At 61.4% G+C, this 55850-nt stretch carries 56 protein-coding genes, 1 tRNA gene and 3 pseudogenes (2 of these 60 running past the window's edge); 38 read left to right on the plus strand and 22 right to left on the minus strand.

Annotation, left to right across the window (positions count from 1 at the left end):
- Positions 1-340: the 5' portion of a molybdenum cofactor biosynthesis protein MoaE gene (locus Thiosp_RS15235; protein WP_201063048.1), read on the minus strand. It extends 152 nt beyond the left edge of the window; only the first 340 of its 492 coding nucleotides appear in the window; its start codon is at positions 338-340; its stop codon lies beyond the left edge, outside the window.
- 373 nt (positions 341-713) lie between these two features.
- Here Thiosp_RS15235 and Thiosp_RS15240 point away from each other — a divergent pair, with 373 nt between their 5' ends.
- The 4 genes from Thiosp_RS15240 to Thiosp_RS15255 all read left to right on the plus strand — a co-directional run bounded on the left by Thiosp_RS15240 (position 714) and on the right by Thiosp_RS15255 (position 7412).
- On the plus strand, positions 714-2636 hold the full coding sequence (locus Thiosp_RS15240) for a PrkA family serine protein kinase (RefSeq protein ID WP_201063049.1): 1923 nt from the start codon (positions 714-716) through the stop codon (positions 2634-2636).
- 66 nt (positions 2637-2702) lie between these two features.
- Complete coding sequence (locus tag Thiosp_RS15245) at positions 2703-3971, plus strand: YeaH/YhbH family protein (RefSeq protein ID WP_201063050.1); 1269 nt, start codon at positions 2703-2705, stop codon at positions 3969-3971.
- A 3-nt stretch (positions 3972-3974) separates the two neighbouring features.
- Positions 3975-5558, plus strand: a complete 1584-nt coding sequence (locus Thiosp_RS15250; protein WP_242518165.1) for a SpoVR family protein — start codon at positions 3975-3977, stop codon at positions 5556-5558.
- 114 nt (positions 5559-5672) lie between these two features.
- Positions 5673-7412 (plus strand): putative bifunctional diguanylate cyclase/phosphodiesterase, encoded by a 1740-nt coding sequence (locus tag Thiosp_RS15255; RefSeq protein WP_201063051.1) that lies wholly within the window; start codon positions 5673-5675, stop codon positions 7410-7412.
- Between the two features lie 27 nt (positions 7413-7439).
- On the opposite strand, the gene Thiosp_RS15260 is transcribed toward Thiosp_RS15255, so the two are convergent.
- Positions 7440-7721, minus strand: coding sequence for a cupin domain-containing protein (locus Thiosp_RS15260; RefSeq protein WP_201063052.1), 282 nt, complete (start codon positions 7719-7721; stop codon positions 7440-7442).
- Positions 7722-7838: 117 nt separating this feature from the next.
- On the opposite strand from Thiosp_RS15260, the gene Thiosp_RS15265 reads away from it, so the two are divergent.
- From Thiosp_RS15265 to Thiosp_RS15295, 7 genes are all read left to right on the plus strand, one after another.
- A complete protein-coding gene (locus Thiosp_RS15265; RefSeq protein ID WP_201063053.1) occupies positions 7839-8375 on the plus strand; it encodes a CinA family protein in 537 nt (178 codons plus the stop codon).
- A gap of 194 nt (positions 8376-8569) precedes the next feature.
- A complete protein-coding gene (recA, locus tag Thiosp_RS15270; protein WP_201063054.1) occupies positions 8570-9667 on the plus strand; it encodes a recombinase RecA in 1098 nt (365 codons plus the stop codon).
- 42 nt (positions 9668-9709) lie between these two features.
- Positions 9710-10303 (plus strand): regulatory protein RecX, encoded by a 594-nt coding sequence (locus Thiosp_RS15275; protein WP_323696514.1) that lies wholly within the window; start codon positions 9710-9712, stop codon positions 10301-10303.
- Between the two features lie 67 nt (positions 10304-10370).
- Positions 10371-12974, plus strand: a complete 2604-nt coding sequence (alaS, locus tag Thiosp_RS15280; RefSeq protein WP_201063056.1) for an alanine--tRNA ligase — start codon at positions 10371-10373, stop codon at positions 12972-12974.
- Between the two features lie 47 nt (positions 12975-13021).
- Positions 13022-14260 carry an aspartate kinase gene (locus tag Thiosp_RS15285; RefSeq protein ID WP_201063057.1) on the plus strand — a complete coding sequence of 413 codons (1239 nt, stop codon included), beginning with the start codon at positions 13022-13024 and terminating at the stop codon, positions 14258-14260.
- A 285-nt stretch (positions 14261-14545) separates the two neighbouring features.
- A complete protein-coding gene (csrA, locus tag Thiosp_RS15290) occupies positions 14546-14788 on the plus strand; it encodes a carbon storage regulator CsrA (protein ID WP_201063058.1) in 243 nt (80 codons plus the stop codon).
- A gap of 90 nt (positions 14789-14878) precedes the next feature.
- Positions 14879-14969: transfer RNA gene (locus Thiosp_RS15295), tRNA-Ser, on the plus strand.
- Positions 14970-15215: 246 nt separating this feature from the next.
- Here the strand turns inward: Thiosp_RS15295 and Thiosp_RS15300 are convergent.
- The 8 genes from Thiosp_RS15300 to Thiosp_RS15335 form a co-directional block, all read right to left on the minus strand.
- Positions 15216-15701, minus strand: a complete 486-nt coding sequence (locus tag Thiosp_RS15300; protein ID WP_323696516.1) for a helix-turn-helix domain-containing protein — start codon at positions 15699-15701, stop codon at positions 15216-15218.
- A gap of 124 nt (positions 15702-15825) precedes the next feature.
- Positions 15826-17721 (minus strand): TraC family protein, encoded by a 1896-nt coding sequence (locus tag Thiosp_RS15305; RefSeq protein ID WP_323696518.1) that lies wholly within the window; start codon positions 17719-17721, stop codon positions 15826-15828.
- Complete coding sequence (locus Thiosp_RS15310; RefSeq protein ID WP_201065454.1) at positions 17718-17909, minus strand: RRXRR domain-containing protein; 192 nt, start codon at positions 17907-17909, stop codon at positions 17718-17720. Before Thiosp_RS15310 ends, Thiosp_RS15305 begins: the two co-directional genes overlap by 4 nt.
- Positions 17910-18046: 137 nt before the next feature.
- Positions 18047-18385 (minus strand): TraA family conjugative transfer protein, encoded by a 339-nt coding sequence (gene traA / locus Thiosp_RS15315; protein WP_201065452.1) that lies wholly within the window; start codon positions 18383-18385, stop codon positions 18047-18049.
- Between the two features lie 43 nt (positions 18386-18428).
- A complete protein-coding gene (locus tag Thiosp_RS15320; protein ID WP_201065450.1) occupies positions 18429-18893 on the minus strand; it encodes a TraV family lipoprotein in 465 nt (154 codons plus the stop codon).
- Complete coding sequence (locus Thiosp_RS15325) at positions 18890-19099, minus strand: conjugal transfer protein TraV (RefSeq protein ID WP_201065448.1); 210 nt, start codon at positions 19097-19099, stop codon at positions 18890-18892. Before Thiosp_RS15325 ends, Thiosp_RS15320 begins: the two co-directional genes overlap by 4 nt.
- A complete protein-coding gene (locus tag Thiosp_RS15330) occupies positions 19096-19818 on the minus strand; it encodes a thioredoxin domain-containing protein (RefSeq protein ID WP_201065445.1) in 723 nt (240 codons plus the stop codon). The genes Thiosp_RS15325 and Thiosp_RS15330 overlap by 4 nt, the downstream gene beginning before the upstream one ends.
- A 173-nt stretch (positions 19819-19991) precedes the next feature.
- The gene (locus Thiosp_RS15335; RefSeq protein ID WP_323696519.1) at positions 19992-20414 is read right to left on the minus strand and encodes a TusE/DsrC/DsvC family sulfur relay protein; all 423 of its coding nucleotides are present in this window, start codon (positions 20412-20414) and stop codon (positions 19992-19994) included.
- Between the two features lie 399 nt (positions 20415-20813).
- On the opposite strand from Thiosp_RS15335, the gene Thiosp_RS15340 reads away from it, so the two are divergent.
- From Thiosp_RS15340 to Thiosp_RS15375, 8 genes are all read left to right on the plus strand, one after another.
- Positions 20814-22376 (plus strand): BCCT family transporter, encoded by a 1563-nt coding sequence (locus tag Thiosp_RS15340; protein WP_201065428.1) that lies wholly within the window; start codon positions 20814-20816, stop codon positions 22374-22376.
- 4 nt (positions 22377-22380) lie between these two features.
- Positions 22381-22845, plus strand: a complete 465-nt coding sequence (locus Thiosp_RS15345; protein ID WP_201065425.1) for a hypothetical protein — start codon at positions 22381-22383, stop codon at positions 22843-22845.
- Positions 22846-23347: 502 nt separating this feature from the next.
- Positions 23348-23914, plus strand: a complete 567-nt coding sequence (locus Thiosp_RS15350; RefSeq protein ID WP_323696520.1) for a hypothetical protein — start codon at positions 23348-23350, stop codon at positions 23912-23914.
- Positions 23915-24007: 93 nt separating this feature from the next.
- The gene (locus tag Thiosp_RS15355; RefSeq protein ID WP_323696521.1) at positions 24008-25465 is read left to right on the plus strand and encodes a DDE-type integrase/transposase/recombinase; all 1458 of its coding nucleotides are present in this window, start codon (positions 24008-24010) and stop codon (positions 25463-25465) included.
- Entirely contained in the window at positions 25462-26313 is an 852-nt protein-coding gene (locus Thiosp_RS15360; protein WP_323696522.1) for an ExeA family protein, read from the plus strand. The genes Thiosp_RS15355 and Thiosp_RS15360 overlap by 4 nt, the downstream gene beginning before the upstream one ends.
- Positions 26313-27122 carry a DNA-primase RepB domain-containing protein gene (locus tag Thiosp_RS15365; protein ID WP_323696523.1) on the plus strand — a complete coding sequence of 270 codons (810 nt, stop codon included), beginning with the start codon at positions 26313-26315 and terminating at the stop codon, positions 27120-27122. Before Thiosp_RS15360 ends, Thiosp_RS15365 begins: the two co-directional genes overlap by 1 nt.
- 179 nt (positions 27123-27301) lie before the next feature.
- The gene (locus Thiosp_RS15370; protein ID WP_201069339.1) at positions 27302-27853 is read left to right on the plus strand and encodes a helix-turn-helix domain-containing protein; all 552 of its coding nucleotides are present in this window, start codon (positions 27302-27304) and stop codon (positions 27851-27853) included.
- Positions 27793-29478, plus strand: a complete 1686-nt coding sequence (locus tag Thiosp_RS15375; protein WP_201069340.1) for a putative transposase — start codon at positions 27793-27795, stop codon at positions 29476-29478. Before Thiosp_RS15370 ends, Thiosp_RS15375 begins: the two co-directional genes overlap by 61 nt.
- Positions 29479-29509: 31 nt before the next feature.
- Here the strand turns inward: Thiosp_RS15375 and katG are convergent.
- Positions 29510-31129: pseudogene (gene katG, locus Thiosp_RS15380) on the minus strand (catalase/peroxidase HPI); the annotation flags it as partial.
- Positions 31130-31615: 486 nt separating this feature from the next.
- Between katG and Thiosp_RS15385 the strand changes: the two are divergent.
- The 4 genes and pseudogenes from Thiosp_RS15385 (at position 31616) to Thiosp_RS15400 (ending at position 33087) form a co-directional block, all read left to right on the plus strand.
- Positions 31616-31810: a CsbD family protein gene (locus Thiosp_RS15385; RefSeq protein WP_201067184.1), complete on the plus strand. Its 195-nt coding sequence runs from the start codon at positions 31616-31618 to the stop codon at positions 31808-31810.
- Between the two features lie 65 nt (positions 31811-31875).
- A pseudogene (locus Thiosp_RS15390) lies at positions 31876-31977 on the plus strand (hypothetical protein); the annotation flags it as partial.
- 79 nt (positions 31978-32056) lie between these two features.
- Positions 32057-32839, plus strand: coding sequence for a TrkA C-terminal domain-containing protein (locus Thiosp_RS15395; RefSeq protein WP_201067182.1), 783 nt, complete (start codon positions 32057-32059; stop codon positions 32837-32839).
- A gap of 86 nt (positions 32840-32925) precedes the next feature.
- On the plus strand, positions 32926-33087 hold the full coding sequence (locus Thiosp_RS15400; protein ID WP_201067180.1) for a hypothetical protein: 162 nt from the start codon (positions 32926-32928) through the stop codon (positions 33085-33087).
- Positions 33088-33158: 71 nt separating this feature from the next.
- On the opposite strand, the gene Thiosp_RS15405 is transcribed toward Thiosp_RS15400, so the two are convergent.
- The 7 genes and pseudogenes from Thiosp_RS15405 to Thiosp_RS15435 form a co-directional block, all read right to left on the minus strand.
- Positions 33159-34442 carry a phospholipase D-like domain-containing protein gene (locus Thiosp_RS15405; protein WP_201067179.1) on the minus strand — a complete coding sequence of 428 codons (1284 nt, stop codon included), beginning with the start codon at positions 34440-34442 and terminating at the stop codon, positions 33159-33161.
- 40 nt (positions 34443-34482) lie between these two features.
- On the minus strand, positions 34483-34890 hold the full coding sequence (locus Thiosp_RS15410; protein WP_323696524.1) for a TM2 domain-containing protein: 408 nt from the start codon (positions 34888-34890) through the stop codon (positions 34483-34485).
- 181 nt (positions 34891-35071) lie between these two features.
- Positions 35072-35287, minus strand: a pseudogene (locus Thiosp_RS15415) (lyase family protein); the annotation flags it as partial.
- A 95-nt stretch (positions 35288-35382) separates the two neighbouring features.
- A complete protein-coding gene (locus Thiosp_RS15420; protein WP_201067177.1) occupies positions 35383-35676 on the minus strand; it encodes a sll1863 family stress response protein in 294 nt (97 codons plus the stop codon).
- Between the two features lie 297 nt (positions 35677-35973).
- Positions 35974-36168, minus strand: coding sequence for a hypothetical protein (locus tag Thiosp_RS15425; RefSeq protein WP_201067176.1), 195 nt, complete (start codon positions 36166-36168; stop codon positions 35974-35976).
- Between the two features lie 90 nt (positions 36169-36258).
- On the minus strand, positions 36259-36852 hold the full coding sequence (locus Thiosp_RS15430; protein ID WP_323696525.1) for a cation diffusion facilitator family transporter: 594 nt from the start codon (positions 36850-36852) through the stop codon (positions 36259-36261).
- Positions 36849-37226, minus strand: coding sequence for a cation diffusion facilitator family transporter (locus tag Thiosp_RS15435; RefSeq protein ID WP_274607936.1), 378 nt, complete (start codon positions 37224-37226; stop codon positions 36849-36851). The genes Thiosp_RS15430 and Thiosp_RS15435 overlap by 4 nt, the downstream gene beginning before the upstream one ends.
- A 478-nt stretch (positions 37227-37704) precedes the next feature.
- Between Thiosp_RS15435 and Thiosp_RS15440 the strand changes: the two genes are divergently transcribed.
- The 6 genes from Thiosp_RS15440 to Thiosp_RS15465 all read left to right on the plus strand — a co-directional run bounded on the left by Thiosp_RS15440 (position 37705) and on the right by Thiosp_RS15465 (position 42341).
- Positions 37705-39096, plus strand: coding sequence for an MBL fold metallo-hydrolase (locus tag Thiosp_RS15440; RefSeq protein WP_201067175.1), 1392 nt, complete (start codon positions 37705-37707; stop codon positions 39094-39096).
- Between the two features lie 74 nt (positions 39097-39170).
- Positions 39171-39602 (plus strand): CBS domain-containing protein, encoded by a 432-nt coding sequence (locus Thiosp_RS15445; RefSeq protein WP_323696526.1) that lies wholly within the window; start codon positions 39171-39173, stop codon positions 39600-39602.
- Positions 39603-39857, plus strand: a complete 255-nt coding sequence (locus Thiosp_RS15450) for a hypothetical protein (RefSeq protein ID WP_201067172.1) — start codon at positions 39603-39605, stop codon at positions 39855-39857.
- Complete coding sequence (locus Thiosp_RS15455; protein ID WP_201067170.1) at positions 39854-41569, plus strand: thiamine pyrophosphate-dependent enzyme; 1716 nt, start codon at positions 39854-39856, stop codon at positions 41567-41569. The genes Thiosp_RS15450 and Thiosp_RS15455 overlap by 4 nt, the downstream gene beginning before the upstream one ends.
- 170 nt (positions 41570-41739) lie before the next feature.
- A complete protein-coding gene (locus Thiosp_RS15460; protein WP_201067168.1) occupies positions 41740-41889 on the plus strand; it encodes a DUF1328 family protein in 150 nt (49 codons plus the stop codon).
- A 209-nt stretch (positions 41890-42098) separates the two neighbouring features.
- Entirely contained in the window at positions 42099-42341 is a 243-nt protein-coding gene (locus Thiosp_RS15465) for a hypothetical protein (protein ID WP_201067166.1), read from the plus strand.
- Between the two features lie 137 nt (positions 42342-42478).
- Here Thiosp_RS15465 and Thiosp_RS15470 read toward each other — a convergent pair whose 3' ends face one another.
- Complete coding sequence (locus Thiosp_RS15470; RefSeq protein ID WP_242518624.1) at positions 42479-42748, minus strand: nitroreductase family protein; 270 nt, start codon at positions 42746-42748, stop codon at positions 42479-42481.
- An 830-nt stretch (positions 42749-43578) separates the two neighbouring features.
- Between Thiosp_RS15470 and Thiosp_RS15475 the strand changes: the two genes are divergently transcribed.
- From Thiosp_RS15475 to Thiosp_RS15495, 5 genes are all read left to right on the plus strand, one after another.
- The gene (locus Thiosp_RS15475) at positions 43579-44745 is read left to right on the plus strand and encodes an IS4 family transposase (RefSeq protein ID WP_201067164.1); all 1167 of its coding nucleotides are present in this window, start codon (positions 43579-43581) and stop codon (positions 44743-44745) included.
- Positions 44746-44884: 139 nt separating this feature from the next.
- A complete protein-coding gene (locus tag Thiosp_RS15480; RefSeq protein ID WP_201067161.1) occupies positions 44885-45253 on the plus strand; it encodes a hypothetical protein in 369 nt (122 codons plus the stop codon).
- A 225-nt stretch (positions 45254-45478) separates the two neighbouring features.
- Positions 45479-46156 (plus strand): DUF429 domain-containing protein, encoded by a 678-nt coding sequence (locus tag Thiosp_RS15485; protein WP_201067159.1) that lies wholly within the window; start codon positions 45479-45481, stop codon positions 46154-46156.
- Between the two features lie 42 nt (positions 46157-46198).
- Positions 46199-46591 (plus strand): MoaF-related domain-containing protein, encoded by a 393-nt coding sequence (locus Thiosp_RS15490; protein ID WP_201067157.1) that lies wholly within the window; start codon positions 46199-46201, stop codon positions 46589-46591.
- Between the two features lie 727 nt (positions 46592-47318).
- Complete coding sequence (locus Thiosp_RS15495; protein ID WP_201067155.1) at positions 47319-48044, plus strand: P-loop NTPase family protein; 726 nt, start codon at positions 47319-47321, stop codon at positions 48042-48044.
- Here the strand turns inward: Thiosp_RS15495 and Thiosp_RS15500 are convergent.
- The 3 genes from Thiosp_RS15500 to Thiosp_RS15510 form a co-directional block, all read right to left on the minus strand.
- The gene (locus Thiosp_RS15500) at positions 48016-48147 is read right to left on the minus strand and encodes a diguanylate cyclase (protein WP_201067186.1); all 132 of its coding nucleotides are present in this window, start codon (positions 48145-48147) and stop codon (positions 48016-48018) included. The genes Thiosp_RS15495 and Thiosp_RS15500 overlap by 29 nt on opposite strands.
- A 699-nt stretch (positions 48148-48846) precedes the next feature.
- Positions 48847-49509 (minus strand): potassium channel family protein, encoded by a 663-nt coding sequence (locus Thiosp_RS15505; RefSeq protein WP_201067152.1) that lies wholly within the window; start codon positions 49507-49509, stop codon positions 48847-48849.
- Positions 49506-50966, minus strand: coding sequence for a TrkH family potassium uptake protein (locus Thiosp_RS15510; RefSeq protein WP_201067151.1), 1461 nt, complete (start codon positions 50964-50966; stop codon positions 49506-49508). The genes Thiosp_RS15505 and Thiosp_RS15510 overlap by 4 nt, the downstream gene beginning before the upstream one ends.
- A 395-nt stretch (positions 50967-51361) precedes the next feature.
- Here Thiosp_RS15510 and Thiosp_RS15515 point away from each other — a divergent pair, with 395 nt between their 5' ends.
- The 4 genes in view from Thiosp_RS15515 to Thiosp_RS15530 are tightly spaced (each overlapping or abutting the next) and all read left to right on the plus strand, a layout consistent with a single transcriptional unit that may run on beyond the window.
- The gene (locus Thiosp_RS15515) at positions 51362-51979 is read left to right on the plus strand and encodes a DUF502 domain-containing protein (RefSeq protein WP_201067150.1); all 618 of its coding nucleotides are present in this window, start codon (positions 51362-51364) and stop codon (positions 51977-51979) included.
- Entirely contained in the window at positions 51976-54834 is a 2859-nt protein-coding gene (locus tag Thiosp_RS15520) for a monovalent cation/H+ antiporter subunit A (RefSeq protein WP_201067149.1), read from the plus strand. The genes Thiosp_RS15515 and Thiosp_RS15520 overlap by 4 nt, the downstream gene beginning before the upstream one ends.
- The gene (locus Thiosp_RS15525; protein WP_201067148.1) at positions 54834-55169 is read left to right on the plus strand and encodes a Na+/H+ antiporter subunit C; all 336 of its coding nucleotides are present in this window, start codon (positions 54834-54836) and stop codon (positions 55167-55169) included. The genes Thiosp_RS15520 and Thiosp_RS15525 overlap by 1 nt, the downstream gene beginning before the upstream one ends.
- Positions 55166-55850 carry the 5' end (the start) of a monovalent cation/H+ antiporter subunit D gene (locus tag Thiosp_RS15530; RefSeq protein WP_201067147.1) on the plus strand. Its footprint extends 902 nt past the window's final position, so only the first 685 of its 1587 coding nucleotides appear in the window; it begins with the start codon at positions 55166-55168; the stop codon falls past the right edge of the window. The genes Thiosp_RS15525 and Thiosp_RS15530 overlap by 4 nt, the downstream gene beginning before the upstream one ends.

Genomic DNA, 55850 nt, shown 5'->3' on the forward strand with positions numbered 1-55850 from the left:
TCAGGAATTCGCAGGCGCGGAAGGCTTCGGTGCGGTGCATGCTGCCCGTAGCGACGAGGACGATGGGGTCTTCGGGGTGCAGTCGGCCGACGCGATGGACGATGAGGCCGGTGCGCAACGGCCAGCGGGTGCGGGCCTGGTCCATGAGTTGGCGCAGGACGCTGTCGGTCATGCCGGGGTAGTGCTCGAGCAGCATTTCGCTGACCGGGTTGCCGTCGGAGAAGTCGCGCATGATGCCGGTGAAGCTGACCAGTGCGCCGAGCCCTGGCTGCTGGCGGCGCAGTTGGCGCTGCTCGGTCTCGGGGACCAGGGGTTGTTGCTGAACGCGCACCTCAAACATGGGCATCTCCGTCTTGGCGGGGCGGCAGTGATAGCGGCGGTGGTATAAATTCAATCGGTCGCTTGGTTCGCGGGGCGGTCGAGATTGCCTCTTTGAACCCTGACCGGCGCCTCCACTCTAAGACGGGACGCCTTGGTCAGGCGAGGCGATCCGGATATCCTGGCGCGAAGCTGTTAGGCTCGGTCAGAAAGGGTCTACAGCAAATCCGCCCGCCGGGGTCGAGAGACCGCGCCGGAGCCCCCAAGTCATTTGTTGAGAACGGCCGCACAGTCTGCAGCCGGGCATCTGGCGCCATGCACGCTGTGCCGGCATCGCCACTATACTGAGATTTGTTTGAGTCGATAACTGCTGATCGATCCAAGAGGTTCTATCGATGTCGATTTTCGAGCGTTACCAGGCAAGGTACGAATCCTCTCGCGAAGAGGAAATGACGCTGAACGAGTACCTGGAGCTGTGCAAGCGCGATCCGCTGACCTATGCCGGCGCGCCCGAGCGGCTGCTGAACGCGATTGGCGAGCCGGAGCTGGTCGACACCCACGACGATCTGCGCCTGAGCCGCATCTTTCAAAACAAGGTGATCCGGCGCTATCCGGCGTTTGGCGATTTCTTTGGCATGGAGGAGGCCATCGAGCAGCTGGTGTCCTACCTCAAGCACGCAGCCCAGGGACTTGAGGAGCGCAAGCAGATTCTCTACCTGCTTGGCCCGGTGGGCGGCGGCAAGTCATCGCTGGCCGAAAAGCTCAAGGAGTTGATGGAGCAGGTGCCTTTTTATGCCATAAAAGGGTCGCCAGTATTCGAGTCGCCATTGAGCCTGTTCTCGCCGGAAGAGGACGGGGCGATTCTCGAAGAAGACTACGGCATCCCCGTGCGCTATCTGCGCACCATCATGTCGCCCTGGGCGGTGAAACGCCTGCAGGAATACAACGGCGACATTACCAAATTTAAGGTGGTCAAGCTCTATCCGTCGATTCTTGAGCAGGTGGCCATCGCCAAAACCGAGCCGGGTGATGAGAACAATCAGGACATCTCCTCGCTGGTCGGCAAGGTGGACATCCGCAAGCTGGAGCATTTCGCGCAGAACGATGCCGATGCCTATGCCTACTCCGGTGCGCTCTGTCGGGCCAATCAAGGCGTGATGGAATTCGTCGAGATGTTCAAGGCGCCGATCAAGGTGCTGCACCCGCTGCTCACGGCCACTCAGGAGGGCAACTACAATCCGACCGAGGGCCTGTCCGCCCTGCCCTTCCAGGGAATCATTCTCGCGCACAGTAATGAATCGGAATGGCAGACGTTCCGTAACAACAAGAATAACGAGGCCTTTCTTGATCGCGTTTATATCGTGAAGGTGCCCTATTGCCTGCGGGTAACGGAAGAGAAGCAGATTTATCAGAAACTGCTGCGCAACAGTTCACTGAGCGAGGCGCCCTGCGCGCCTGGTACGCTTGAGATGATGTCGCAGTTCTCGGCGCTGACGCGAATGAAGGAGCCGGAGAACTCCAGTATTTTCTCCAAAATGCGCGTCTACGACGGCGAGAATCTGAAGGATACCGACCCTAAGGCCAAATCGGTGCAGGAGTATCGCGACTATGCCGGCGTCGATGAAGGCATGTCGGGTATTTCCACCCGCTTTGCTTTCAAGATTCTGTCACAGGTGTTCAACTTCGACCACACCGAGGTGGCCGCCAACCCGGTGCATCTGCTCTATGTGCTGGAGCGCCAGATCATTCGTGAGCATCTGCAGCCGGAGATTCAGGATCGCTACCTTGGCTTTTTGAAGCAATACCTGGCGCCGCGCTATGCGGAATTCATCGGCAAAGAATTGCAAACAGCTTATCTGGAGTCCTATGCCGAGTATGGTCAGAATATCTTCGACCGCTACGTGACCTATGCTGATTTCTGGATTCAGGATCAGGAATACCGCGACCCGGACACTGGCGAGATGATGAACCGCGGCGCGCTGAACGAGGAACTCGAGAAGATCGAAAAACCCGCGGGCATTTCCAACCCGAAAGACTTCCGTAATGAGATCGTCAACTTTGTGCTGCGCGCGCGGGCCAACAACAAGGGCTCCAACCCGCGCTGGACCAGCTACGAAAAGCTGCGCGTGGTGATCGAGAAGAAGATGTTCTCCAACACCGAGGAATTGTTGCCGGTAATCTCCTTCAACACCAAGGCATCCGCCGATGAAAAGAAAAAGCACGAGCAATTTGTCGACCGCATGGTGGAGAAAGGCTACACGCCCAAACAGGTACGACTGCTGTCCGAATGGTATCTGCGCGTGCGCAAGGCGCAATAGCCTCGCTTTGCGCATTGACTAACAACTGATCACTGACAACTAACCACTAACGACTTCTGCAAGCGCATGTCGCATTTTATCGACCGTCGTCATTCGTCGAAGAACAAAAGCGCTGTCAATCGCCAGCGCTTTCTTAAGCGCTATAAGGAGCAGCTCAAGCGCTCGGTCTCGGATGCCGTAAACCGGCGCAGTATCACCGACATCGACGCTGGCGAGAAGGTTGGCATCCCGTCGAAGGATCTCTCGGAACCGGTGTTCCATCACGGTTCCGGCGGGGAGCGCGAGCAGATTCACCCGGGTAACAAGGAGTTCGCCGCTGGTGATCGGGTGCCGCGACCGGAAGGCGGCGGAGGCGGCCAGGGCTCGGGGCGCGCGAGCCGAGATGGGCGCGGCGAGGATGATTTTGTCTTCGAGCTCTCGCGAGAAGAGTTCATGGACTTGTTATTTGACGATCTCGAGTTGCCGAATCTGGTGCGCAACCAATTGCTCGGCACCACCGAGTTCAAGAGCGTGCGGGCCGGCTATACCACCAGCGGTGCGCCCAGCAACATCGACGTGGTGCGCTCGCTGAGAGGGGCCATTGCGCGGCGTACCGCGCTCGGCGCCCCTTATCGCGGACGCATTCGCGAGCTTGAGCGCGAGCTTGAGGCGCTGCTCGCCACCGGCGCCGATGAGGAAGACCCGCGCGTGGTCGCGCTGCGCGAGGAGATTGAACGGGCGCGCGCGCGCATCGCCGCCCTGCCCTTCATCGATACCTTCGATCTTCGCTATCAGGCCTTTACCCGCGAGCCCCAGCCGACCAGCAAGGCGGTGATGGTCTGCATCATGGATGTGTCAGGGTCGATGGATCAGATGCGCAAGAATCTGGCCAAGCGGTTTTTTATTCTGTTATATCTGTTTTTGCAGCGCAATTACGACAAGATTGAGGTGGTTTTTATTCGCCACCATACCATTGCGCAGGAAGTCGACGAACAGGAGTTTTTCTATTCGCGTGAGACCGGCGGCACCGTGGTCAGCAGCGCGCTCAGCCTGGCGCACGACATTATTTCCGAACGCTATGATTCCAACCAATGGAACATCTATGCCGCTCAAGCCTCAGACGGGGATAACTGGGATTCGGACTCGACCATCTGCCGCGACCTGATGACCGACCGACTCATGCCGCTGATGCGCTATTTCGCATACGTCGAAATCACCCCACGCCAGCACCAAAGCCTGTGGTATGCCTACCAGGACGTGAAAGCCGCCCATCCGCATTTCGCGATGGAAGAAATCGGCGGAGCCGAGGATATTTTTCCGGTCTTCCGGGAGCTGTTCAAAAAGCAGGAGGCCTGAGCCATGAGCACGCATTCCCACCCGGATGATCAGCCAGAAGCTCACACCGCTGTCCGGGCAGAAGACAGCAAGCCCAAAACCACCGCAGATGATGGCTCCAACCGCTTCATCTCCACCTCCTCAGAATGGAACTTCACGGTGCTCGAGCGATTCGATAAGGAAATCGGCGAGATCGCGCACAACGAATTCAACCTCGATACCTATGCCAATCAGATCGAGGTCATCTCCTCAGAGCAGATGATCGACGCCTATTCATCGGTCGGGCTGCCAATCAACTACAACCATTGGTCATTCGGCAAGCAGTTCGTCGCCACCGAACAGACCTACCGGCGCGGGCAGATGGGGCTAGCCTACGAGATCGTGATCAATTCCGACCCGTGCATCGCCTATCTGATGGAGGAAAACACCCTGCCGATGCAGGCGCTGGTGATTGCTCATGCCAGCTATGGGCACAATAGCTTCTTCAAGGGCAACTACCTTTTTCGTACCTGGACCAATGCCGATGCCATCATCGACTATCTGGTCTTCGCCCGCGCCTATATCTCCGAGTGCGAGGAGCGCCATGGCCACGAAGAAGTCGAGCTGCTATTGGATTCCTGCCATGCGCTGATGAACTACGGCGTCGACCGCTACAAGCGCCCGTCGCCACTCTCTATGGCAGAAGAGAAAAAGCGCCAGCATGAGCGCGAGGCCTATCTGCAAGCCCAGGTGAATGATCTGTGGCGCACCCTGCCGGTGGCGCCAGATGCCGTCACTGAGGAGGAAGAACGTCGCTTCCCCTCTGAGCCGCAGGAGAATCTGCTCTATTTCATCGAAAAGAACGCACCCTTGCTTGAGCCCTGGCAACGGGAGGTGGTGCGCATCGTGCGCAAGATCGGTCAGTATTTCTACCCCCAGCGCCAGACCCAGGTGATGAACGAGGGCTGGGCCACCTTCTGGCACTACACATTGCTCAACCGGCTGTACGAAAAAGGACTGATCAACGACGGCTTCATGATCGAAATCCTGCAGTCCCACACCAATGTGATCTACCAACCGCCGTTCGACTCGCGCCATTATTCGGGCATCAACCCCTACGCACTCGGCTTTGCAATGATGCGCGACATTCGCCGCATCTGCGAGCAGCCGACCGACGAGGACCGCTACTGGTTTCCGGATTTTGCCGGCCAGGACTGGATTAAGGTGCTAGACTTCGCGATGCGCAATTTCAAGGATGAGAGCTTTATCGCCCAGTACCTGTCTCCGCACTTGATGCGCGAGTTTCGCCTATTTGCAGTGCGCGACGATGACCGTGACGATGAGCTGGAAATCACCGCTATCCACGAAGAAGCCGGCTACCGCGCGCTGCGCAAGGCGCTGGCCGATCAGTACAATCTCGGCAGCCGCGAGCCCAATATCCAGGTTTACCAAGTAGAAACCCGCGGCGACCGCTCCCTGACCTTGCGCCATTACCGCTACAATCGCCGCCCGCTCGAGGACGACGGCGCAGTCGAGGTGCTGCGGCATATCCGCCGGCTATGGGGGTTCGACGTGCGGCTCGAGGCGGTTGAGGAAGACGGTCATACCCACTTGGTGGCCGAAGTTTAAACAGCGCTCTCGTCATGACATCCCTGGCCGCGACTTCGCAAACTCGGCGGCTTTAGATATACTGGCAAGACGCGAAAACTCCAGCGCGGACACTCTAACGGAGCCAACGTGCCTATGGCATCCAACCCCCTGCTTTCCCATTGCATTCTGGTGGTCGACGACGAACCGACCAACACCAAGGTGCTGGACAAGATTTTGTCGAAAGCAGGGTATAGCTCTGTCGTGACCACCAATGACTCGCGCGAGGCCCTGCCACTGGCCGAGCGCCATCGCCCGGGCGTGGTGCTGCTTGACCTCAACATGCCGCATATCGACGGCTTTGGGGTGTTGGAGCAACTCAAGACGCAGTTTGCGCACGAGTGCCCGCCGGTGGTGATACTGACCGCCCAGAGCGACCAGCCCTCGCGGCTGCAGGCCTTGCAGGGCGGCGCGCGGGACTTTCTCACCAAGCCGTTCGACCGTGCCGAGCTTCTGGTGCGCATCGAGAACATGCTGGCGCTGCGCCAGGCCGAGGAAGAACGCCTGCGCTTTTACTCCAATTACGACAACCTGACTGGCCTGCCCAACCGCGACTACAGCATCCGCCTGCTTGAGGATCAGCTCGGCAGCAGCCAGGACGAGCCCATCGCCGTGCTGCTGCTGGCACTGCAGCGCTTCGACCGCATCAATCAGAGCCTGGGACACGAGGCGGGCGACCGCTTTCTGCGCGAGTTCAAGGAACGCATCCTGAAGATGCTGCCGAAGAACCAGTCCATTGTCGGCCGGATCGAAGGCGCCCGCTTTCTCATTGTGCTGCTGGGCCTGGATACCAGTCACCTCAGCAACCTGGCAGATCGTCTGCAGCACCTGCTTGATGACCTGCATCTTCCGCTGCAGATTGACGATACCGAGCTGCGACCCACGGCACATATCGGTGCATCCCTGTTTCCGAAGGATGGCCGCAGCGCCCGCGAACTGCTTGCCGGCGCCGACTCGGCGCTGACCCGTGCCCGCGTGCAGGCCGATTTGGCCTACGCCTTTGCCGACGCCAACACGGATGCCCAGGTGCGCGAGCAAATCCAACTGGAGACGGAACTCCATCGCGCGCTCGAGCGCGAGGAGTTCTTCCTCGTCTACCAGCCCCAGGTCGCCCTGACCGACGGGCGCATCGCGGGGCTTGAGGCACTGCTGCGCTGGAATCATCCAACCCGTGGCGTGGTGCCGCCTGTGCAGTTCATCCCGCTGCTTGAGGAAACCGGGCTCATCATCCCCGCCGGGGAATGGATCATCGACCAGGCTTGCGCCCAGGCACGCCGATGGCTCGACACCCTGCCCGAGCAATCGGCACTGCGCATTGCCATCAACCTGTCGCCGCGGCAGTTCCAGAGCAACAATCTGCTCGAGCAGATCAAGAACGCGCTCAAGCGCTACCGCATTCCGCCGCATCAGTTGGAGCTGGAAGTGACCGAAAGCCTGCTGATCGAGGACTTTCCCGGCACCCATCAGTTGCTGAGCCAGCTCGATACCATGGGCGTGCGCATCGCGCTGGATGACTTCGGCACCGGATACAGCGCCCTGACCTATCTGCAGGCCTTCCCCTTCCATGCGATGAAGGTCGACCGCTCTTTTGTCAGCACGGTCGGCGGCTCGCGCAAGTCCGAGGCCTTGCTAAAGACCATTGTGCAAATCGGCAAAAGCCTGGAGCTTGAGGTGATTGCAGAGGGCATCGAGACCAAGGCTCAGTTCGATTTTCTGCGCCAGCACGGCTGCGATCTTGCCCAGGGCTTCGGGCTGTCCAGACCGCAGCCGGTCGAGGACATCGAAGCCCTGTTGCAGAGCGGTCACATTTTGACACTGCTCACAGAGGCGGATTGATCTTCAGGGGTACCCGGGACCAGAGCCTTAACCAAAGTCATAATGCTTCTCGACCGCCTCGGTAATCTCCCAGGTGCAGCGCATGCCGACGGGAAAGGTGATCAGGTCGCCGCGGCCGAACTCTTGCGGCTCGCCGCCTTCCGGCGTCACCTTAAAACGACCGCGAAGAATGTAGCAGGTCTCTGCCTGGTCATACTCCCAATCGAAGGTGGAAGGCTCCTTGCGCCAGATGGGCCATTGCTCGATGCCGAGCACCTCCAGCTTGGCCGGTGAGGGCTTGCGCTCGCACAGAATATCTTGATCGGACATGGTTGGGTTGTTCCTCCGTCATTCCGTTTTGCCTGAACGGCATGGGATTTCGGCTTATGATCGCCAGAAAAACCTAGCTTGCAAATCATAATGGGCGCGCGCGGAGTCTCAGGCAAGATGTCAGTGACCGATGCACAGCTTAATCAGCTCGCGGCAGCGGCGGGCGAGCGACTCACCGCCCGCGGCTGGACACTCGCGACGGCCGAGTCCCTGACCGGCGGCTATATCGCCAAGGTCTGCACCGAGATTCCGGGCAGCAGCGCCTGGTTCGACCGCGCCTTTGTCACCTACAGCCCGCTGGCCAAGCAGGAAATGCTCGGCCTGCCACGCGCGCTGCTCGATGATGCTGGCATCGTCAGCGAGGCAGTCGCTGCGGCCATGGCCAACGCCGTGCTGAGCCACAGCCCGGCCGCGATCAGCATTGCCGTGACCGGAGTGGCCGGGCCAGGCGGCGGCAGCCCGGCAACGCCCGTCGGCACCGTCTGCTGCGCCTGGATGGATCGCGAGCGCCTGGCACGGGGTCAGCCGCCGCAGGTCGAGACCTGCCACTTTATCGGCGACCGCGACCATATCCGGCGTCAGACGGTGCAGCACAGCCTCTCGCGCCTGTGCGACATCTGCGATCATTTGAGCGAGCGCCCCGTTTCCCCTTAAATGCCAGGGCGCGCGGTGACGAGTTCCGCCGGCCTGTGTGATAATCTTGCCCCTATCGACTCGCGCCCCGCCTCGAACCGACCGCGGCGCCAGTATATCCAACGGCATTTTCACCGGCATATTCAACTGTCACACTCAGCTGGCAGACTAAAACTGGCACACTCAGGCGCGCACCGCACCGACTCGGAGAGACAATGGACGACAACCGCAAGAAGGCCCTTGCCGCCGCGCTGGGCCAGATCGAAAAGCAATTCGGCAAGGGCTCGGTTATGCGCATGGGCGACGCCGGTGCCGTGCGCAATATCGAGACCGTCTCCACCGGTTCACTGAGCCTGGACGTAGCCCTTGGTATCGGCGGTCTGCCGCGCGGCCGCGTTGTCGAGATCTACGGCCCGGAGTCCTCCGGCAAGACGACCCTGACGCTACACGTGGTCGCCGAGACGCAAAAAACCGGTGGCACTGCGGCCTTCGTCGATGCCGAGCATGCGCTCGATCCGCAATATGCCGAGAAGCTCGGCGTGAACATGGAAGAGCTGTTGGTCTCCCAGCCCGATACCGGCGAGCAGGCGTTGGAGATTACCGACATGCTGGTGCGCTCCGGCGCTGTCGATCTGGTGGTGGTGGACTCCGTTGCGGCACTGACGCCCAAGGCCGAGATCGAGGGCGAGATGGGCGACTCCCACGTCGGCCTGCAGGCGCGGCTCATGTCCCAGGCGCTGCGCAAGCTCACGGCCAACATCAAGCGCTCCAACGCCATCGTCATCTTCATCAACCAGATTCGCATGAAGATCGGCGTGATGTTCGGCAGCCCCGAGACCACCACCGGTGGCAATGCGCTCAAGTTTTATTCGTCCGTGCGGCTCGACATCCGCCGTATCGGCTCGTTGAAGAAAGGCGAGGAAGTGATCGGCAACGAGACCAAGGTCAAGGTGGTCAAGAACAAAGTCGCCCCACCCTTCAAGCAGGTGACTTTCGACATCCTCTACGGCGAAGGCATCTCGCGCGAGGGCGAGATCATCGACCTCGGTGTTGCCGGCAACATCATCGACAAGTCCGGCGCCTGGTATAGCTACAGCGGCAACCGCATCGGCCAGGGCAAGGATAATGTGCGCAATTTTCTCAAAGATAATAAAGACATGGCCGCAGAGATCGAGGCCAAAATTCGCGCCCATCTGCTACCGACCACTGATAGCGCCGGCGAGGATTCAGCAGGCAACGCGGCACCGACAGCCGCCGGCGCCGAACCACCACCTGCGAAGAGCGCCAAGGGCGCAGACCAGGCGGCGAGCTGATTGCCCGCGCGCCAGTCGCCATCCCTTAGCTCCACTCTGGCCGTGAGCCCCGCTGTTTTCGCATCCGCCGTATCTATCACCCCGATGGAACGCGACCAGGACCCAGCCCCGGCAGCCGAGCTGCGCAAGCGCGCGCTGCGCCTGCTCGGACGGCGCGAGCACAGCCGGCGCGAGCTTGAGCGCAAGCTCGGCGCGCGCGCCGGATCGCCAGAGCAAGTCCCAACAAATCAAATGCCGGCAGTTCAAGTCCCTGCAGATCAAATCCAGCAGGTGCTCGACCAGCTTGAGCAAGAGGGCCTGTTACAGGACGAGCGCTTTGTCGAAACCTATGTCGCGGAGCGTCTCAACAAAGGCTTCGGCCCATTGCGCGTGCGCGCGGAGTTGCTCGAACGAGGCGTTGGCGAGGCGCTGATCGACTGCCATCTGCAGATGGATGACGAAGCCTGCTTCGAGCTGCTGTGCCGCGCCAACCGCAAGCGCAGCGGCGCGGACGCAGCCCAGTCCACGAGCGATCAGCCAAACGCGCATTCAGCGGCGCAGCGACGGGAACTGGCAAAGCGCGCCCGTTTTCTGGAATATCGCGGTTTCCCGTCGCATCTGATCGCCCGCCTGCTGCGCCAGGACGATGTCTTCTGACCCTGACGCTCGACCGAACCTTTCGCCGAACCCCAAAGCCGAACGAGAGTCGCACACGACCCCCATCATGAACAGCAGCGCCGAGCTTCGCCAAGCATTTCTCGACTACTTCGCCCAGCACGAACATACCTCGGTGCCCAGCAGCCCGTTGGTGCCCGGTAACGACCCAACCTTGCTGTTCACCAACGCTGGCATGGTGCAGTTTAAGGACACCTTTCTCGGTCGCGAAAAACGCCCCTACAGCCGCGCCGCCAGCTCGCAGCTGTGCGTGCGTGCCGGCGGCAAGCACAACGACCTGGAAAACGTCGGCTACACCGCCCGACACCACACCTTCTTTGAGATGCTAGGCAACTTTAGCTTCGGCGACTACTTCAAGCGCGAAGCCATCAATTACGCCTGGGACTTTTTAACCAAGGTGCTGCACCTGCCGCCCGAGCGCCTTTGGGTTACGGTCTTTACCGAAGACGATGAAGCCGCCGACATCTGGCTGAAAGAGTTGAAGGTCGACCCAACCCGATTCTCCCGCTGCGGAGAGAAGGACAACTTCTGGTCCATGGGCGACACCGGCCCCTGCGGCCCCTGCTCGGAAATCTTCTACGACCACGGCCCCGAGATCCCCGGCGGCCCGCCCGGAACGGCTGACGCCGACGGCGACCGCTATGTGGAGATCTGGAACCTGGTGTTCATGCAGTTCGACCGCGACGCCAGCGGCACGCTCACCCCGCTGCCACATCCCTCGGTCGACACCGGCATGGGCCTGGAACGCTTGGCCGCGGTGGCGCAAGGCGTGCATAGCAACTATGACATCGACCTGTTCCGCAAACTGATCCGCGCCGCCGCCGAGGTCACCGGCTGTCAGGATCACAGCAGCAAATCCCTGCGAGTGATTGCTGACCATATCCGCTCCGCCGCCTTCTTAATCATCGACGGCGTCACCCCCGGCAACGAGGGACGCGGCTATGTGCAGCGGCGCATCATTCGCCGCGCCATTCGCCACGGTTATCAACTCGGCCAGCGCGAGCCTTTCTTCCATCGCCTGGTCGCACACCTGGTGGCCGAGATGGGCGAGGCCTATCCCGAGCTGGCCAAGAAGCAGGCCACCATTGAGCGCGTTCTGCGGACTGAAGAGGAACGCTTCGCCGATACGCTCGAGCTTGGCCTGCGCCTGTTCGAGGATCTGGCCACCCAGGCCCGCGATGGCCAAATTCCCGGCGAGGCCGTGTTCAAGCTCTATGACACCTACGGATTTCCGGCCGATCTCACTGCCGATCTGGCGCGTGAGCGCGGGCTGAGCCTGGACATGGCCGCATTCGAGGCCGAGATGGCGCAGCAAAAAGCGCGCGCGCGCGCGGCCAGTCAATTCGGCGGCGGCGCTTTTGCTCAGATCGAGCTTGAGGGCAAGACGGACTTCACCGGCTACGAGGGCATTGATGACCAGGGCACCCTGGTTGCGCTCTATCGCGACGGCGAAGAGCGCGACAGCCTGGGCGAAGGCGAAAGCGGCCTGCTGATTCTGGACGTCACGCCCTTCTATGCCGAGTCCGGCGGCCAAGTGGGCGACACCGGCGTAATCGAGACCGAGAACGCCCGCTTTGAGGTACTCGACACCCAGAAGCACGGCGATGGCGTCATTGGTCATCACGGCCGGGTGGTCAGCGGCGAGCTACAAGTGGGCGACCAGGTCAGCGCCCTAGTCGATGGCGAGCGCCGCAGCGCCACCGCCCTGCATCACTCCGCCACCCATCTGCTGCATGCGGCCCTGCGCACAGTCCTCGGCGATCACGTCCAGCAACGCGGCTCCCAGGTCGGCTCCGAGCGGCTGCGCTTCGACTTCTCCCACTTCGAGCCGGTCACGCGCGAGCAGCTGCGTGCCATCGAGCATCTGGTCAATCGCGAGATCCGCAACAACCACATGGTCGAGACCCGCATCATGGAGATCGAAGACGCCAAGCGCTCCGGCGCCGTGGCCTTGTTCGGCGAGAAATACGGCGATCAGGTGCGGGTGCTGCGCATGGGGGATTTCTCGGTTGAACTCTGTGGTGGCACCCATGTGCGCGCAGTCGGCGACATCGGGCTCTTTAAAATCCTTTCCGAGACCGGCATTTCCTCCGGCGTGCGCCGCATTGAGGCGGTCGCCGGCGAGCAAGCCCTGCGCTGGGTTGAGGACGAAGAAAGCCGTCTGCAACGCATCGCCGAGTTGGTCAAAGGCTCGCCCGCCGATGTGGATGAAAAAGTCAGCCAGCTCGCCGAGCGCGCGCGCCGACTGGAGAAAGAGCTCGAACAACTCAAGGGCAAGCTCGCCAGCGCCGCCGGCTCCGAGCTGGCGGATCAGGCCATCGACATCAACGGGGTCAAGGTACTGGCCGCCAAGCTTGATGGAGTCGACCCCAAATCCCTGCGCGACACGCTCGATCAGCTCAAGAACAAGCTCGGCTCTGGCGTGCTGGTACTGGCGACTGAAAACGCCGGCAAAGCGAGCTTGATCGTCGGCGTCACCAAAGACCTGACCGACCGCTTCAAAGCCGGCGACCTCATTAAAGTGGTCGCCGCCGCTGTTGACGGTAAAGGCGGCGGCCGCCCCGACATGGCCCAGGCCGGCGGCAACAACCCCGCTGCCATCCCGGCATCCCTAGCGCTGGTTGAGCCCTGGGTGCGCGAACGCGTCCACTAGCCACTTGCCAATAGCCCATTAGCCACTAACGACTAACCACTTCTTCAATGTCACTGATCGTTCAAAAATACGGCGGCACCTCGGTCGGCAGTATCGAGCGCATCCAGCATGTCGCCTCCCGCGTCAAACAAGCCACGGACCAGGGGCATAGCCTGGTCGTGGTGGTCTCCGCCATGTCTGGCGAGACCGACCGCCTGCTCGGACTGGCTAAAGCCATCCAGGCCATCCCCGCCCCGCGCGAACTCGACGTGCTGCTGTCCACCGGTGAGCAGGTCACCATCGCCCTGCTCAGCATGGCGCTGGAGGCCATCGGCTGCCCGGCGCGCTCCTACACCGGCGCCCAGGTGCACATGCTCACCGACAGCGCGCATAACAAAGCCCGCATTCGCGACATCGACGCCGCCCGGGTGCGCGCCGATCTCGATGCCGGGCGTGTGGTGGTGGTCGCCGGCTTTCAAGGCGTTGACGAACAGGGCGATATCACCACCCTCGGGCGCGGCGGCTCGGATACCTCGGCGGTGGCCATGGCTGCCGCGCTCAAGGCCGACGAGTGCCAAATTTATACCGATGTCGATGGGGTCTACACCACTGACCCACGCATCGAACCCCATGCGCGCAAGCTCGAGCGCATCACCTTCGAGGAAATGCTTGAAATGGCCAGCCTCGGCTCCAAGGTGTTGCAAATTCGCGCGGTCGAGTTTGCCGGAAAATACCGCGTGCCCCTGCGTGTGCTCTCAAGCTTTACCGAAGGCGCAGGCACCCTGATCACTTTCGAGGACGACACTGTGGAAGACGCCCAGATCGCCGGCATTGCCTTCGCCCGCGACGAAGCCAAACTCACCATTCTTGGCGTGCCGGATCAACCCGGCATCGCCCATCGCATTCTCGGCCCCGTCTCAAACGCCAACATCGAAGTCGATATGATCGTGCAGAACGTCGCCGCCGATCAGCGCACGACCGACTTCACCTTCACCGTGCACCGCAACGACTACGACAAGGCCATGGCCATTCTGCGCGAGACCTGCGCCGGCCTGAACGCCCGCGAGGTACTTGGCGACCCGGCCATCGTCAAAATCTCGCTGGTGGGCGTGGGCATGCGCTCCCATGCCGGCATCGCCAGTCGCATGTTCGAGGCACTGGCGGTCGAGGGTATCAACATCCGCATGATCTCAACCTCCGAGATCAAAATCTCCGTGGTGGTCGACGAGAAATACCTCGAACTCGGCGTGCGTTCGCTGCATAAGGCCTTTGGGCTTGATCAGGTCGTTGGTGCCGCGGCGGCCTGACGCGCGGGCAAAGACCAGCATCGCATACCGCCAAAGCGACCCGGAATATCACAAGAAGAATCAGCCTGCCTATGGCCAGCGAAGTCCAAAATTTGCGGTTTTGAGCTATTACATTTCTGTAACAATTGATACACTCGTTATGGCGGAACATTGATCGCCATCCGCAAGGTCACGCGACCCCATCTCCACGCACGACGTTGCCGAATATTTGCGACCAGCGTTGGGCTCGGACTCTGGAAGACAGGGATCGCAATGCATTAAAAGGAATAACAGGGAGATACGAAAATGCTAATATTGACCCGCCGGGTCGGGGAAACGCTCATGATCGGGGACGAGGTAACAGTCACCGTGCTGGGAGTAAAGGGCAATCAAGTTCGCATCGGTGTCAACGCCCCCCGGGATGTCGCCGTGCATCGTGAGGAAATCTACGAGCGTATCAAGCGGGAACAGCCACCCCCGCCCGACGCAGGCCTAGGCGCCGAGCCATCCGACCTCTTACCTGACACCCAACATAGCAACGAAGGCTAAAAGCGGCTCCGGGCGCCCTCTTCCACCAGCGCGCCAACGAGAAAAGCTCGCCACAAAGCGCCTGGTCTTTGCTACAATTGCGCCCACCCCGGAGAGATGGCCGAGTGGCTGAAGGCGCTCCCCTGCTAAGGGAGTATGGGTTAACAGCCCATCGAGGGTTCGAATCCCTCTCTCTCCGCCAGCACACAAAAAAAAGCCCACTAGAACAAGCGTCTAGCGGGCTTTTTTCTTCTTTCTGTAGCCCAAGGCGCGGACTACATTGTACGTCGTTTGTGACAGAAAATCGGGTTTTCGCGTTTCTCGGTGTCCCGGATTTGTCCCGGCGTCTAGGTGCGTCCCATGCGGGCTAGCGGCGTACGCCTGCGTTTTGTCCCGAAAATGTCCCGCGGCGCTCCAGACGCTGCTGTAACGCGTGCGTCACCCTCTCCTAATCTTCACTGCTGCTGATGCTGCGCGCCTTTTCCACCAGATCCTGTCCAAGATGCCGCTCGGCGAGCATTATCAGATGAGTCCGCTGGCGGCGATCTAAGCTGCTCCAACCCTCGGCTGGCACGAATCCGGCGAGCGCATCGCTAGGCACCTGATGCCACGCGGCGTCGAGCTGAGCATCCAGCTTGTCCTTTGCCGGCGTGAAATAATCCTCGACTGATAGCGTCCCCGCGAGCATCAGCATCTCGGCGGTAGAGCGCTCGATCAACTCTGCCGCTCGTCGCAAAATGTCCAGCGACAACCCGTCGATAGGTCGCCGCCCGAGGATCAGCGCACTCAGATAGGACGGAGCGATCCCGAGCTTCTTGCAAATTTCCGCGCGCCCGAGCCCCTGACTCTGGCCGGCATCCATGATGAGCCGCAGCAGCGGCGGTAGCTTGTGGATTGGCAAATTGTGGTCAATCTGCCGCTTTTTTCGGGTCATCGGTCTTACTCGCATTTCCTTCTTCCCTTTTCGTCTCCATCCGTTTCGGATTTCAACAGCCCGCAGTGGTGGCTGCTGCCGTCTTATCTCAGCGCAGCGAGTTACCTCGATCGCATCCCTTTCGTCAGGCATGCCTGCCCGGGCTAGCAGGCCAGTTTGGTCGTGCAGTTTCCAAAACCGAACGCACATGACCGCGCGTACTGAGATAGGTAAGCGAGCATTTTCTGCTCGTGACGCACGGCGTCACTGATTGGTCTCTCAGTATCAGTAGGTGACGCGCGCGCATGCATTGCTGGCGGCCGATGTCCTGCACCCGGGGGTCGTCTTCCTGCAGCAAGGCCTCAGCAATGGCATCCACCGTCATCTTCTGACCCAGGGCATCCCAGACCTGCTTGAGTACCCGTTTCAATCCAGCGGTGCGATAGTCGCCCAGCGGCTCGGTCGGTGCCGCCATGGCGGTGATGATCGCCAGCACCACATCGGCTTCTTCCTCCCAGCGCTGCACTAGCTCGAAGGGATTGATGCAGATGTCTGATGCGGCATTGAAGGCGATGAACTGTCCGCCCAGCGCCTCGCAGAGTTTCTGATAACTGCGCCCGACATCGACAATCCAGCAGCGCGCCCCGGCGCTGAGGGAAGAGGCAATCAGCTCATTGGTGAAAAAGCTCTTCCCTGCTCCGGAACTGGCCGCCACCACCGCGTTGTAGTTGCTGGTGGAATCAAACAGCGACAGCCCCATCAGCTGTCCGCTGCGCGAGAGCAGATTGACGACGGGAGTTGGCGTGCCTTTCCAGTCACCAAAGACCGGCAACAGAGTCACCGCATGGCGTGCCGCCAGGGTGCGGTAGCGCATCATGTCGCGGATCGCCCGGCGGTCCATGCCAAAGGGCAAGGCCTGCAGGAATAAGGGCAGCACGAAGTAGCGATCGCGCATCAGCTGAAAGCCAAGCTCGCGCCAATAGGTAATCGCATTGGAAGCGACCGCCGCCGCCTCGGCCGGAGAGGAAAACAGCACCAGGCTCAGATAACACTGCACCGGGCGGTCGCCCTGGTCCAGGGCGGCAAAGAGCGCATCGAACCCCTGCTTGCGCGAGACCAGCTCGGGCATGAACTTCGCCAGCGGGCCATAGGCGGTATTGGTCGCCCACTGGCGCTGGCCTTTCATGCGCGCGCGCAGGCGTTCCTGGTCGGGGAAATACAGATTCAGCGTGACCAGGGCGTTGTGGCGAATGCCCCGGGTGCCGGATAAGGGATCACCCAGATAGCGCGCCGCCAGGCCGAAGTGGACCTGGTCCGGGTAGCGCTTACAGGAGAGCACCTGCACGCGAGTCTCCCCGAGAGTCAGTCCATCGGCGTCGACCTCCAGGGCATGGTCGTAATCGAGCAATTGCTCGCGCAGGATGCGAGTCGGGTCGCACTCGGGGGCGATGCGATGGCGCCAGGAGGCTTCCTCGCCCCAGTTGAGCAAGGTTCCGAGCAAGCGAACATAGTCCTCCGCAGTCAGCGGCTGCGGATGCAGCCCGGCAGTGCTGAGCATCTGCTCGGTCTCGGCGCGATGCTCGTTGGTATGGGCGATCTCGGCCGCGTTGGGCAGCATGGCGGCGATGGGCACTTTCACCCCGACGAAGACGCGCAGATCGCGCACCCGCACCTCGGTGCCGGGGATGATGGGGTCGGTCACGCCGCTGCGCAGAAACTGCGCACGCTCCTGGGTGGCTTCGCGCAGGACGCCAGGGTCCAGATCCAGGCGCAGTCCGAGCATGACAGCCAAGGAGTGGTCGATGTCCGGGGTCGACCAGAGGGCGACCTGCATCTGGGTGCCGGCAGGCCAGTCCTGGTTGAGCAGGACTGAGAGACGCTCGGCATAAGAGGCATCGGCACCGGCCAGCGGAGTACAGAGAAATCCGTACCCCAGCGTCTGGTCGTCGTGCTGGAACAGATTGCAATCGGGGGCGAAGGCGAGCGGGCTGAATAGGTTCGCCGCGCGCTCGCCCTGAAACTGACGGGCGGGATGGGTCATGGCTGGTCGGGGGTCTCTTGCTGGGGCTGATCGGTCAATTGAATCCGCGGCGGCTCCGCGCTCAGCAGCCAGGCGCGACCGCGGGTGATCAACTGCCGGGCGCGGGCGGGCTTGCAGGGCGCGAGAAAGCGGCCGTCGGCATCGAGGACGGCCACGGCGGACGGCTGGGATTTGAAACGTCGTCGCATGGTGGGTGTGCCTGGGTGGAATGGGTTGGAAGTTCCTTAAGAGGCGGTTTCCCGCCCAGGCTCGGCACGTCGTGCGGGACAAGGGTCTGATCGCAGATTGGATCCCGTCAGGCGGCCGGTCAGTCAGCAAGGGAGGCTCAGAGAATCTGCAGGGTGGCGGAAACCACCGCATCGACGATGTCGGGGGCCATGAACAGGCCCAGCCCGGCGGCGATGCCGATGGCGAAAGACATAATCGACTGGCGCGCCACGCCAGCGATCAGCCCGACGATGATGAAGGACACCGCGATGATCCGGCCGAGCAGACCGGTCATCCAGCCGATCAGCATGTCGTAGGTGGCCTGGAACTCGGTGCCGCCGGCGCCGGCCAGCGCGGTGTCCGGTAACAAGAGCACCAGCAGCGGCGTGCCGATCAGGGCGGCATGCAGCAGTGGGCTCGAAGACAGGGGTTGGGTTTGGGTTGGGACACGGATCATGTGTGACTCCTTCTTGGTTAGGTTGAGGGGTGGAGGGGTTGGGTCAGGGTTTGCGCGAGGGCTCGGGACTCGAAACCTGGCGCGGTTCAAGTTGCAGGGGTGTCAGGACGGTGCTTGTCGCTGTCCCGGTGGCCGAGGCCAAATGCCAGCGGCGCGGGACCACTTCGGTGAAGACGTGGCTGGCGCCATGCAGATTGCCCGCGCTGTCTTCCCAGGGCGAGATCCAGATGCGCAGGACTTGCGCTGGGGTGCGGCTCGGGGTTGGGTTGGTTTGCGCGGCGGAGGTGGGGGCAGCCTTTTCTTTGGATTCCTGATTCTTGGCGGATGGACGAGCCGCGCGATCTGAACCGGGGGTACTTGGGCTGGTTTCAATCACGCCTCCCTGACCGGCGACGATCACCGGCGCAGCCGCATCGGACGGACGCGGCGAGGGCGTGATGCAGCCAGACAACGTCGCTGCGACGGCTACGGCCAAAACGGAATCACGGGCTCGACGAACTCGGATCATTGGGATTTCTCCTGTTGCAAGCGGCGCTCGGCCGGTGGTGGGCCATCGCCGTCGGTCAGGGCATAGATGTCGGCGGTGGACAGACACAAGGGACGGCTCGGCAAACCCTCGCAGGCATACTCTTTGGTGCCGAGACCGCCGGCGCAACCGGTAAGCCCGAGGGGCAGGACGAGCAAGAAGACCGGAACAACGGCACGGCGCGTCATGGCTGCTCTCCCGCCAGCCAGGCACTCAGCTCGTCGGGGATGCCGCGCTGGATGCGGCCATCCGGCGCGATCAGCGTTGGTGCGGAATCGATCCCCAGCAGGCGCGCGGTGATGAGCGCCCGGATCAGGGGCTGGGTGTCGCAGTCGGCTCGGGGTGGGAGCAGCTCGGACCAGGACTGGTCCAACAGCGCGGATCGGGCCGCTTCGGGCGATGGCGCGCAGAGCAGGCTGCGGGTCGCTTGGGCCGACTCAGCACCGCCGAGCGGCAGTGGGATGACATGGACGGAGTGCTCGGTTTGCACGAGACGGTCGAGCAGTTCCTGGCAAGCGGGACAAAGTGGATCGATGAACACCCAAGCTGGGTTTGTCCCAGACCGCGCCGCGCCAATCAGGATCGCGCCGAGGTCTTTGGGATTCAGGCCAAGGCGTTTCAGGTCAACCCGCCCGACGAGTTTCTGGGCTTGAGCCACCGACTCCAGTCGCGCTCCATGCCACAAGTCCCAGGCATCGCCGGTGAAGGCATAGCGGCCGTTGGCGCTCAGGAAGGCGACGCGGTCTTGCAGTTGAAGCATCTGCACGCCGCTGCCAGGGAGCTGAATGGATGCCTCCAGCGGCGCGGACAGATCGGAGAGGTCAGATGGCAGCGCAGGCGCGGCCAGCGCGGTCGGCCCGCTCAGGGCGAGGAGGAATGGAACACTGGATCGGTATGAAAGGGACATCGGACACCTGCATCAGTCGGGTTGCTGTGGAGACACAGCTTGCCCGTTTGCAGGCTTTCGAAGCGACAAGGAATGCTCGGTAGATCAGGTTTGATTCCAGTTTGCAAAAGCAGGAAAGGCGAACCTTGTCGATGTACCGGTCCGAAAGCCCCTGCGCCCGCATAGTGCGACTATCAAGTTCTTAGATCATCTGGTGCACCCTGCCCCACCGGATCAGGCGCCGGAACTTCGAGGTTTTCCATATAGGTGCGCGCTTCCACGCCGGGATCCGGTAAACCGGCGATCATCCAGGCCGTCAGCGGTCCGCCGAACAGCCGGGCCAGACAGTCGATCTTGAGGTTCAGTGCGGCGCACAGAGAATGTTCCACTGGCAGGCTTGACGTGGCGAAATAGTCTTTCCGCAAATTGGCGATGACCCGCCAGTGCTCATCGGTGAGCTGGACACCATGCTCGCGCGCCAACATCTGCGCAAGCGGCGCATTCCAGCGTTCAGGGACGCGGACGAAGCCGCGTTCATCGAAGTCTTCGGCATTCAGGTTGCGCAATACGGGCATCAGGCTTCTCCCTCGGGTTGGGTTCAGGTCAGTCTGGCCCAAGAGCAGCAAATTCGGGGCCGCATGTGGGGCGGCTCTGGGAGATCGTGCTTCGAACGCGCTACCGCAATGCCATGGACTGTCCTTCAATGTCGGCTTTCCCGCCCACGGTCCCCGGAGAATCAAGCGCTCACAATGGTTGGGGGGTTCAGAATCCGAGTGAATCCGCGTGCAAAAGTGCGGCACAGGTCGCTCGGCTCCCCGGTGCAGATCCCATTCGTGGCGGAAAGCACCTGGGGCATTTGCCCCGCTGCCGGAGCATTTGCACCATCCAGCGCTGCCGGGTCCGGCTGTCTTTAAGCTTCGGGCTTCCGACACAAACTCGCCTGCCCTGGCGCGATCTTTGCTTGTCCTCCGAGCATGGACCGGCCCACCGCCGGTCGCCATCCAGGGGATTTTCACATGCGCGCTTTCTCGTATGTCGTCTCGCGCCTGCTCGCGCACATGCAGCCGACCGTCTTCCTCGGTTCGGCGGCACTTGTGTTGGGTTTTGTCAGCTTCGGCACCGCTTGGCCGGATGCGGCACAAAGCGCCTTCGGCGCCGTTCAGCGCGGGATCATCGCCAACTTTGGCTGGCTCTATATTCTCGGTGCCACGGGGTTGTTGGTCTTTGTACTGGGGCTGTTGATCAGTCCCTATCGCCACATTCGCCTCGGCGGCGACCAGACCGAGCCGGAGTTCGGTTATCTTGCCTGGTTCGCCATGCTGTTTAGCGCCGGCATGGGCACCGGGCTGGTGTTCTGGGGCGTGGCCGAACCGCTGACCCACTGGAGCCAGCCGCCGTTTGCGCCCGACCCGGCGGAAGGCGCGCTGCGCGAGGCGATGCGCCTGACCTATTTCCACTGGGGGCTGCATCCCTGGGCGATTTACATTGTTTTTGGGCTGTCGCTGGCCTATTTTCATTTTCGCCATGAACTACCGTTGGCACCGCGTTCGCTGCTTTACCCGCTGATCGGCGCGCGCATTCACGGTCCCATTGGGCATGGGGTGGATATCCTCGCAACGGTAGGCACCCTGTTCGGCGTGGCCACCTCGCTGGGGCTGGGGGCGATGCAGATCAATGCCGGCCTGGAGCAGGCCGCCGGCATCGCATCGAGCACGGGGGTACAGGTCGGTCTGATTGCCTTGATCACTGGCATCGCGACGCTGTCGGTGGTCAGTGGCGTGCAGCATGGCATTCGCTGGCTGTCGCTCTTCAACCTGGCCTTGGCCGGCTTGCTGATGGGCTTCGTGTTGGTGTTCGGCCCGACCGTGTTTCAGATCAAGCTGCTCATTTCCTCCACCGGTGCCTACTTGCAGGAGCTGATCGACACCAGCCTATGGCTGGAGCTGCGCCCGGACACCGACCCGGACAGTCGCTGGCAGACGGATTGGACGCTGTTCTATTGGAGCTGGTGGATTTCCTGGTCGCCCTTTGTCGGGGTATTCGTGGCGCGCATTTCGCGCGGGCGCACCATCGGTGAGTTCATACTGGCGGTGCTACTGGTACCGGTGGCGGTGACCTTTCTGTGGTTCGCGGTCTTTGGCGGCACGGCGCTTTATCAGCAGGTGCAGGGCGGTGCCGAACTGGCTGAAGTGGTGGTGGAGGATGCCGCCGCCGGGTTGCATGCCTTGCTGGGCACCCTGCCCTTGAGCGCCATCACCTCTGTGCTGGCGACCCTGATGGTGGTGGTGTTTTTTGTTACCTCCTCGGATTCGGGTTCGCTGGTGGATGACATGGTCACCTCGGGTGGCGATCCGCATCCGCCACGCGCGCAGCGGGTGTTTTGGGCGATGGCCGAAGGGCTGGTCGCCGCCACGCTGCTGCTGGCCGGCGGTCTCCAAGCGTTGCGCACCGCCTCCCTGACCTCGGGGCTGCCGATGACGGTGCTGCTGCTGGTCACGGCCTGGGGGCTGTTGCGTGCTCTGCGGGCGGACGCGGCGGCACGCGGGATTCCGAGCAAGTCGGCACTGCGCGCAGACTGATGCCATGCGCCGAGCCTATCTGATTCTCTCGCGGGTGCTCTATGCTTTTGCCAGTCTGGCGCTGACCAGCATCAGCCTGGCCTTGATCGCGGTGGCGGCGGTGGATGTCTGGGAGGCACTGCTCGCCGGCAGCAGCCTCAAGCCCTCAATGCTTGATGGCATCGGCCTGGTGGTGGTCGCGCTAGCGGTGTTCGATGTGGCGAAGTATCTGATGGAAGAGGAAGTCCTGCGCAACCGCGAACTGCGCTCAGCCTCGGAGGCACGCGAGACCCTGACCAAGTTTCTGGTGATCATTGTGATTGCGGTCAGTCTGGAAGCCTTGGTGTTTATCCTGGGCGCGGCGAATGAGAGTCTGAGCCTGCTGATCTATCCGTCTATCCTGCTGGCCACCGCAGCCGCCCTGGTGGCAGCCCTGGCGCTGTATCTGCGCTTGAGCAGTTCGGCGGAGGAACGGCTGCCGCGAACCTGAGCACGCCCGCCTAGAACAAAGAACATTTGACCTGATGCCAGCCGGCTGATCGCGCGGTGCCACGCACAGCACCGCGTCCTCAGCCCTCACGCATCCATGACTTTTGGCTTTATGCCAGATCAAACCGATCCGCGTTCATTACCTTCAGATGACCTGATCTCGGCCTGCCGATAGTTTTTGACCTGGCTGGTGAAAAATATCACTGAATCAGCCGGGTAGGAGTCTGCGGACGGGCCATTCCGGGCGAAAGCTCACAGCGGCGCCGGATTTTGCGAAGATACCCCCGCGGCGCAGCGGAGTATGCCGCCCCCCCCGATTCCACTTCGCCAAGGTCCAAACCGATGCCACAGATTCAGTGAGCCTGAGCAGACTATTTGCGGGAATCGGCCGCGATTCTGAGCAAATTCAGTGAGGGAAAACAAAAAACCCCCTCAAACAACTTGACGCAAGTTGTCCGAGAGGGCTGTCTCCGAATTTCGCCAAAAACCAGGAGACAGTCCCAGTGTGTCACGCCTTTCTTGCCGACACGAACTTTTACCAACTGCTCACCCGGATCGACGAGTCGATTGCCGAGGAAGTCCGCGCGGGCGGCTGTGACTGCGGTGGTGCGTTGCACAGCGCCCGTTATCCGCGTAAGCCCCGAGGTGTGCGTGGCGTCTTGGATGAGAGCTACCAGAGCCGTCTGAGTTTCTGCTGCGCCGCGGACGGGTGCCGGCGGCGCAGCACCCCGCCTTCCGTTCGGTTTCTGGGCCGCAAGGTCTATCTCGGGGTCATCGTCGTGCTGATTTCGGCCCTGCATGACGGACTGAGCGCATCGCGTCGCCGGCGCTTGATCAAGACGCTTGGTGTCACCGTCCAAACCCTGCGGCGGTGGCAGCACTGGTGGCGTGAGCAGTTTGTGCAAACCCGCTGCTTTCGATCCTTGGCTGGTCTGTTGATGCCGCCGATCGCCACCGAGCACCTGCCAGGATCCCTGCTGGAAAAATTGAGCGCAAAAGCGTTGTCCGAGCGCGTCGTGCAACTGCTGATATTGATCGCCCCGAGCACGACAGCGACAGGCTTGCTGTAGGGCAACGCCAACCCGCAGAAGACCTCATCGCGCCGCTGGGCGGCGCCTTCTAGACTCCCGGTGATGTGTGAAACAACTGGGAGGTGAAGACGAATGTCCGATGACAACGGCCTCGGTGATCCCGATGGTTGGGCGCGGTTGCGCTTTGCCATTATTGGTCCTTTATTGGCTGATCCTGCGCCGGCGAACGCGCTGGGCGCGCGGCTGAAGGCGCTGGCGGCCAAGTCATGGCGTCATCCGGTGACTGGGCGGGCGGTCAGTTTTAGCTTTGGGACCTTGGAGCGCTGGTATTACCTCGCACGCGATGCCCAAGACCCGGTGACCGCACTGCGCCCGCGCCGGCGCAGCGATGCCGGGGAGCAGCGCGCGCTGAGTCCGCGCCTGATGGATGCGGTGCAAGCCCAGTACCGCGACTACCCCGGTTGGACGGTGCAGCTGCATTACGACAACCTCGCCGCCTTGTGCGCGGGCGATGAAACCCTGGGGCCGCTGCCCTCCTATGCCACCGTGCGCCGCTTCATGAAGCGCGCGGGCCTGCACCGCCGGCGTGTCCCGGCGCGCAAGACACCCGGGGCCGAGCAGGCCGCGCGGCGCCTGGAGGCCTGCGAGGTGCGCAGCTATGAAGCCCAGTATGTCCATGCCTTGTGGCATCTGGACTTTCATCATGGCTCGCGCAACGTCCTCACCCGGGGTGGCGTCTGGGTCAAGCCCCTGCTGCTGGCGGTCATCGACGATCACTCGCGCCTGATCTGCCATCTGCAGTGGTACCTCGATGAGACCACCGAGACCTTGGTGCATGGTCTGGGACAGGCGTTGCACAAGCGCGGGCTGCCGCGCGCCCTGATGAGCGATAACGGCGCGGCAATGCAGGCCGAGGAGTTCACCGCCGGATTGCATGCGCTGGGCATCCTCCACGAGCCGACCCTGCCGTACAGCCCGTATCAGAACGCCAAGCAGGAGCGCTTCTGGGCCACGCTGGAAGGCCGCCTGATGGCGATGCTTAAGGGGCTGGAGGAGCTGAGCCTGCAGCGGCTCAACACCCTCACTCAGGCGTGGGTGGAGCAGGAGTACCACCGCAAGGTCCACAGTGAGACCGCCGCCACGCCGCTTGCGCGTCTTCTCGATGCGCCCAACGTGGGGCGCCCCTGTCCGGACAGCGAGCAGGTCCGCGCCGCTTTTCGTTGTCGCGTCCAACGCCGTCAGCGCCGCAGCGATGGGACGCTCAGCCTGGCGGGCAAGCGCTTCGAGGTGCCGGCGCGCTTGCGTCACCTTGAGCAACTGCATATCGCTTATGCCCGCTGGGATCTGAGTGCTGTGGACGTGGTTGATCCCCACTCGGGCGCCATCCTCTGCCGCCTCTATCCCCTCGATAAAGCCGCCAATGCCTCCGGGCAGCGTCGGCGCCTTGAGCCCGCCGGCGCACCGCCACCGCCATCACAACGCGCCACGACGCTGCCACCGTTGCTGCGCGACTTGCTCGCCGAGTATGCCGCCACCGGTCTGCCGCCGGCCTATCTGCCAAAACACGATGACCTGGAATCCAGTCGATGAACAAGACCCTGCTGGCCCTCTATGGACTGAAGTTCAATCCGTTCTCCCCGGAGCTGCCGACGGCGGCACTGCATCGCAGCGCGCCGGTGGAGCAGTTTTGCTGGCGCATCGAGCAGAGCCTGATCCGCGAAGGCGGTTTTGCGCTCATTCAAGGTGATCCGGGTACCGGCAAGAGTGCGGTACTGCGCCTGCTCGATGAGCGTCTGCGCCAGCTGCCCGATATCAGCGTTGGGGCGCTCACGCATCCCAGCTCGAAGGTGGCGGACTTCTACCGCGAGATGGGCGATCTGTTCGCCGTTGACCTCAAGCCCCATAACCGCTGGGGTGGCTTCAAGATCCTGCGCGAGCGCTGGCTGGCGCATCTGGAGACGACGCTGTTGCGCCCGGTGTTGCTCATCGACGAGGCGCAGGAGATGCATCCGACGGTGCTCAATGAGCTGCGTCTGCTGACCTCCATGCAGTTCGATTCGCGCACGTTGTTGAGCGTGATCCTGGCCGGTGATGGCCGTCTGGCGACCAAGCTGCGTCGTGAGGAGCTGCTGCCGCTGGGCAGTCGTATCCGCACGCGCTTGAGTATGGAGTATGCCAGTCGCGAGGCGCTGGTCGCCTGCCTGGAGCATTTGCAACACAGTGCCGGCAATGCGAGTCTGATGAGCGCAGGGCTGATGAAGACGCTCGCTGAGCATGCGTTGGGCAATTATCGCGTGCTCACGACCATGGCGGCAGAATTGCTGGCTCATGCCGCTCGGCTCGAACGTGCGCAGCTCGATGAGCAACTCTACCTCGAGGTGTTTGGTTCAGCGCCGGGCAACGCCCGCCAACGCCCGAGTGCCAGGGCGGGCGCCTGATGAGCCGCTTGAGCGCTGAGCGCCCGCACCAGGCAATGACAGCGGCAAGACACACCGCCGTGATGCTTGAGGCATGGCAGGACGCTGGCATCGTGCGTGCCGATTTGGCGGTGCGCACCGCCAAGGCGACGATGCTGTGGTTCCATGATCGCTCTTTGGATCAGCTTCCGTTGGGGCTGGCCAGAGCGCGCAATGTCCAACAGGCCGATATTTATATCCGTCCAGCCCGCGGCTATCCCTGGCCAATGGTGTTTCTCGATGATGTCGCACGGCCGATGGCGCAGCGCATCGCTCGGCACTATGCGGCCCTGGTGGTGCAGACTTCGACGCTCGGGGGCTGCCACCTGTGGCTACGGCTGACCCGCGCGCTCGATGAGGCGCAGCGCTGTGATGTGCAGCGTTGGCTGATCCCGCGCGTTGGCGCCGATCCGGGCTCGGTCTCCGGTGAGCACCTCGGTCGGCTCGCCGGGATGAAGAATGCCAAGCGTGGCGGGGAGTGGGTCAATGTCCTTCGGCGACCAAGCCCGCAGGAGCGCGTCTGGGATCCAACTCCGGCCTTGCCAACGATGGCTCCGGCTCCGCCGCCAGTCGTCAACTGCGCTCCACGGGCGCGCTTATCCACCGGGGATCCGTCCGAATCCGCCCGCGAATGGGGCTGGGTCTGCGGCGCTCTTGAGGCGGGCCTTGCACCGACCACGGTCTACCAGCGCTTGCTCGAGCGCGCGTCCCCGCGTCGCGGAGCCGATGCCGAGCGCTATGCCCGCTACACCCTCGCTCGCGCCATTCGCCAGAGCGCTAGAGGCAACTGAACCCGCTGCGTCTCTCCCCCCTCAGGGGGGGAGCGTGGTTCACGATTCCGGCTTCCCGCTGTCGGCCAGTAACGGCCCCCGTGATCCCACACGCATTCCATGTCCTTCAAATGGCTTGGAAATGGGTCCCGCAATTATCGTGATTACGCTCAATTCAGCTGCCGTTGTTTCCTCATGGGGTGACGCCCATCACCGACGTGTTAGCGTTTAGCAAAGACAACGGTCGGGTGACCTATTTCAATGGCAGCATGCCGGTCTTTATCCATGACGAAGACGACATCGCCTCCTTTCGCATGATCACCGCGCAGTTCTGCATCAATGGCAATGCCACCCAAGCGCAGATCATACGTGCTTTTGGCGTGTCGAAGATCAGCCTCAAGCGGGCGGTCAAGCGCTATCGTAGCGAAGGGCCTAAGGGGTTCTACCAACCGCAGAAGCGCCGCGGACCGGCGGTGTTAACACCGGCGGTACTGGCCGAAGCCCAGCAGCTGCTCGACGAAGGTCTCGAACCCTCGCAGGTGGCTGAGCGCTTAGGCGTCAAGCCCGACACCTTCTCCAAAGCCATCCGCGCGGGACGCCTGCACCGAGCAGAAAAAAAAACACTGCTACAACCACAGCGCTATGCAGCAAAAGCGCGCGCTCCAGCGCTGACCAAGCCGCCCCGATGGGCATGGGGGCAAGCGATGTCGAGGGCCGCCTCGCCGCCAGCTTCGGCGAGCTCGACGCGGTAGCACCGGACTTTGCCCCGGCGCTCGACGTGCCCAATGGCGGGCTGCTCTGTGCGTTGCCGGCCTTTCTGGCGGTGGGGCTGCTCGATCATCTCGAGGGCCATTTGGAGTTGCCCAAAGGCTACTACGGCCTCGATAGCCTGTTGCTGCTGCTTGGCTTCATGGCCTTGGCCCGGCTGCCCTTCATCGAATCCTTGCGCTACAGCGCGCCGGGTGAATGGGGCAAACTGCTGGGATTGGATCGGATTCCGGAGGTGCGCACTCTGCGCACCAAGATTCAGCTGTTATCCCAGGGCGATGGCCCGGCTCAGTGGAGTGCGGCGCTGTGCGAGCAATGGATGGCCGACGCACCGGATCAAGCCGGCGTGCTCTATATCGACGGCCATGTGCGCGTCTACCATGGCGGCCAAACGAAACTGCCACGTCACTATGTCGCCCGCGAGCGGCTGTGCCTGCGTGCCACCACCGACTATTGGGTCAATGCCATGGACGGCCAGCCCTTCTTTGTCGTCAATCAGGTGGTCGATCCGGGGCTAATCCAGGTCATCGAGCAGGAGATTGTCCCGCATCTGCAACAGGCGCTGCCGGATCAGATCACCGCCGCGCCGCCCGGCGCCGATCCGCTACGCCATCGCTTCACCCTGGTCTTCGACCGCGAAGGCTATTCACCGGACTTCTTCAAACGGATGAAAGCGCTGCGCATTGCCTGTTTGACCTATCACAAATTCCCCGGCGCCCCCTGGCCCGAGGATGAATTTGCCGCCACTCGGGTGCGTTTGGCCAGCGGTGAGTGGGTGACCATGGATCTGGCCGAGCGGGGCACGCGCCTGAGCAATGATCTGTGGGTGCGAGAGCTGCGCAAACTGACCGAACGCGGCCATCAGACCGCGATTCTCAGCACCGACTATCGCAGCGACGGCGCTCCACTGGCGGCAGCCATGTTCGCGCGCTGGTCGCAGGAAAACTTCTTCAAGTATGCCCGCCAACACTTCTCCCTGGATCGCCTGGTGGACTATCGTACCGAGGACATTTCCGACCCCCTACGGGTGGTCAACCCTGACTACCGCCAGCTCGACGCCCAGGTCCGCTCAGCCACCGGCAAGCTCACCCGGCGTCTGGCGCGCTTCGGGGAGATGACGCTCGATGAGACCATCGAGCCTGAGCATGTCGAGCCCTTTGTGCGCAAGAAGGCGGCACTGCAGGAGGAGATCGAAACGCTGCAACAGGACCTCAAGACGCTCAAGGCGCAGCGCAAGGAGACCCCACAGCACATCACTGTCGAGGAGTTACCCGAAGAAGCGCGCTTTCGCCAGCTCTCCACCCACAGCAAGCAACTCATCGATACGGTGAAGATGATTGCCTACCGCGCTGAGACGGCGATGGCCAATAGCCTACGCGAGCATTTGACGCGCCCCGATGAGGCGCGCGCCTTGCTGCGCGCGCTCTATACCACTGCAGCCGATCTGCTCCCCGATCCCGAGACGGGCACATTGACAGTACGGCTGCATCATTCGGCCAACGCGGCGAATGATCGGGTGATCGCAAAACTCTGCGAGGAGCTCAATGAGACTGCGACGGTTTTTCCGCGCACCAATCTGCGCTTGGTGCTGAAATTGGGTTCAATGTAAATTCCCTGAGATCAGGTCATCTGACCTTGGTCTAGGCGGCGACGAAATCGCGCACGAACTTCTCCTGATTGTCATCCTGGGCATAGACCTCGGCATAGGCGCGCAGGATGGCATTGGAGCCAAACACCAGATCGACCCGCGTCGCCGTCCATTGGACCGCATCGGTCTGGCGATCACGGATCTCATAGAGGTTGTCGTCCGCCGGCTCCCAGCGGTAGGCCATGTCGGTCAGGTTGACGAAGAAGTCGTTGGTTAAGGCGCCCTCCCGCTCGGTGAAGACGCCATCCTTGGTACCGCCATGATTGGTCCCCAACACCCGCAGTCCGCCGACCAGCACGGTCATCTCCGGGGCTGTCAGTCCCATCAACTGGGTGCGGTCGAGCATGAGTTCCTCGGCACTGACGGCATAGTCCTGTTTCAGCCAATTGCGATAGCCGTCGTGGATGGGTTCAAGCGGCTCAAAGGACTCGGCATCGGTCATCTCCTCGGTGGCATCGCCGCGTCCGGGGGCAAAGGGGACATTGATCGGGCAGCCCGCCGCTTGGGCGGCCTGCTCGATGCCAAGATTGCCGGCCAGGACGATGACATCGGCCAGACTGGCGCCCGCCTCGGCGGCGATGGGTTCCAGCACGTCCAGCACCTTGGCAAGACGGGCGGGTTCGTTGCCTTCCCAGTCCTTCTGCGGCGCCAGACGAATGCGCGCGCCATTGGCTCCGCCGCGCATGTCGGAGCCGCGGAACGTTCGGGCACTATCCCAAGCGGTGGCGACCCGCTCGCCAATGCTCAGTCCACTGGCGGCAATTCGGGCCTTGACGGCCTCGACATCATAGTCGCTGCGCCCCGCCGGGATGGGATCCTGCCAGATCAGGTCTTCCTTCGGCACCCAGGGGCCGAGATAGCGCGTCTTGGGTCCCATGTCACGATGGGTCAGCTTGAACCAGGCGCGTGCGAAAACTTCCGAAAGGTACTCGGGGTCTTGGTGGAAGCGCTCGGCGATTTCCCGATAGACCGGGTCCATCTTCATGGCCATGTCGGCATCGGTCATGATCGGGTTGCAGCGGATCGAGGGGTTCTCGACATCGACCGGCTTGTCTTCTTCCTTGATGTCGACCGGCTCCCACTGCCAAGCGCCGGCCGTACTCTTGTTCAGCGTCCACTCGTGATTGAGTAGCATGGCGAAGTAGCCGTTATCCCACTGCGTGGGCCGGGTGGTCCAGGCGCCTTCGATGCCGCTGCCCATGGTATCGCGGCCGATGCCGCGCTGGGTCTTGTTGAGCCAGCCGAGGCCCTGATCCTCGACATCAGCCGCTTCCGGATCCGTCCCGAGCAGTGCCTCCTGGCCGTTGCCATGGCACTTGCCGACGGTATGGCCACCGGCGGTCAGGGCGACGGTCTCCTCGTCATCCATCGCCATGCGCGCGAAGGTCTCGCGCACATCGACGGCGGTCTTGAGCGGATCGGGCTGGCCGTCGACGCCCTCCGGGTTGACGTAGATGAGGCCCATCATCACCGCAGCCAGCGGGTTCTCCAGCTCACGCTCACCGGAGTAGCGGCTGCCCTCGCTGTCGCTCGGTGCCAGCCACTCCTGCTCCGCGCCCCAGTAGGTGCCTTTCTCGGGGTGTCAGATGTCCTCGCGGCCAAAGCCGAAGCCGAGCGGCCAATCGTTTGGGTCAATCGTTCGCTTCGCTGAAACCGATTGCGGTTGTCAGGTTCGGCGATCCCTTCACGGGCGGCCCACTCAACTGGGTCGGATCGGTTCACATGCACCGAAAATGGGGTTTATGCACCAGTGCTGCGATCCCTGTTCGGTGCCCCAATTCGACCCGGACACCTTCAGCCAAGGTCAGTCTCAGGGACATGCCTGGATCAGCGGTGGAATTGGTCCCCATGAGCGTGAACTGCTCAGCCAGCACTTGGGGCAGGGCATGCTTCCTAGTTACGCATTGTTTTCTTCGCAAGCCGGGCGCTGTGCTTATCCGGGAACATCAAGAGCTGGCATGCGGCTTGCTTGACCAAGCCCAAGGGCCAAAACTGAGTTGATTGCCGAGTGCGGGCCGCGCCTGTTTGTCCGTATTCATGGCCTTGGCCTTGGTCCTATAAGGCGTATGGCGTCGTAACTCAACAAGTGAGGTGAAACATGAATTGGGATGAAGTCAAGGGTAAATGGACTGAAATGAAAGGGCATGTGAAGGATCGCTGGGCCGACCTGACCGACGACGACCTTTTGGCCGTCGAGGGCGAGCGAGACAAGCTCGTCGGGAAGATCCAACACCGTTACGGCGTGACCAAGGAAGAGGCGGAGCGCCAAGTCGAGGAATATGAAAAAAGCTGAATGTGTCGGCGGGCGTTGCGGCGTCCGCCGTCACGCTCGTCGCGGACAACGAACCTCATCTGAATATGGAGGTCAGGCGAGCGCTCGCGCGTTGGCGATGGGTTTCGGTCGGTTCGGTGTTTGCCGTCGTGCTTTGGTTGGCGGCATCCACGCTCTTCTCGTTTTATGTCTCCCAATTCGGCACCTACAACGCGACCTACGGGTCAATTGGCGCTGTCATCGGCCTGAAGGATTCGGAGGTGCGTCTTGATCGCCATCTTGTCCCTGCTGTTGGTTGTCACCCTGTCGATTCTCATCACCCGCATTGCCGCCATCGCGTTGCGTCATACCGGGCTTGCGCGTCAGAGCGCCCGGTTCCAGGCTCGGTCGGCCTTTTCCGGGGCGGGCTTTACCACCACCGAGTCGGAACAGGTGGTCAACCATCCCGTGCGTCGCCGCATCGTGCTGACCCTCATGCTGCTCGGCAACGCCGGGATCGTCACCGCCGTGTCTTCCTTGATGCTGGCTTTCGTCGGGGGCGGAGATGCCGAGGGCATGGCCTTGTGGATCAAGGTGGTCTTGTTGGTTACTGGTCTGGTGTTGCTCTGGGCTTTTGCCTCCAGTCAGTGGGTCGATCGACTGTTGTCAGGTATCGTCGATCGGGCGCTGAGGCGCTTCACCCATATCGATGTTTCCGACTACGAAGGTCTGTTGCATCTGGCCGGCGACTACAAGATCGTCGAGCTTGCCGTCGAGGATGGTAGCTGGCTCGATGGCCAGCCGCTGCGCGCGTTGCGTCCGGCTGAGGAAGGCATACTGGTGCTCGGGCTCGCCAAGTTCAACGGCGAATGGTTTGGCACGCCGGGAGGCGACACCGTGGCACAGAGTGGGGACCAGTTGATCGTTTATGGTCGTACGGAGACGATTCGCAAACTGGAGGCGCGGCGTGCCGGTGACGACTGGGCGCACGCCGAGGCGGTCGACGAGCAGCGCCGCATTGCCGGCGCCGAGCGCAGGGATGCCGAGCACGACGGGGCGGAAACAAGATGAGGAACCTACAAGGACGAAATCGACGTCGACGACCTGGGTCATAAGGGGCTGAAGCGGCACGCGCGCTCAGACGAGCACACGGAGTCATGGAGGGCGACGCGGAACGGCGCATTCTCGCGTCCATCGTCCCGCAACTCTTCGTGGCCGATAGCGTGCGCTTCGCCGAAACGGTCGCTCGCCGCGTCTATCGCGACCACGCGCTCTTCAAGAAGGATCATGCGCTGGGGGCCTTTCAGTTCACCCACTGATCGGGTCGGCTATACGGGGCGCCAACGATCATGATCGACCCATCCGTGTCTCCATTCCGTCTCCTGACGTCTCAGAGGAACGGTGTCAACAGACGGGATCCACGGATTTTGATCCAGTCCAGTCTGGATTCTGGTCGCAGATCCTGAGGCCGTAGTTCCGTGGCGTTTTCCAGATCGGCGAGGAAATGCTGTTCGAGACACTGGGCAATGGTTTCGTCGCGGATGATCAGGGCAACCTCGTCATTGAGGGTCATCGAGCGATTGTCGATGTTGAAGGTGCCGACGGTCGCCCAGCAGGCGTCGGCGACGAAGGTCTTGGCGTGCATCATCCCCGGCTGGTAGGCGTAGATGCGCACGCCGGCATCCATGAGTTGTCGATAGATGGCGCGTCCAGCGTGCCAGACCAGGGGTTGATTGGTGTTACGCCCCGGCGTCAGGACACGCACGTCGACCCCTCTGTCCACCGCGTTCATCAAGAGCCAGCGCATGCCGTGGGTCGGTACGAAATAGGCGTTGGCGATGTAGATGCGCTCGCGCGCTGAGGTAATCGCCAGAAAGAAGAAGCGTTCGGCGTTGGTGCTGCCCAGCGACGGTGAGCAGGCCATGATGCCTGCGGCCTGAGGTTCGTCCACGGGTGGCATGCGGTCGAAAGGGGAGATAGTGTTGCCGATCAAAAGATCGCCGGTTGCCTCCGCCCAGTTGTTGGAAAAGGCGACCTGCAACTGCATCGCCGCGGGTCCGGCGATCCGCACATTGGTATCCCGCCACTGGTCTTGCGCGCGTCCGTTGCCGAGCCATTGATCGGCGATCCCGAAGCCGCCGGTGAAGCCGATGCGGCCGTCGATGACGATGGCGCGCATGTGCATGCGCTGTTGGAACTTGTACGCCTCCTTGAGTCGCAGGGGTCGGTAGATGGCGACCTCCGCGCCGGCGGCGATCAGGCGTTTCCGATAGCTCCTAGGCATCTGTACGGCGCCGATAGCATCGAGCAGCACCAACACCTGGACGCCCGCCTGGGCGCGCTCGCTGAGGGCGCGCAGCAGCGTGTCGGCGACCTGGCCGGGATTGACCTCGTAGACGTGCACGCAGATGACGTGTTTGGAGTCCTTGATCGCGTCCCAGATGCGCGGAAAGGTCTGGTCGCCGTTGAACAACACCTCGATCTCGTTGCCCCCGACGACCTGGACGGACGTCAGCAGGCCGAGGTGGATGTTGAACTTGTCCTCGCGCGCGTCGAGGACATCCTGCTCGCCGCCGAGCGTGCGCATGCGTCGGATGGCGGTTGTGCGCGTCAGATAAGCGAGCAGCATGCCGAGTAAGGCCGCCAGGAACAGAAGGCCGAGGATGGTCAGCATGGCGCAAGCCTCGGTGTCGCGGAATCGAAGGGGCCGTCAATCACGGTCGGGCATGCGTGTTGACGGCGTCGATTTGCTCGTTGAGGGTCCAGTAGTCATAGAGGTAGCCGACCAGGAAGAGTCCGCCGGTGAGCAGCCAGAGGAGTCCGGTGACCCATTTGCCGAGATAGAAGCGGTGCACGCCGAACAGGCCGAGGAAGGTCAGCAGGATCCAGCTCAGGTTGTAGCCTTTGGGGCCGCCGACGAAGCGTCGGTCCGCTTGACGGTTCATGCTCGGTATTAGGAAGAGGTCGATGATCCAACCGATGAACAGCAGCCCCAAGGTCAGGAACCAGAGGGTGCCCGTCACCGGTTTGCCGAAGTAGAACCGATGGGCGCCGAGGAATCCGAAGATCCACAGCAGATACCCCATGAACGTCGAGTGAGTGTCGTCGGTGCGCTCTAACATCGTCGTCTCCGTAGGTGATTGTTCCGAAGCAACGCGGCCACTGTGAAGTGCTCGACGCGCGCGGTGAAATGATCGTCGAGTCTATCGACCGCCTCCGGCCAAGGAAAGCGAAGCGAAGACCGGTAACCCTGAAGGCGTTGGGCGCTGGCTGGAATGCCAGACCGGTGCCGGCCGCGAGCCGTGAGGCAAAGCGCTCGGCGAAATCAGGGTGGGTGTTGAGTCCGCTGCCGACGGCCGTGCCGCCCTGCGCGAGCCTGAGCAGGCGTCGCTCGACGTCGTTCCAGCGCTCGGCGTCGGCGGCAATTTGGGCCGCCCAGCCCGATAGCTCCTGCCCGAGGGTGATGGGTACCGCATCCATCAGATGGGTGCGACCGGTTTTGACGACCGAATCGAGCACCCACGCGCGGGTCTCGATTGCATGCTGGTGTGATTATCCCCTCAGCCCGGCCCGCCGCTAGCGGCGGCTGCAGATGGACCGGGAGCGCGCTGGGTTTAATGGAATTTGGACTTCGCGGACTTCAGTGCCTCGCCCAAGGCGTCGGCAGCGTGGCTGGCACCGTCACGGATGTCCTGCCAGGCGTCTCCGCTCGAGTCGCGTAACTCCGAGAGCCGTGACGATGCATCGGCCTGTTTTTCCTTCAGCGTCGAGAGGTATTCGTCGTACTTTACCTTGGCATCGGCACTGGCGATCTTCGCTTTGGCCTCAAGCTCTTCGATCTCGGCGCTCCATTGGTCGAGCTTGGATTTCATCTGCTCCACATAGGCTTCTCGTTCTTGCTCATTCATTTGAATGCTCCGTTGTCATGGTTGGAAAAAGCAGTGAATGTCTTGCAAAGACCAAGCCAGCATCGCCGGGCTTCAGCAGGGGCCCCGATGCTGATCAGGCGACGCCCGATGACGCCGGCGAAGGGTGCCTCGATACGCCGGTCGTCGAGATCTCGCTGGACGCATGCGGTCGCTTTGCCTTCCTTCTTGTGGGTGTTTTCAGTGAAGGAGTATTTGCCCCGGTGAAACAGCCGAGGCGGGTGAAATGCACCCAGGGAAGGGTGCGCACACGTGAAGAAATTTACTTCACCAAAATGTTTAGGGGATAGGCGCCGCGTCCGGGTCTCCTTTGATCTCAACGTTGCCCTTCTCCACTTGGTCGTTGATGACATCAATGGCAGTGAATGTGCTCGCGGGCTTCCCGTTGGGCGCGACGGTGCTGCAACCCAAACTCAGACCGCCGAGGGTGACAAAAGCAAGCAATACCCAATAGAAAGGTGTTTTTCTCTTCACGAGATACTCCTTTTTTCAACGGCTCGGAGGCGCCATGAATTCCGGTCCCACGGGGTCGATGACATGCTCGAGACGCCGATCGCGCGAATTTCACCTGCTCGGTCGAGCAGCGGGATCATCCTCGTCGCGACGCAACGACTCGGCCTCAATGAAGATGCGCTTGATCTCCGGGTGGTGTTCTCGGATGCTGCGTTCCAGCCGGTCCACCACGCCCATGATCGTCTCCGACGGCAGGCCGGAACGGAACCGGACATCGAGATTCAGCAGAACCTCATCGGGGCCAAGATGCATGGTCAGCGGCCGGCCAGCCTCGACCACGTCCGCGTCCGCGCGGGCGATCTGGCGAATGCTCTCGATCACCTCTGGATCGGCCGCTTCGCCGATCAGCAGGCTGCGGCTCTCGTAGGCAAGGAGGAGCGCGACGCCGGACAGGGTCACGCCAATCAGCATGGAGGCAACGCCATCCCAGACCGGATTGCCCGTGATCTCGGTGAGATAGACGCCGGCCAGGGCGAACAGCAGTCCCGCCAGCGCGGCGGAGTCCTCGAAGATCACGGTGACCGTGGTGGGGTCTTTGGCGGCGCGCAGCGCCTGCCAGAGACGCTTGTCCTTGACCGTGGGTAGGAATTCCCGGAGCGCAATCGTCCAAGAGGTGCCCTCGGCAATCAGCGCGATGGCGATCACTCCATAGTTCCACATGACATTGCCGCGCTCCTCTGAGGCATGGCCGTGATATGGGTCAACCCCTCGAAGAAGGTCAGTCCACCGCCGATACCAAAGAGCGCGACGGCGACGATCAGGCTCCAGAAGTAGAGCTCCTTGCCATAGCCGAAGGGATGCGCCTGGTCCGGCTGGTGTCCGGAACGCTTCATGCCGTAGAGGAGCAGCCCCTCGTTGGCGGTATCGACCAGCGAATGGATGCACTCCGAGAACATCGCTGAGCTGCCGGTGAATAGGGCCGCGATGCCCTTGGCGAGGGCGATCACGCCGTTTGCCGCCATGGCGCCGTAAACGGCGATGGGTGTTTCCTGTTTGTTCGCAACAGATGACGCGCTCATTGTCTTTCCCTCGTGAGGTGTCGGTGGGGTGCGATCCTTTGATTCCAGAAAGCTTGGGCGAACCCGCAGGGTGATTGCTGGAGACGACCCGCCGAATCGCAATACGCAAATTTCGCTCCAGGAACTTGGTTTGGCGCAAAAGGCGGCAAGGACATCGGTTTTCGGTTGTACTAATTAGCCTTGCAGCGAGACGCCCACCTTCATGACTGTCGCCACCTTCGGACCAGATGGCGCCCCTTGTCGGTGGATTTGCCCCGGCCGGGGCTCAAAAGAACCGTCCGATCGCCCGTGGCTCAGGTACTGTCCCACCTGTTCCTTCAAACCGCCGGAATCAGCGCGCTTGGCCCATGACTTGCTGGCGTTCTGTGACTTGCTCGCTCGCGGCCAGCCGGCGCTTGGTTGTTCTCGCCGTGGTGGTGCGGAGCTGATCGCAGCGACCCCGTCCGCGAACTGAGCAGATGTTGTCTAGGAGACTACTATGTTTTTCAAGCAGTTCTATCTAGAAAGCCTCGGCCATGCATCCTATTTCGTCGGCTCGGAGGAAACCGGCGAGGCCTTCGCGCTCGACGTGCGCCGCGACGTTGGCACCTACTTTCAGACCGCGCGCGAGCAGGGCATGCGGATTCGCTATGCCTGTGATACCCATCAGCACAACGACTATCTGACCGGAATCTGCGAGCTTCCCGAGCGGGGCGACATCGAACTTCTTGCGGGTGCCCGTGCGGAGCTCGGTTACAGGGTGACGCCGATGGACGACGGGCAACGTCTGGAGATGGGGGAGGTGTCGATCGAATTCCTGCATACGCCTGGACATACACCGGAGCACATCAGTCTTGTCCTCACCGATCGTTCGCGCGGTGACGAACCCGCCATCTTCTTCTCCGGCGGCGCGCTCCTGGTTGGGGATCTAGCCAGACCGGATTTGCTCGGTGGCCCGGAGGAGGCGCGGCGCAGCGCGGAGACCTTCTGCAAAACGCTTCAGAGCAAGGTGTTGACCTTGCCTGACTTCGTTGAGGTCTATCCAACCCATGTTGCGGGTTCGCTCTGCGGTGGGAACATCGGCAGCCGCCTCTCGACCACAGTGGGCTACGAGCGGCGCATGAACCAGCTCCTAGCGCGACTCTCGGACGTCGATGGTTTTGTTGAACGGTGTATGAATCTGACCGATCTGCCCTCGGTTCCTCCCTACTGGCCGCGTATGCGCAAGCTCAACAGTGAGGGGCCGCCCCTCCTTGGAGTGCTGGCTGATCCGCCCCCGCTCGGCGTGGATGAGTTCGATCGGCTGCGGCACGACGACGTCACCGTGCTCGACTGCCGTTCGCCCGAGGCCTTCACCGCGCATATTCCAGGCGCGCTCAACGTCGGCATCGGGACCTCCTTTGCGACCTGGGCCGGGAGTGTGGTGCCCGATGACCGGCCGATCGTTCTGGTGCTCGAACAGCCGAGCGATCTGTGGGATGTCTGCTGGCAGCTGCTGCGGATCGGTTACAAGCTCCCCGTCGGCTGGCTCGCGGGTGGCATGTTTGCTTGGCGCACGGCGGGGATGCCAATCGATATCCTGCCGCAATGGACCGTTTGGGAACTGCGCGAGCAGATCGAGAAGACGCGCGACCTCCTGGTGCTGGACGTCCGTCAGCCGGCGGAATGGAGCGCGGGACGTATCCCGGAAGCCGTCCATATCACGGGCGCTGAGATTACCCGGCGTGCCGATGAGATCCCCAAGAATCAGCCGGTCGCGGTGGTGTGCGGCAGTGGCTTCCGATCCTCGGTCGCCGCGAGTGTCCTCAAGCACCGTGGCCACAAAGCGGTCTTCAATGTGCTCGGAGGCATGACCGGCTGGCAGGCGGAATCACTGCCGGTTGCGCGCTAGGGAGCAGCCGGCTGGATGTCTAGAGGCCGCGTGTGCAGGACGAATCTTCGGCCTTAACGAAGGAGGTATCGAATATGACCTTGATCCAAACCATGAGAACGCAATTCACGACACTGGATCCGGAGTGCAAGCTGTCGCAGGCCGCCGAGATGATGAGCCGGTCCGGCCACTGGCTCCTGCCGGTCTGTATCGGGACACGTCTGGTTGGCAGTCTCTCTCTGCTCAATGTAGCCATCTATTGCCGTGTTGATGACACCGAGCGCGGCGCCAAGACAGTTGCCGACGCCATGACGCAGAATCCGCTCAGTTGCGGCATGGAAACCAGCTTGGAGGACGTGCGGAGTCTGATCTGCCGTCATCGGCAGCCGGCGATCTGTGTGACGAACGCTGACGGTGATGTGGTTGGCATGATCGGCGCTTTCGAGGTCATTGAGGCATTGACGGCGCCCCAGGCATTTTCTGGGCCGGAACCGGAGCAGGTGCGTCGGGTACGCGGCAATGCCTAAATGGCCGCCTGTGGCCTGACGCATCCCGCCGATCTGCAGCCCCACCACCTGGCGATACGGACCGGGGCTGCGAAGACCAAGCCGTTGGATGAGCTGCAGCACTTTTTGCCGGAAGGGATTCTGCTCGAGGATCCGCAGAGCACGCAGTATGCCGAATTCTGGGAAGCGGCCGACCCAGACACCTTCGCGCCCCGGATCGATCTGACCGAACGGCGCGTCTCCATCGACACGCGCAACACGGTATTGTTCACATGAGTACGAGCGTATCCGAAGTTATCATCGACACCTTGTTCCAGGCCGGCACGCGGCGCTGCTATGGCATCGTTGGCGACACCATCAATCATTTCATCGACGCGGTCCGCCGCTCCGATTTGGAGTGGGTGCATGTGCGCCACGAGGAGGTTGGCGGCTTGGCCGCCGGGGGTGAATCCTATATGACCGGGGAGCTGTCTGCCTGCGCCGGCACCTGCGGTCCGGGCAGCCTGCACTTTCTCAACGGCATCTTCGAGAGCCACCGCAACGGTGCACCGGTCGTGCTGATCGCCTCGAACGTCGATCGACACGAGGAGGGGCTGGGCTTTCCCCAAGAGGTCGATCAGAAGAGACTCTACGAACAATGTTCGGTGTTCTGCGAGCGGATCGCCCACCCGGACCAGGCGCGCCGCATCACCGCGCAGGCGGCCCAGGCCGCGTTAGCACGGCGGGGTGTCGCGGTGGTGATCGTCAATGGCGATCTGTTGCAGGAAAAATGTGCCGACAGTCTGCCCTGGACGGTGAATCGCGCGGCCCCGGTGATCATCCCGTCAACGGATGAGCTGGAGGCGATCGCCGAGGCCATCGATGGCGCCGCTCGCATCACGCTATACGTCGGTATCGGTGCGCGCGGCGCGCGCGAGCGGCTGATCGCGTTCGCCGACCGGATCAAGGCGCCCATCGTCCATACGACGCGCTCGAAGGAATTTGTCGAGCCCGACAACCCATACAACGTCGGGATGACCGGTATCCTGGGCAATCGGGCAGGCATGGAGGCGGTCGCCGATTGCGACCTGCTGCTGGCGCTCGGCACCGATTTCGCCTACACGCAGTTCTATCCGGATGGGGCGCGCATCATCCAGGTCGACATCGACCCGACGCGGTTGGGACGGCGCACTCCGGTCGAGATCGGCGTGGTCGGCGATGTGGGGGCGACGCTCGACGCCCTGAGCGAGAGGGTCGCCCCGCGCGACAACGACGCGCATCTGCAACAGGCGCTGGATCAGTGGCGGCGGGACCAGGAAGAGTACCGCGCGCGCGGCGCCGAACAGGATCCGGATCTCATCCATCCGCAGCAGTTGACCCAGGTGCTGGATCGGCTGGCCGCGCCGGACGCGATCTTCACGGCCGACGGCGGATCGCCGATGGTCTGGCTGCTGCGCCATCTGAGTGCCAACGGTCACCGACGCTTTCTGACCAGTCTGTTGCACGGCACCATGGCCAATGCCTACCCGCAAGCCATCGGCATTCAGAAGGCGTACCCGGACCGACAGGTGATCGCCCTGTGCGGCGACGGCGGTATGACCATGCTGATGGGGGATCTGTTGACCCTGGTGCAGGAGCGCCTGCCGGTGAAACTGCTGGTGTTCAACAACGGCTCGCTGGGCTTCGTCGAGATGGAGCAGCGCGTCGAGGGTTTGCTCGATGCCTACACCGAGCTGAAGAATCCGGACTTCGGCAAGGTGGCCGAGGCGTGCGGACTCTACGGTGCGCGGGTGGACCGGGCGGATCGTTTGGAGGAGGCATTGGCATCATGGCTGGCGCACGACGGGCCGGCCCTGCTCGATGTGGCGGTGAACCGCTTCGAGCTGGTCATGCCCCCTAAAATCGAGGCCGGTCAGGTCGCCTCGACCGCGCTGTTCGGCCTCAAGGCGGTGCTCAACGGCCGCACCGACGAGGTGGTGGATCTGCTGAAGAGCAACTTCGTCAAGTAGGCCGTCGCGCCCGAAACGAAGACCTGGCACGCTGGCTGCATGTCTGATGTCCAAGGGCCATTGCTGAATCGATTGTTGCGCGCAGACCGCGCCCATCGATCCACGATGCCCGAGCCAAAGTGCCGACAGGCGAAGCGTCGCGGCTGGATCGTTGCCGGGGTCTAGCCCTAATGTTTCTCATTGTTGCCTTGATCGCCGGTGCGCTCGGTCTGACCGGTATCGCGGGAGCTGCGTCCAACATTGCCTGGATACTTTTTGTGGTCGGCCTCGTCGTCACCGTGGTGTTTTTGGTGCTCGGGCGTAGACCACCCACAGTCTGAGCGATTGCGAGAACGCAACCCAGGATCCGGCCGTTGACCGCTCGTTGCTCTTTGCGCGGTCTCCGGTCCTTATTATGATCGACGCATCCCGGGTGCCGGACGTCATGTCTCGAACCATCCCTCGCGGCGTGTCAGAGGAATGGCGTCAGCAGGCGAGCCCCGTGGATCTTGATCCTTGAAGACGAATCAACTGAGACGGAGAGATCTTGATGAAGATGATGAACAGGAAGCGACTCGCAATCCCGGCTGCGGCCTTACTGACCCTGACGCTGGCGGCATGCGGCGATTCCGACGATGGCGCCGCCGAGCAGATGGGGCAAAAGATCGACCGTGCGGCCGAGCGCGCAGGTGACAAGGCCGACGCTGTCAAGAATTCGGTGTCGGACGCGCTGGAGAAGGCCGGCGATCGGGTGGAAGAGGTTGGAGATCGCGTGGAGAACCGCACCGATTAAGCGATTCTCGGACGTTCCGATGTCGTCCTAACGATAGGCCACCGGTGGCAGAGCACCGAATCCTGCCCTTTGATCGATACGCGTGCGACCTCGTGTCGCACGTCCCGCTCAGGCGATACAGAGCCAGAGCCCATCGCTCACGCCGTTAAGTCCGACCAAGCAGCCGCGACCTGCTGACAATAGCGATAGGCGCGCAGCCCGTATTTCCAGGCTTCACGCCAATGAACGCTGGTCATGGCGAGGATGACACCGCGCGCCTCCCTTGTGTCGCCGGACCCTTCGACGTCGATGCCGCGCCGTTCCAGACAATGATCGTGGCTGTGGTAGACCCCGCCAGCCAGTCCCGGACAGCCCGCTGTGATGAGATAGCCTGCGGTCGGATGCCGATTGCCGCTGGAGATCGACACTCGTCGGTGCCGGTCGTTCGTCCGCTCGGATGGCTGCGAACGCAGGTCCGCCGTCGCTGGCGAGCGGCAACGGAATGCGTGGCGCGCCCTCAAAAGAGCGAAAGGGATGGGGTTGAGTCGCCCAGTCCAGGCCTCCGGGTCCGGGCGCATAGCGCTCGGGGCGGTGCTTGCTGTCGAAACGATAGGCATAGACCTGTCTCAGCCGTGCGTCTGTCATCACGTTCTAGCTGCCTGGCGCGTCAATTCGAGGATGTAGGCATCAGATCTCGGGCCGAGACACTCAGATATCGACCTGCTCGCGCTGTCGCGCGGCTCGGCGCATCCTGAGGCGAGAAATCGCACTCCCGGTGTGAGCGAAGGGAGTCGCGCTGCGTCGGCACGCCAACTTGTCAGCATGACCAATAGGATCGCCGAGTCAGGCAAGTCGATTGCTGGCTTCTAAAGCGGCCACCGGTCGATTGCAGGTCGATGACTTTTCGATCCTGGAGGCGGAAAATCGGCCTGCTCGGCTCAGAGGTCGTTCTGTCCCATCAGCTGTCGCCCAACTCTGCGGGCAATCCGGCAGGACTCGGCCACAAGCGGACCCAACGGGACCTGTGCTAAAGTCTCAAGGGACACCACCACCCTAAGACGATCCAGGCAATCCACATCGGTCGGCGGGTGTCTCGTGCTTCTGCATGACATCACTAGTGTCCCAACGTTTCGTACACGGACGCTCTCTCTTACTGTTTATGTAGAACTTTTAGGGATTTTCAGAAAAATCGACTTGAACGCGCCGGCCAATTTCGCCCAGCCTCTGTCCGGAATCTTCGACTGGAGGCTAATTTCGAATGTATACCGGCAAACTTGTTTTCTCGCAGTTAACCGAGCATCTACCATTGCCCGTTTTTCGGCAGTGCGTTATGCGTTATCGTGGCAACCATAAGATAAAATCATTCTCCTGTCTCGATCAGTTTCTATGCATGATGTTTGCGCAACTGACCTATCGGGAAAGTCTTCGAGATATTGAAACGACTCTGCGAGCGCAATTGAGTAAGCTTTATCACATGGGTATTCGCGGAGGTATATCGCGGAATACTCTAGCTAATGCAAACCAAGTGCGCGATTGGCGAATTTATGCCGACCTCACTCGAGCATTAATTGAAGTCGCTCGTGATCTTTATATCAACGAAGCTCTCGCCTTTGATCTTGGCCAAACGGTTTACGCTTTTGATTCATCTACAATCGACCTTTGCCTTTCTGTTTTTCCATGGGCGCCGTTTCGCCGCACCAAAGCTGGCATAAAACTTCATACATTACTGGATCTGCGCGGTAGCATACCGACTTTTCTCGCAATTTCTGATGCTAAGCTGAATGATGTCAAGGCGCTAGATCTGCTGACGATTGAGGCTGGTGCTTTTTATGTCATGGATCGGGCGTATCTGGATTTTGAACGTCTTTATCGTTTTCAACTCGCCGGTGCCTTTTTTGTTATACGCGCAAAATCAAATACAAAAATGCGACGATTGCACTCTCGCCCGGTCGATAAGAAAACCGGATTGAGATGTGACCAAACGGTCTGTCTAACGGGTCTCAATACGGCCTTGCGTTATCCTCAGCATCTTCGCCGCGTCAAGTTCATCGATCCCACAACGAATAAGGAACTGGTTTTCTTAACGAACAACTTTGCTTTGCCAGCGTTCACGATCACAGAGCTTTATCGGAATCGCTGGTACGTAGAGCTATTTTTCAAATGGATCAAGCAACACCTTCGAATAAAAGCTTTCTATGGCACGACTGAAAATGCAGTGAAATCGCAAATTTGGATAGCGATCGCGACAGATGTATTAGTAGCAATTGTAAAGAAACGATTGAATATCAATGAAAGTTTGTATAGTTTGCTACAGGTTTTGAGCCTGACGCTGTTCGAGCGTGTACTTATAAATCAGCTACTTGACCATGCGCCCGGCAAATACACAGATCAGGATAACTCTAAGCAGCTGAATTTATTCGACTAAACGTTGGGACACTAGTGGCATGACATGCCGTTCAGGGAAGTTATCCGGAAACCAGAGAACTACTTGTTAGGCTAGACAAGAGGAAGGAAAATGCAAGAATTCAAGTTACTATATGTAATATCAAAGCAAGATGATCAAGATGATAAATAAATACAAAAAATCTCCACCTATAAAAATCTCTGACGCCATTTTACGTATGGCAGAGCCATTGATTAGAAGATACCCTAAACGTGAACGAATTGTAGTAATAATTGATTTAGCAATTTTTTCTTGGAATGTATCACTAACGACTGAAGTCAAAAGAGAAGAAATAGAGAGAAAGTTAATTGACCAAATGCCAGATGCATTCAATGCGACGGATATTGCTTCAATAATAGAACAAACAGATATCTTAATTGAGAGGAAGAAAGAGCTTTATCCAGATATAAACTATTTAATAGTTAGCCACAATCTATCAGTTGAGGATAATGGACAAATATCATTGGATGTTAACACAATCAAGCAATAGAAATGATCCACATTGTGTAAGCGTCTGCGCAAGCAAAAGAACCTAATATAACCATTCACCGGGCGCGCCAAAGGCGCGCGCCGGTGATGGTTATCGTTGGGCAATGCCGCCGGTTGGAAAGCGATGATTGCCAATATTGTTGGAATTGATTGCGCGTCGGATCCTGGGAATGTCGGGCTGGCATTATGAGGATTTGGGCTCGGCGGAGGCGCTGTCGAAAGGGTGGTGATCGGCTCGGCGAAGCGGGCACCTATCGATGTTGTTGCTGATTGGCTCCAAAAGCGGTCCGAACCGACGTTGCTTGCTCTTGACGCGCCACTCGGTTGGCCAGCTCCGCTGGCGCGCGCTCTGCAGTCGCATGCGGCAGGAGACGCTTTCGATGTGGAGGCTCATAACCTCTTCCGTCGAGAGACGGATCGATACATCCGCCGCACAATCGGGAAGCAGTCACTGGATGTCGGTGCCGACAGGATCGCACGAACTGCATTTGCCGCACTCGAACTAATCGCCGGGCTACGCAAACGCACCAAGCGCGAGATTCCGCTAGCCTGGACCACCGAGTTTTCAGGCATACGAGTGATCGAGGTCTATCCGGCTGCAACCCTTATTGCTCACGGCATTGATCCCTCGGGGTATAAAGCGAAGAACGGAGAGTCTGAACGGGTACGCGTTTTGGACGCGATCCACGCGCTCGTGACCGTCGACACGGAGATTCCATGTTTATCGTACGCTTCGGATGGTCTGGACGCCGTAATTTGCGTGTTGGCGGCTTGTGACTTCCTATCGGGACTGGCGCTGTCGCCCGATCCAGGTTGGCCCGTAAAGCGGGAAGGGTGGGTCTGGTTTCGAGATCCGAATGCCCAACAAGTCCATGCAGCCGACGCTCGTACCTCGCGCGGCTGATGGGCATCGTTATGTTTCAATAATGAATCACTGGAGATAGAAATGAACACCATTAGAACAATAGCAATGCTTACAGTATTCTCATTGTCTTCAACAAATCTCATTGCAGGAGATAATGAAGTAGAAAACATCGAACCTAATATCATAGGGAAAACATTCTTATTCGACTATGGCAGTTATGCTTACGATATAGCGATAACTTCAAACAAGTCGCTACATTGGAAACTGGTAAAAGGAAGTTTTGAAGGCCCAGGTCAAGGAGATAATTCATATCTTTCAAGCAGAATTGGTGACGGTATTATTTTTCTTTCATGGAAAGAAGAAAGCGGGATGCAGTTCTATAATCTAATGGATCTAAACACAGGGAAATTAACAACCCATGCTAATGCAGGTGGTATGTCTGTAAATATGGGTACGGTTTCGATAAAGAAGTAGAGCTTCAGAAATAAGAACATAACATGCGCATCAAGTCGAACGCATACTGCGCCATGAACGCATACTGCGCCATCGAGAGGTGGAACAAATTTCGGGGTGCGTGGGCGGCGCAGTATGCGTCGGCTTATGCTTGACGTTAGTCCGCTGAGGGTCGGCAACCGTCCCCAAAGGCAAGACGCGGCGCTCGCGATTCTTCTGGATTAGCACCGAATCCTTCGCAGGGCGCTTGCCGGCCAACAACGGTCGTTGCCACCCGCTCCAAGCGATGCCGGAGCATAGGATTGACATTCAATGGTGAGGGAGTGCCAGGGCGGACTGGCGGGCGGGGTTGGGACCACACCTTGCGACGGGCCGAGCACGGGCTCGATTGTTTGGGCCCTCCTCTCAGCCTACGCAGCGGCCGTTCGAGGTCCGATAGAACGGACAAGGTGCTGGAACCGGTGGCGCTGACGGGACGGAATTAGCTCGCACTTCCAAGAGTACGCCTTCCCTGTGCTCCTAGCTCTTCCTCATCAGCTGCAATCGCCCGGCGAAATACGCTGTTTTGGACCAATCGCGGATCGATGCCCAAAAGCTCATCAAACTGTCACTAAATCCTTATAGAATGCTACGTTTAGGGCATTAGTTTGCCATCTGCGGTCGATATGCTAGTCAATGCCAACACCAATCATAAAGCGCTGCTCGACCTCAAGTTGGAGAGCAATAACGCAGTACATGGGCACCTGCGATGAAACTGAAAGACAGAAAAGGCATTCTCTATCCGGCAAAGATGAAAGTCAAAAGCTGGATCGTGCTGGGTCCACCGGGATGTGGAAAGTCCTATCTCATAAGAAAGATCGGTGGTTACCCCGGGGAAGTTGGTATCGATATCTCTCAGGACAAGTGGTGGAAAGTGGAACCGCTGTCTTATCGACCGCGGGAGCTTCATTTTGCTTTTCCTTTTCAGGGGCACGATGGCGCATTGCCTGTTTATGACGAATACTGGAAAGGACTTAACGATCTTCCTGCGCTTGATTATCGGCGCATGCAGCTGCCAAAGAAGAAGAAATTTGTGTTAGCACCAGACTGGCGATCCCGTTTCGTGTTCGACTTCATTCTCCCACCAGCCGAATGGCTGTCGGATAACCGCAACAATCGCTATAAGAGCGGCGACCAGCGGTTGGTGGACTTGGCTTTGTCACCACAGTGGGTATCCTGGCAGGTCCATGTCCATTGGCAAGCGGCCTGGTTCTTCCACCAAGCCGGCTTGCAGGTGATGCTCCGCCCTTTTAATACCGCGCGTCCATACTCCTTCCCTGTACTAAAGAAAGCGATTCAGAAGAAAAGCTTGCCTACTGAAACATCCGTGACCCCGGATATGAACTGGTCAAAAATCCGGTTCGCCAAACTCTGGTTTGAGCAATCCGCACCCGACAATCTGGGCATCAATGAGACTCTTGCGCCACCTCTTTGAGCAGGGCATCTCCCGCGGGATGTTCGTAGGTGTCGTTGATCTTTTTGAAAAAGTCGATGTCGACAATCAGTGGTGCAAGCGTTGAGTCCGAGCAACTGCCGATTGTCCTTTAGGAGCGTATCGCCGAGAAGCAAAATCTCAGGTACCGCTTTTGTCGAGATTGAGCGCGCGCGACTCCGATCGCTAAGAGTAGCAGCGGGCCGAAGCGGGGGACGGGTCATGCTCGACAGGGCAAAACGATAGCGCTCGGCACTAGTTCGGGCACCTCCTTCCTGACTGGCAGCCTGCGGGAAGGATCAACAGCGAACGGCAGGTGTGGAGGTTTACCGATGTGGATGTGGCTTGGCTTGACGGGTGCGGCGTCATTGATAAGCGCAGTACACTTGGCCAAGCGGCCGCTACCGCTCAAAACCGGTTAATGCCGCAAGAGGGGCCTTAGTCGGCTGTGGGTCGTGACTTGCCGCTCGTCCCAGACTCTCGACTGACTCCTTTCCGCGTGTAGAAGTCACGTCAGGAGCAATACAAACCTTCGCACGAGAAACGTGTCCGCTTCCCGCGTGTAGAAGTCACTCGCACCAATGAGACGAGCGTCAACTCCTGGCAACAGCGTCGCTGAGGCGACTCGGCTCGGTGACTGCTCTACGGGCACGAGGTCCATCACGTCGAGCGCTATTTCCCAGTTCAGGTGGCTCGGTCAAAGTCCAGGAGCGGTGGTGCGGATCGGGCGCATTGGCGGCGGGCGGCTAACCTGTTGATAAATAGCAGTCTGCTCGCGCGGATCGAGCCGTCCGCGCCGATTGTCTCAAGAGGGTTCTTCGGTCTCCGCAGGCCAGCGCTCGCGGAGGCTTTCAATGGTGTCCTGGTGGGCGATCAGGATGACCTCGTCTCCGGACTTCAATTTGGACGTTTTCTCGGGCAGCAGAAAGGTTTCGTTTCGATAGAGACAGATGATGCGGCAACGGTCGGGCAACTCCAGCTCGTCGATGGGGCCGGCATCGTCGTCGCCGACGATGAAATCGAACACTACCGCGTCGCCTCGGATCAGCGACGACAGCTCCAGCGATTTCTCGCCGCTCAGCAGTCCCATCAGATGCGAGGCCACCGCGCGGTTGGGCATCACGCTGTCCTCAAGGCCCAGTTCGTGACAGATGCGCTGGAACTGGGGGTTGTTGACACGCGTCACGACGCGTTTGAAACCCAGCGAGCGTCCGATCAGGCTCGCCAGGATGTTGGTCTGGTCGCTTTCGGCCAGACAGAAGAGCACCTCGGTGTTTTCGGGTTCGGCATCGCTCAGTACATCCGGCGAGGTGCCGTCGCCATGGATGAAACCGGCGTCGAGCTGATCCGAGAGGGTCTCGATACGAGCGCGGTCGCGCTCGATGATGATGACCTCGTGTCCGACCTCGAGCAGCGTCTCGGCGGTCGACAGGGTCAGTGAGCTGGTGCCGATGAATGCCGTTCTCATGGGGATGCGCGCCTCCTTCCGATCCAGGTGGGGAGATAGAACACGACCAGCAGGGCCAGGATCTCGACGCGCCCGAACAGCATGTCGACCGTCAGCACGAGTTTCAGCAATGGGGCCATGTCAGGTCCGGTGAGTCCGGCCGAGAGGCCGGCGTTGGATGTGGCCGAGACCACTTCGAAGAGGCTGGCCATGGGTGGCTGACCCTGCACCAGGAAGATCAACCAGGACAGGAGCAGCACCAACGCCCAGAGACCGAGCAGCTGCAGTGCGCTGGCGATCATGTCGGGCTCGACCCGGTCGCCGCCGACACGCACCTCCAGGACCGCCCGCTCCGAGGTGGCGGTGCGTTGCAGCGCGACCTGGATCAGCCGGAGCAGGATCAGCAGCCGGATCAGCTTGATGCCGCCCGCGGTCGAGCCGGTGCAACCGCCGATCGCCATCGAGACCATCAGCACCAACTGTGCCGCTGGGGGCAGGGCGGCCACGTCGGTGGTGCTGAATCCGGTATCGGTCTGTGCCGAGACGCCGAGCACCAGGCCATCGGCGACGGCGGACCGCCAGGCGAGATCGCCATGCGTCGCGTTGATTGCCGCGAGCAGGGCAGAGGTAGTCAGGATCGCGATGAAGAGCGCGCGCACCTCGGGTTCGCCGAGCAGGGCGCGCGGGCCCTGTCGCGGCAGCCGGGCATAGAGCGGCAGGCTGATGGCGGCGGCGACGCAGACGAGACTGAGCACCGCGACCGCCGCCGGGGGCAGCGGCGCGATGTTCTGGTCCGTCGCCGCGAATCCGCCTGTTGCCACCGCCGCGAGCCCATGGACCAGCGCCGAGAATGGCTTGAGACCGCTCGCCCAGGCCGCAGCAACCGCGATCAGCGTGAGTGCCGCATAGACCACGAAGACGTGCCGTGCATGCTCGCGGGCCCCCGCTTCGGTGAGCGATTCGCCGGTGGTCTCCAGCAGACGCCGCGCGCCGGCGTGGTGGCGCATGATCAGCGCCACCGTGAACGCGGCAATGCCCAGACCGCCATACCATTGCATCCAGGCCCTGAGAAACAGGAAATCGGTCGGTCGCTCCGCCATGCCCCGCAGGGTGGTGAGACCGGTCGTGGTCACGCCCGACACGCTCTCGAACCAGGCATCGATCAGGGCGATGTCGATACCGACGAGCGGCCAGACCATGACCAGCGGCGCCAGGACGAAGGCTAGCCCGGTGATGGCCAGTGCCTCGTTCCATTGAATGTCTCCCCCTCGGTGCAGCCGGGCGAGCGGCCAACCCACTCCCCCCAAGAGGGCGCTCGTCGCGGCCAGACGCCACATCAATGGGGAATGGTCGGTGACGAGCGACACCAGCACCGGAACGACCCCGAGCGCCGCCAGTGTCATCAGCAGACGCCCGATCAGGCCGAGCAGGATTCGCGGGCGCACGGCGCGCATGAGATAGGCGGCGGCCTGTTTCATTCAGCGTGTCTCGTTTGGCCTCTGGCGTGGCGATGTGAGTGGTCGGCTGGTGACAGCCTTTTGCGATCCCAAATGCAACGATTCCAAATGCAAATAGCCTGTCCCAATGCAAATAGCCTGCCGTCGCCTGAAGCCCGTGAACTCCCTCGCCATGAGAGCGGTCCAGCTCGCCATGAGCATGGTCCAGTGGTGCAATTGAACCTGAATCGGGTGATATGCCCCGATCAGTTGCGTTGTCGCTGGTCCTATCCACCGTCTTAATCCCATTGATGGATGCCCTTTAGGGGCGCGCATCGACGTCCAGCCGACCGCGAGGGGCATCCTGGCATCCAGGGTGCTTATGCTTAAGCCGAGATTCGCTCCAAGTGTTCCACCCTAACGCATTGAGAGGAAACATGATCCAGAAAGACCTATTCGGCAGGTTGCGCAAGTGGTTCTTGCAGGGGCTGGCGCTGCTCGCGCCCCTCGTCATCACCATCGCCTTCCTGGTGTGGCTCGGCCGCTCCGTGGAGCTCTTCATGGGTGATCTGATGCGCGTCCTGATTCCCGCTGGCTGGTACCTGCCCGGTATGGGATTCGCCGCTGGTGTCGCCTTGACGCTTGTTGCCGGACTGCTCGCCAACCTCTTTCTGGTGCGCTGGCTGCTGGAACGCGCAGAGCGCGTGCTCGATCGTATCCCGCTGGTGAAAAGTCTCTTTCAAGGACTCAAGGATGTATCCAGATTCCTCGCCAACGATGGCGACGAGGAGCTGGGGCGCCCCGTAGCCGTCGATATCCAGGGTGTCAAGCTGGTTGGCTTTGTGATGCAGGAGCGCGCCGGATTGCCGGGCATCGCGTCCGATGGAGATCTGGTCGCCGTGTATTTGCCGATGAGCTACCAGCTGGGCGGCTTCACGCTCTATCTGGATCGCGACCGGATCACCGAACTCGATGTCGGCGCCGACCGTGCGATGCGCGCGGTGCTCACCGGCGGTTCGCTCGGCAACGGCGCCGAAATCGCGCGTCAACCATGATCGCAATCGCCCCGCCGCTCGTCGCCATCCTGCTGTCTCCGCTGCTCGGTGCCCTCCTGGCGCCGCTGGCGGAACGTCGCTGGAAACGTGCCCCTTCGGTCGTGGCCGCCGTCGCCAGCACCCTGGCGTTCGTCGCCCTCTTGCTGCAGGTGCCGGCGATCGTCGAGGGCACGATCCCGCTGCAGCAGTGGGCGTGGCTGCCAGCGATGGGGCTCGATCTGGCGCTTCGTTGCGATGGGCTGAGCCTGCTGTTCGCGCTGCTGATCCTCGGCATGGGGCTTCTGGTCGACCTCTACGCCCGCTATTACCTTCCGACCGATGCCCCGCGCGGGCGGTTCTATGCGCTGCTGCTGACCTTTCAGTTTGCGATGCTCGGCATCGTGCTTTCGGACAACCTGCTGTTGCTGGTGCTGTTCTGGGAACTCACCAGCCTCGTTTCCTTCTTGCTGATCGGTTTCGATCCCTCCACCGCCGGCGCCCGGCGCGGCGCACGCATGGCCTTGCTGGTGACCGGTGCCGGGGGGCTGGCGCTCCTGGCCGGGGTGCTCCTGCTCGGCAGCGTCGTCGGCAGTCTGTCGCTGACCGAGGTGCTGGCCGCTGGCGATCAGGTCCGCAACCATCCGCTCTACCTGCCGATCCTGCTGCTCATCCTGCTTGGCGCCTTCACCAAATCCGCTCAGGTGCCCTTCCATTTCTGGCTGCCGGGGGCGATGTCCGCGCCGACCCCGGTGTCGGCCTATCTGCACTCGGCCACCATGGTCAAGGCCGGTGTCTTTCTGCTTGCGCGGCTGTTCCCGGTCCTGGCCGACGGCGTGGTCTGGTTCGCGCTGGTCGGCGGCTTCGGGCTCGCGACCTTTCTGTTCGGCGCCTATGTTGCCCTCTTCAAGCACGACATGAAGGGGCTGTTGGCCTATTCGACCATCAGTCATCTCGGCCTGATCGTCTTCCTGATCGGTCTCGGAACGCCCCTCGGTGTGGTCGCAGGGCTGTTTCACGCCATCAACCATGCGGTATTCAAGGCGTCGCTCTTCATGGCGGCCGGTATCATCGACCACGAAACGGGAACCCGCGATCTGCGGCGTCTGAGCGGGCTGTTCGTTTTCCTGCCGATCACGGGCACGCTCGCCATGGTCGCGGCGGCCTCGATGGCCGGCGTACCGCTGCTCAACGGTTTTCTCAGCAAGGAGATGTTCTTTGTCGAGACCCTGGATTCCCCGCGCATCGCGGGCTGGCCGGTGCTGCAATGGCTGATGCCGGCGGCGGCGATTCTGGGCGGGGCCTTTTCGGCGGCCTATTCGCTGCGTCTGATCCGCGATGTCTTTTTCAATGGACGCTTCGACGGCCAGCGCCTGGGTCTGGCCAAGCCGCCAGGGGAGCCGAGGCGTCTGATGCGCCTACCGATCGAGGTCTTGGTCGCGGTCTGTCTCCTGGTCGGGATCTTTCCGGAGCAGGTCGTGCGGCCCGTGCTTAGCCTCGGCGCTCGCGGCGTGCTCGGCTTCATCCCCGACTATCACCTATCGCTCTGGCAGGGATGGTCGCCCGCCTTCCAGATGAGTCTGGCGGCGCTCGGTGGCGCCCTGCTGCTCTATCTTGTCCGACGCCCCTTGTTCGCCGCGCATGCGCGCTGGTTTCCACCAGCGCGTGGTGCACGGAGTTTTCAGCGACTGAGTGCGCGCCTGCTTGGCCTGGCCTACCGTGCCCGCCAGCGGATCGAATCCCTGTCGTTGCCCACGAACCTGACGTGGTTGGTGGCGACGGCGATCCTGATGGCGACCCTGGGATGGCTCATGGCGCGGCCGCCGGATGGGGTGCCGATTGGCTGGATTGCGGTGACGCCGACGCCGCTCGACGGCCCGAGCCTCGCCGCCGCCGCGATCCTGACCCTGTCCACCCTGGGCGTCGTGCTGCGGCGTGGCGATCGGCTCTGGGCACTCTTGCTGACGGGCGTGATCGGCCTGGTGGTCAGCCTGGCCTTCGTGCATTTCTCGGCGCCGGATCTGGCCCTGACCCAAGTGTCCGTGGAGATCGTGACGACCTTGCTGTTGCTGTTGGTCCTGACCCTGCTGCCCAGCAGTCTCGACCTCAGGCCCCCGCGCTGGCGACAGCGCCGCGACCTTCTGCTGGCCGTCATCGGCGGCATCGGTAGCGCGGTACTCGCGGCCCTCATGATGCTGCGTCCGGCCAAGCCGATCTCGGAGGGGTACCTGCAGGCCGCCGAGCCCCTGGCGGGCGCCGGTAACGTCGTCAACGCCATTCTGGTGGATTTCCGCGCCTTGGATACGCTCGGCGAGATCAGCGTGCTGGCCATCGCCGCCGTCGGCATTGCCGTCATGACACGGGGGTTGACGTTGCGCCTTCCCGCGCGGGGCGGCGAGCTCGATCGCGAGTCGCGCCATCCCTTGATGCTGAGCGCCGTCGCGCGGCCGGTGCTGCCGGCGGCGCTCATGCTCGCGGCCTTCCTGCTGCTGCGCGGTCACGAGGCCCCCGGTGGCGGATTCGTCGCCGGACTGGTGGTCGGAGCGGCACTGATCCTGCTGCAAGTCGCGAACGGATTCGGCTGGACCGCCGCGCGCTTTCACCCCGATTATCTGCGTCTGATCGGCGTCGGCCTCTTGCTTGCGCTCCTGACCGGGCTCGGCGCGCTGCTGTTCGATCAACCCTTGCTGACCAGTGCGATGCTGCACTGGACCCTGCCGCTGCTCGGCGAGCTTCGCTTGACCAGCACCCTGATCTTCGATGTCGGCGTGCTGCTGGTCGTGACCGGGACGCTGCTGCTGATCCTGGAGTCGCTCGGGCGACTGGGGAACAGCGGGCGCGATACCCTGACGATCGGCACCTCTCGGGAGACCGGCTGATGGAATGGCTGGTCGCCACCATGATCGGTCTGCTGATCGGCTGCGGCATCTGTCTGTTGCTGCGCTCGCGCAGCTTCCCGGTCGTGCTGGGTCTGCTGCTGCTGTCCTACGGCGTCAATCTGTTCGTCTTCGCTGCCGGCGGGCTGCACGTCGATCAGCCACCTTTGATCGCCTCCGGCCCACCCTATGCCGACCCGCTGCCCCAGGCCCTGGTGCTGACGGCGATCGTGATCGGCTTCGCCATGACCGCCTTCGTGCTCATGCTCGCACTCCGCGCCTTGAGCGAATTGGGCTCGGATCGGGTCGACGAGCGCCAAGGGGATGAAGAGTCATGAACGCGCCCTCGCTGCCGCTCCCGCTGCTCTTGCCGCTGGCACTCGGCGCGCTGCTGCTGATCGGCGCGCGCCTGCCGCTTTCGGTGCAGCGGTTCATTGGTCTGCTGGGCACGCTCTGCGTGCTCGCGGCGGCGCTCGACTTGTTGGCGTTGACCGCTCAGGGCGACGTCCTCGCGACCGCCATCGGCGGCTGGCCGCCGCCCCTTGGCATCGTGCTGGTGTGCGACCGGCTCTCCGCACTGATGCTGACCCTGACGGGACTGCTCGGGACCGCCGCGCTGCTCTACGCGTCCGGCGGCCTCGATGCCTCCGGACGTCACTTCCATGCGCTCTTCCAGTTTCAGTTGTTCGGGTTGGTCGGTACCTTCCTCACCGGCGATCTGTTCAATCTGTTCGTCTTTTTCGAAGTGCTGCTGATCGCCTCCTACGGTCTGCTGATGCACGGCGGCGGTCCGGCGCGCACCCGTGCGGCGCTGCATTACGTGGTGCTGAATCTGGTCGGGTCATCCCTGTTCCTGCTCGGCGCGGCCCTGATCTATGCGGCCACAGGCACCCTGAATCTGGCCGATCTGGCGGTTCGACTGGGGCAACTGACACCGGCCGATGCGAGGCTCGCCGGGGCCGGAGGGCTGTTGCTGTTCACCGTCTTCGCGCTCAAGGCCGCGCTGCCGCCGCTGCATG

The organism is Thiorhodovibrio litoralis (genome assembly GCF_033954455.1).
Lineage (GTDB): Bacteria > Pseudomonadota > Gammaproteobacteria > Chromatiales > Chromatiaceae > Thiorhodovibrio > Thiorhodovibrio litoralis.

What these genes read in the sequence shown, in the direction of transcription:
- Thiosp_RS15240 (WP_201063049.1), top strand. Translation starts at nt 714, where the DNA reads ATGTCGATTTTCGAGCGTTACCAGGCAAGGTACGAATCCTCTCGCGAA.
- Thiosp_RS15245 (WP_201063050.1), top strand. Translation starts at nt 2,703, where the DNA reads ATGTCGCATTTTATCGACCGTCGTCATTCGTCGAAGAACAAAAGCGCT.
- Thiosp_RS15250 (WP_242518165.1), top strand. Translation starts at nt 3,975, where the DNA reads ATGAGCACGCATTCCCACCCGGATGATCAGCCAGAAGCTCACACCGCT.
- Thiosp_RS15255 (WP_201063051.1), top strand. Translation starts at nt 5,673, where the DNA reads ATGGCATCCAACCCCCTGCTTTCCCATTGCATTCTGGTGGTCGACGAC.
- Thiosp_RS15260 (WP_201063052.1), bottom strand. Translation starts at nt 7,721, where the DNA reads ATGTCCGATCAAGATATTCTGTGCGAGCGCAAGCCCTCACCGGCCAAG.
- Thiosp_RS15265 (WP_201063053.1), top strand. Translation starts at nt 7,839, where the DNA reads ATGTCAGTGACCGATGCACAGCTTAATCAGCTCGCGGCAGCGGCGGGC.
- recA (WP_201063054.1), top strand. Translation starts at nt 8,570, where the DNA reads ATGGACGACAACCGCAAGAAGGCCCTTGCCGCCGCGCTGGGCCAGATC.
- alaS (WP_201063056.1), top strand. Translation starts at nt 10,371, where the DNA reads ATGAACAGCAGCGCCGAGCTTCGCCAAGCATTTCTCGACTACTTCGCC.
- Thiosp_RS15285 (WP_201063057.1), top strand. Translation starts at nt 13,022, where the DNA reads ATGTCACTGATCGTTCAAAAATACGGCGGCACCTCGGTCGGCAGTATC.
- csrA (WP_201063058.1), top strand. Translation starts at nt 14,546, where the DNA reads ATGCTAATATTGACCCGCCGGGTCGGGGAAACGCTCATGATCGGGGAC.
- Thiosp_RS15300 (WP_323696516.1), bottom strand. Translation starts at nt 15,701, where the DNA reads ATGACCCGAAAAAAGCGGCAGATTGACCACAATTTGCCAATCCACAAG.
- Thiosp_RS15305 (WP_323696518.1), bottom strand. Translation starts at nt 17,721, where the DNA reads ATGACCCATCCCGCCCGTCAGTTTCAGGGCGAGCGCGCGGCGAACCTA.
- Thiosp_RS15310 (WP_201065454.1), bottom strand. Translation starts at nt 17,909, where the DNA reads ATGCGACGACGTTTCAAATCCCAGCCGTCCGCCGTGGCCGTCCTCGAT.
- traA (WP_201065452.1), bottom strand. Translation starts at nt 18,385, where the DNA reads ATGATCCGTGTCCCAACCCAAACCCAACCCCTGTCTTCGAGCCCACTG.
- Thiosp_RS15320 (WP_201065450.1), bottom strand. Translation starts at nt 18,893, where the DNA reads ATGATCCGAGTTCGTCGAGCCCGTGATTCCGTTTTGGCCGTAGCCGTC.
- Thiosp_RS15325 (WP_201065448.1), bottom strand. Translation starts at nt 19,099, where the DNA reads ATGACGCGCCGTGCCGTTGTTCCGGTCTTCTTGCTCGTCCTGCCCCTC.
- Thiosp_RS15330 (WP_201065445.1), bottom strand. Translation starts at nt 19,818, where the DNA reads ATGTCCCTTTCATACCGATCCAGTGTTCCATTCCTCCTCGCCCTGAGC.
- Thiosp_RS15340 (WP_201065428.1), top strand. Translation starts at nt 20,814, where the DNA reads ATGCGCGCTTTCTCGTATGTCGTCTCGCGCCTGCTCGCGCACATGCAG.
- Thiosp_RS15345 (WP_201065425.1), top strand. Translation starts at nt 22,381, where the DNA reads ATGCGCCGAGCCTATCTGATTCTCTCGCGGGTGCTCTATGCTTTTGCC.
- Thiosp_RS15355 (WP_323696521.1), top strand. Translation starts at nt 24,008, where the DNA reads ATGTCCGATGACAACGGCCTCGGTGATCCCGATGGTTGGGCGCGGTTG.
- Thiosp_RS15360 (WP_323696522.1), top strand. Translation starts at nt 25,462, where the DNA reads ATGAACAAGACCCTGCTGGCCCTCTATGGACTGAAGTTCAATCCGTTC.
- Thiosp_RS15365 (WP_323696523.1), top strand. Translation starts at nt 26,313, where the DNA reads ATGAGCCGCTTGAGCGCTGAGCGCCCGCACCAGGCAATGACAGCGGCA.
- Thiosp_RS15375 (WP_201069340.1), top strand. Translation starts at nt 27,793, where the DNA reads ATGGGGGCAAGCGATGTCGAGGGCCGCCTCGCCGCCAGCTTCGGCGAG.
- Thiosp_RS15385 (WP_201067184.1), top strand. Translation starts at nt 31,616, where the DNA reads ATGAATTGGGATGAAGTCAAGGGTAAATGGACTGAAATGAAAGGGCAT.
- Thiosp_RS15400 (WP_201067180.1), top strand. Translation starts at nt 32,926, where the DNA reads ATGGAGGGCGACGCGGAACGGCGCATTCTCGCGTCCATCGTCCCGCAA.
- Thiosp_RS15405 (WP_201067179.1), bottom strand. Translation starts at nt 34,442, where the DNA reads ATGCTGACCATCCTCGGCCTTCTGTTCCTGGCGGCCTTACTCGGCATG.
- Thiosp_RS15410 (WP_323696524.1), bottom strand. Translation starts at nt 34,890, where the DNA reads ATGTTAGAGCGCACCGACGACACTCACTCGACGTTCATGGGGTATCTG.
- Thiosp_RS15420 (WP_201067177.1), bottom strand. Translation starts at nt 35,676, where the DNA reads ATGAATGAGCAAGAACGAGAAGCCTATGTGGAGCAGATGAAATCCAAG.
- Thiosp_RS15435 (WP_274607936.1), bottom strand. Translation starts at nt 37,226, where the DNA reads ATGAGCGCGTCATCTGTTGCGAACAAACAGGAAACACCCATCGCCGTT.
- Thiosp_RS15440 (WP_201067175.1), top strand. Translation starts at nt 37,705, where the DNA reads ATGTTTTTCAAGCAGTTCTATCTAGAAAGCCTCGGCCATGCATCCTAT.
- Thiosp_RS15445 (WP_323696526.1), top strand. Translation starts at nt 39,171, where the DNA reads ATGACCTTGATCCAAACCATGAGAACGCAATTCACGACACTGGATCCG.
- Thiosp_RS15450 (WP_201067172.1), top strand. Translation starts at nt 39,603, where the DNA reads ATGGCCGCCTGTGGCCTGACGCATCCCGCCGATCTGCAGCCCCACCAC.
- Thiosp_RS15455 (WP_201067170.1), top strand. Translation starts at nt 39,854, where the DNA reads ATGAGTACGAGCGTATCCGAAGTTATCATCGACACCTTGTTCCAGGCC.
- Thiosp_RS15460 (WP_201067168.1), top strand. Translation starts at nt 41,740, where the DNA reads ATGTTTCTCATTGTTGCCTTGATCGCCGGTGCGCTCGGTCTGACCGGT.
- Thiosp_RS15465 (WP_201067166.1), top strand. Translation starts at nt 42,099, where the DNA reads ATGAAGATGATGAACAGGAAGCGACTCGCAATCCCGGCTGCGGCCTTA.
- Thiosp_RS15475 (WP_201067164.1), top strand. Translation starts at nt 43,579, where the DNA reads ATGTATACCGGCAAACTTGTTTTCTCGCAGTTAACCGAGCATCTACCA.
- Thiosp_RS15480 (WP_201067161.1), top strand. Translation starts at nt 44,885, where the DNA reads ATGATAAATAAATACAAAAAATCTCCACCTATAAAAATCTCTGACGCC.
- Thiosp_RS15490 (WP_201067157.1), top strand. Translation starts at nt 46,199, where the DNA reads ATGAACACCATTAGAACAATAGCAATGCTTACAGTATTCTCATTGTCT.
- Thiosp_RS15495 (WP_201067155.1), top strand. Translation starts at nt 47,319, where the DNA reads ATGAAACTGAAAGACAGAAAAGGCATTCTCTATCCGGCAAAGATGAAA.
- Thiosp_RS15505 (WP_201067152.1), bottom strand. Translation starts at nt 49,509, where the DNA reads ATGAGAACGGCATTCATCGGCACCAGCTCACTGACCCTGTCGACCGCC.
- Thiosp_RS15510 (WP_201067151.1), bottom strand. Translation starts at nt 50,966, where the DNA reads ATGAAACAGGCCGCCGCCTATCTCATGCGCGCCGTGCGCCCGCGAATC.
- Thiosp_RS15515 (WP_201067150.1), top strand. Translation starts at nt 51,362, where the DNA reads ATGATCCAGAAAGACCTATTCGGCAGGTTGCGCAAGTGGTTCTTGCAG.
- Thiosp_RS15520 (WP_201067149.1), top strand. Translation starts at nt 51,976, where the DNA reads ATGATCGCAATCGCCCCGCCGCTCGTCGCCATCCTGCTGTCTCCGCTG.
- Thiosp_RS15525 (WP_201067148.1), top strand. Translation starts at nt 54,834, where the DNA reads ATGGAATGGCTGGTCGCCACCATGATCGGTCTGCTGATCGGCTGCGGC.